47 protein-coding genes and 1 other RNA gene are annotated in these 47,179 nt (G+C 59.3%); 25 read left to right on the top strand and 23 right to left on the bottom strand.

The genetic code is table 11. The features are described 5' to 3' along the window. Positions 1–99 precede the first annotated feature (99 nt). Positions 100–564: a TIGR02444 family protein gene (locus GHO25_RS17225; RefSeq protein ID WP_153391407.1), complete on the bottom strand. Its 465-nt coding sequence runs from the start codon at positions 562–564 to the stop codon at positions 100–102. A 50-nt stretch (positions 565–614) separates the two neighbouring features. On the opposite strand from GHO25_RS17225, the gene GHO25_RS17220 reads away from it, so the two are divergent. From GHO25_RS17220 to GHO25_RS17200, 5 genes are all read left to right on the top strand, one after another. Further along, the gene (locus GHO25_RS17220; RefSeq protein ID WP_153391405.1) at positions 615–2,525 is read left to right on the top strand and encodes an ATP-binding cassette domain-containing protein; all 1,911 of its coding nucleotides are present in this window, start codon (positions 615–617) and stop codon (positions 2,523–2,525) included. Beyond that, positions 2,525–3,082 carry a mechanosensitive ion channel family protein gene (locus tag GHO25_RS17215; protein ID WP_048390485.1) on the top strand — a complete coding sequence of 186 codons (558 nt, stop codon included), beginning with the start codon at positions 2,525–2,527 and terminating at the stop codon, positions 3,080–3,082. Before GHO25_RS17220 ends, GHO25_RS17215 begins: the two co-directional genes overlap by 1 nt. 172 nt (positions 3,083–3,254) lie before the next feature. Beyond that, positions 3,255–3,887 carry a LysE family transporter gene (locus GHO25_RS17210; protein WP_153391403.1) on the top strand — a complete coding sequence of 211 codons (633 nt, stop codon included), beginning with the start codon at positions 3,255–3,257 and terminating at the stop codon, positions 3,885–3,887. A gap of 66 nt (positions 3,888–3,953) precedes the next feature. Then, positions 3,954–5,852, top strand: a complete 1,899-nt coding sequence (locus GHO25_RS17205; RefSeq protein ID WP_048366901.1) for a cytochrome c/FTR1 family iron permease — start codon at positions 3,954–3,956, stop codon at positions 5,850–5,852. A 67-nt stretch (positions 5,853–5,919) separates the two neighbouring features. Beyond that, entirely contained in the window at positions 5,920–6,372 is a 453-nt protein-coding gene (locus tag GHO25_RS17200) for a YaiI/YqxD family protein (RefSeq protein ID WP_048366900.1), read from the top strand. Here the strand turns inward: GHO25_RS17200 and elbB are convergent, their stop codons facing one another. Together elbB and GHO25_RS17190 are read right to left on the bottom strand one after the other, a co-directional pair. Then, the gene (gene elbB / locus GHO25_RS17195) at positions 6,373–7,038 is read right to left on the bottom strand and encodes an isoprenoid biosynthesis glyoxalase ElbB (protein ID WP_048366899.1); all 666 of its coding nucleotides are present in this window, start codon (positions 7,036–7,038) and stop codon (positions 6,373–6,375) included. A 130-nt stretch (positions 7,039–7,168) separates the two neighbouring features. Then, positions 7,169–7,786 (bottom strand): DedA family protein, encoded by a 618-nt coding sequence (locus GHO25_RS17190; protein WP_153391401.1) that lies wholly within the window; start codon positions 7,784–7,786, stop codon positions 7,169–7,171. 447 nt (positions 7,787–8,233) lie between these two features. Between GHO25_RS17190 and ppk1 the strand changes: the two genes are divergently transcribed. Beyond that, positions 8,234–10,471: a polyphosphate kinase 1 gene (gene ppk1, locus GHO25_RS17185; protein ID WP_048366897.1), complete on the top strand. Its 2,238-nt coding sequence runs from the start codon at positions 8,234–8,236 to the stop codon at positions 10,469–10,471. 122 nt (positions 10,472–10,593) lie between these two features. On the opposite strand, the gene ppx is transcribed toward ppk1, so the two are convergent. The 5 genes from ppx to GHO25_RS17160 form a co-directional block, all read right to left on the bottom strand. Then, on the bottom strand, positions 10,594–12,096 hold the full coding sequence (ppx, locus tag GHO25_RS17180; RefSeq protein ID WP_048366896.1) for an exopolyphosphatase: 1,503 nt from the start codon (positions 12,094–12,096) through the stop codon (positions 10,594–10,596). A gap of 255 nt (positions 12,097–12,351) precedes the next feature. Beyond that, on the bottom strand, positions 12,352–13,083 hold the full coding sequence (locus GHO25_RS17175) for an amino acid ABC transporter ATP-binding protein (protein WP_048390478.1): 732 nt from the start codon (positions 13,081–13,083) through the stop codon (positions 12,352–12,354). Then, entirely contained in the window at positions 13,070–13,720 is a 651-nt protein-coding gene (locus GHO25_RS17170) for an amino acid ABC transporter permease (protein WP_174479311.1), read from the bottom strand. The genes GHO25_RS17175 and GHO25_RS17170 overlap by 14 nt, the downstream gene beginning before the upstream one ends. After that, on the bottom strand, positions 13,717–14,382 hold the full coding sequence (locus GHO25_RS17165; RefSeq protein WP_048366893.1) for an amino acid ABC transporter permease: 666 nt from the start codon (positions 14,380–14,382) through the stop codon (positions 13,717–13,719). The genes GHO25_RS17170 and GHO25_RS17165 overlap by 4 nt, the downstream gene beginning before the upstream one ends. Before the next feature lie 20 nt (positions 14,383–14,402). Further along, the gene (locus tag GHO25_RS17160; RefSeq protein WP_048366892.1) at positions 14,403–15,188 is read right to left on the bottom strand and encodes a transporter substrate-binding domain-containing protein; all 786 of its coding nucleotides are present in this window, start codon (positions 15,186–15,188) and stop codon (positions 14,403–14,405) included. A 256-nt stretch (positions 15,189–15,444) separates the two neighbouring features. Between GHO25_RS17160 and GHO25_RS17155 the strand changes: the two genes are divergently transcribed. The 8 genes from GHO25_RS17155 (at position 15,445) to GHO25_RS17120 (ending at position 22,879) form a co-directional block, all read left to right on the top strand. Continuing rightward, a complete protein-coding gene (locus GHO25_RS17155) occupies positions 15,445–16,152 on the top strand; it encodes a FadR/GntR family transcriptional regulator (RefSeq protein WP_048390473.1) in 708 nt (235 codons plus the stop codon). 121 nt (positions 16,153–16,273) lie between these two features. Further along, positions 16,274–16,603, top strand: coding sequence for a thioredoxin TrxA (gene trxA, locus GHO25_RS17150; protein ID WP_003206727.1), 330 nt, complete (start codon positions 16,274–16,276; stop codon positions 16,601–16,603). 233 nt (positions 16,604–16,836) lie between these two features. Further along, positions 16,837–18,096 (top strand): transcription termination factor Rho, encoded by a 1,260-nt coding sequence (rho, locus tag GHO25_RS17145; protein ID WP_048366890.1) that lies wholly within the window; start codon positions 16,837–16,839, stop codon positions 18,094–18,096. A gap of 144 nt (positions 18,097–18,240) precedes the next feature. After that, complete coding sequence (gene ubiD, locus GHO25_RS17140; protein WP_048390472.1) at positions 18,241–19,707, top strand: 4-hydroxy-3-polyprenylbenzoate decarboxylase; 1,467 nt, start codon at positions 18,241–18,243, stop codon at positions 19,705–19,707. Next, positions 19,707–20,675: a CDP-6-deoxy-delta-3,4-glucoseen reductase gene (locus tag GHO25_RS17135; protein WP_153391399.1), complete on the top strand. Its 969-nt coding sequence runs from the start codon at positions 19,707–19,709 to the stop codon at positions 20,673–20,675. Before ubiD ends, GHO25_RS17135 begins: the two co-directional genes overlap by 1 nt. A 239-nt stretch (positions 20,676–20,914) precedes the next feature. Next, on the top strand, positions 20,915–21,574 hold the full coding sequence (locus GHO25_RS17130) for a gamma-glutamylcyclotransferase (protein WP_153326046.1): 660 nt from the start codon (positions 20,915–20,917) through the stop codon (positions 21,572–21,574). 141 nt (positions 21,575–21,715) lie between these two features. Further along, a complete protein-coding gene (locus GHO25_RS17125; protein WP_178110122.1) occupies positions 21,716–22,381 on the top strand; it encodes an energy transducer TonB in 666 nt (221 codons plus the stop codon). Positions 22,382–22,474: 93 nt separating this feature from the next. After that, positions 22,475–22,879 (top strand): flagellar basal body-associated protein FliL, encoded by a 405-nt coding sequence (locus tag GHO25_RS17120; RefSeq protein WP_178110121.1) that lies wholly within the window; start codon positions 22,475–22,477, stop codon positions 22,877–22,879. A gap of 105 nt (positions 22,880–22,984) precedes the next feature. On the opposite strand, the gene GHO25_RS17115 is transcribed toward GHO25_RS17120, so the two are convergent. From GHO25_RS17115 to GHO25_RS17100, 4 genes are all read right to left on the bottom strand, one after another. Further along, positions 22,985–24,103 carry an ABC transporter permease gene (locus GHO25_RS17115; RefSeq protein WP_048366886.1) on the bottom strand — a complete coding sequence of 373 codons (1,119 nt, stop codon included), beginning with the start codon at positions 24,101–24,103 and terminating at the stop codon, positions 22,985–22,987. Then, positions 24,103–26,838: a ribosome-associated ATPase/putative transporter RbbA gene (gene rbbA / locus GHO25_RS17110; RefSeq protein ID WP_153391395.1), complete on the bottom strand. Its 2,736-nt coding sequence runs from the start codon at positions 26,836–26,838 to the stop codon at positions 24,103–24,105. The genes GHO25_RS17115 and rbbA overlap by 1 nt, the downstream gene beginning before the upstream one ends. Further along, positions 26,835–27,800 (bottom strand): HlyD family secretion protein, encoded by a 966-nt coding sequence (locus GHO25_RS17105; RefSeq protein WP_048366884.1) that lies wholly within the window; start codon positions 27,798–27,800, stop codon positions 26,835–26,837. The genes rbbA and GHO25_RS17105 overlap by 4 nt, the downstream gene beginning before the upstream one ends. Before the next feature lie 305 nt (positions 27,801–28,105). Beyond that, entirely contained in the window at positions 28,106–28,555 is a 450-nt protein-coding gene (locus tag GHO25_RS17100; RefSeq protein ID WP_153331446.1) for an EVE domain-containing protein, read from the bottom strand. A 196-nt stretch (positions 28,556–28,751) separates the two neighbouring features. Between GHO25_RS17100 and GHO25_RS17095 the strand changes: the two genes are divergently transcribed. Continuing rightward, positions 28,752–28,901, top strand: coding sequence for a hypothetical protein (locus GHO25_RS17095; protein WP_088500273.1), 150 nt, complete (start codon positions 28,752–28,754; stop codon positions 28,899–28,901). Between the two features lie 44 nt (positions 28,902–28,945). Here the strand turns inward: GHO25_RS17095 and GHO25_RS17090 are convergent, their stop codons facing one another. From GHO25_RS17090 to GHO25_RS17075, 4 genes are all read right to left on the bottom strand, one after another. Further along, positions 28,946–29,551: a 5-formyltetrahydrofolate cyclo-ligase gene (locus GHO25_RS17090; protein WP_153326039.1), complete on the bottom strand. Its 606-nt coding sequence runs from the start codon at positions 29,549–29,551 to the stop codon at positions 28,946–28,948. A gap of 89 nt (positions 29,552–29,640) precedes the next feature. Further along, positions 29,641–29,818: non-coding RNA, 6S RNA (ssrS, locus tag GHO25_RS17085), on the bottom strand. Positions 29,819–29,849: 31 nt separating this feature from the next. Continuing rightward, the gene (locus tag GHO25_RS17080; RefSeq protein ID WP_048366882.1) at positions 29,850–30,167 is read right to left on the bottom strand and encodes a cell division protein ZapA; all 318 of its coding nucleotides are present in this window, start codon (positions 30,165–30,167) and stop codon (positions 29,850–29,852) included. Then, on the bottom strand, positions 30,164–30,373 hold the full coding sequence (locus GHO25_RS17075; protein ID WP_048366881.1) for a TIGR02449 family protein: 210 nt from the start codon (positions 30,371–30,373) through the stop codon (positions 30,164–30,166). The genes GHO25_RS17080 and GHO25_RS17075 overlap by 4 nt, the downstream gene beginning before the upstream one ends. A gap of 134 nt (positions 30,374–30,507) precedes the next feature. On the opposite strand from GHO25_RS17075, the gene GHO25_RS17070 reads away from it, so the two are divergent. From GHO25_RS17070 to gcvH, 8 genes are all read left to right on the top strand, one after another. Next, positions 30,508–31,065, top strand: a complete 558-nt coding sequence (locus tag GHO25_RS17070) for a YecA family protein (protein WP_153391393.1) — start codon at positions 30,508–30,510, stop codon at positions 31,063–31,065. 29 nt (positions 31,066–31,094) lie between these two features. Beyond that, positions 31,095–32,429, top strand: coding sequence for a Xaa-Pro aminopeptidase (gene pepP, locus GHO25_RS17065; protein WP_153391391.1), 1,335 nt, complete (start codon positions 31,095–31,097; stop codon positions 32,427–32,429). Then, positions 32,426–33,613, top strand: coding sequence for a 2-octaprenyl-6-methoxyphenyl hydroxylase (ubiH, locus tag GHO25_RS17060; protein ID WP_153391389.1), 1,188 nt, complete (start codon positions 32,426–32,428; stop codon positions 33,611–33,613). Before pepP ends, ubiH begins: the two co-directional genes overlap by 4 nt. 86 nt (positions 33,614–33,699) lie before the next feature. Then, positions 33,700–34,920, top strand: coding sequence for a 2-octaprenyl-3-methyl-6-methoxy-1,4-benzoquinol hydroxylase (locus GHO25_RS17055; protein ID WP_178110123.1), 1,221 nt, complete (start codon positions 33,700–33,702; stop codon positions 34,918–34,920). Positions 34,921–35,126: 206 nt separating this feature from the next. Beyond that, positions 35,127–36,128: an extracellular solute-binding protein gene (locus GHO25_RS17050; protein WP_153391385.1), complete on the top strand. Its 1,002-nt coding sequence runs from the start codon at positions 35,127–35,129 to the stop codon at positions 36,126–36,128. Positions 36,129–36,274: 146 nt separating this feature from the next. Continuing rightward, positions 36,275–37,891 (top strand): iron ABC transporter permease, encoded by a 1,617-nt coding sequence (locus tag GHO25_RS17045; RefSeq protein WP_178110120.1) that lies wholly within the window; start codon positions 36,275–36,277, stop codon positions 37,889–37,891. Positions 37,892–38,047: 156 nt separating this feature from the next. Further along, complete coding sequence (gcvT, locus tag GHO25_RS17040) at positions 38,048–39,130, top strand: glycine cleavage system aminomethyltransferase GcvT (protein ID WP_153391381.1); 1,083 nt, start codon at positions 38,048–38,050, stop codon at positions 39,128–39,130. Positions 39,131–39,192: 62 nt separating this feature from the next. Continuing rightward, positions 39,193–39,576 carry a glycine cleavage system protein GcvH gene (gene gcvH / locus GHO25_RS17035; RefSeq protein ID WP_153391379.1) on the top strand — a complete coding sequence of 128 codons (384 nt, stop codon included), beginning with the start codon at positions 39,193–39,195 and terminating at the stop codon, positions 39,574–39,576. An 88-nt stretch (positions 39,577–39,664) separates the two neighbouring features. Here the strand turns inward: gcvH and GHO25_RS17030 are convergent, their stop codons facing one another. From GHO25_RS17030 to GHO25_RS17005, 6 genes are all read right to left on the bottom strand, one after another. Then, on the bottom strand, positions 39,665–40,807 hold the full coding sequence (locus GHO25_RS17030; RefSeq protein ID WP_048366872.1) for a DegT/DnrJ/EryC1/StrS aminotransferase family protein: 1,143 nt from the start codon (positions 40,805–40,807) through the stop codon (positions 39,665–39,667). Positions 40,808–41,023: 216 nt separating this feature from the next. Beyond that, positions 41,024–41,335 carry a DUF2388 domain-containing protein gene (locus tag GHO25_RS17025; RefSeq protein ID WP_048388849.1) on the bottom strand — a complete coding sequence of 104 codons (312 nt, stop codon included), beginning with the start codon at positions 41,333–41,335 and terminating at the stop codon, positions 41,024–41,026. A 65-nt stretch (positions 41,336–41,400) separates the two neighbouring features. Further along, complete coding sequence (locus tag GHO25_RS17020) at positions 41,401–41,850, bottom strand: NfeD family protein (RefSeq protein WP_048366870.1); 450 nt, start codon at positions 41,848–41,850, stop codon at positions 41,401–41,403. Positions 41,851–41,853: 3 nt separating this feature from the next. Further along, the gene (locus tag GHO25_RS17015; protein WP_048366869.1) at positions 41,854–42,774 is read right to left on the bottom strand and encodes an SPFH domain-containing protein; all 921 of its coding nucleotides are present in this window, start codon (positions 42,772–42,774) and stop codon (positions 41,854–41,856) included. 107 nt (positions 42,775–42,881) lie between these two features. Beyond that, positions 42,882–44,648, bottom strand: coding sequence for a GspE/PulE family protein (locus tag GHO25_RS17010; protein ID WP_153391377.1), 1,767 nt, complete (start codon positions 44,646–44,648; stop codon positions 42,882–42,884). Between the two features lie 108 nt (positions 44,649–44,756). Continuing rightward, positions 44,757–45,083 (bottom strand): hypothetical protein, encoded by a 327-nt coding sequence (locus GHO25_RS17005; protein ID WP_153391375.1) that lies wholly within the window; start codon positions 45,081–45,083, stop codon positions 44,757–44,759. 127 nt (positions 45,084–45,210) lie between these two features. Between GHO25_RS17005 and GHO25_RS17000 the strand changes: the two genes are divergently transcribed. Further along, positions 45,211–45,675, top strand: coding sequence for an Lrp/AsnC family transcriptional regulator (locus tag GHO25_RS17000; protein WP_048366866.1), 465 nt, complete (start codon positions 45,211–45,213; stop codon positions 45,673–45,675). A 138-nt stretch (positions 45,676–45,813) separates the two neighbouring features. Here GHO25_RS17000 and GHO25_RS16995 read toward each other — a convergent pair whose 3' ends face one another. Then, positions 45,814–46,728 (bottom strand): hypothetical protein, encoded by a 915-nt coding sequence (locus GHO25_RS16995; RefSeq protein WP_048366865.1) that lies wholly within the window; start codon positions 46,726–46,728, stop codon positions 45,814–45,816. Positions 46,729–46,980: 252 nt separating this feature from the next. Here GHO25_RS16995 and GHO25_RS26145 point away from each other — a divergent pair. After that, positions 46,981–47,179, top strand: a 199-nt coding sequence (locus GHO25_RS26145) for a hypothetical protein (RefSeq protein ID WP_178110119.1), incomplete at its 3' end; no start/stop codon positions are given.

Genomic DNA, 47,179 nt, shown 5'->3' with positions numbered 1-47,179 from the left:
TGCAACCACCGCAGCCACCGCAACCGCAGCGCCAACACCGGCCGCTGCACCCGCTGCGGCGACACCCGCAACGCCGGCGACAACCCCTACCAGCGCTTCTTAAGCGTGGTTGATTGCGGCGCGCAGCGTTTGCAGCGCGCCGTGATCAGGGTGTTCAACCCCGCTAACCAGTCTTTGCAGCCAGTCGCAGTCGTCTTGCGATTGCGCAGGTAACCAGCCCAGGGTTGCCGTCTCCAGACGTCGCAACAACGTCCGTTCTGCCTCCAGCTCCAAGCCTTTGATCAGCCCGCGTAACGCAGACAATTCGTCATCGTGCGTGGCCGCTTCGCGCCATTGCGTGCGTAATTGGCGCAAGGGCTGCACGACGTCGCGTTGCCAAGGTTCAGCGCAAGCCCGCAAGCACTCAAAACGCGCCTCATCGCAGGCGATACGCCGGTGCTCCAGCCAGGCTGCGCACAGCAGCAGGCACACATCCAGGCCCTGACGTTGCAGGCTTAAACAGGCGTGCTCAATGCCGGGCAGGGCATAGACCTTCAAACAGTAATTCCACAGATCGGTCTGCATAGTGCAATTCGCGCCAGTTGAGAGGGAAGCTGGTAGACTCCGCGGCCATTATGATCCGACTTCAGAACCTGACTTTACAGCGTGGCCCTCAGCGTCTGCTAGAAGACGCCGAGCTGACCCTGCACGCCGGCCACAAAGCCGGTTTGGTCGGCGCCAATGGCGCCGGTAAATCCACTTTGTTCGCCTTGCTGCTGGGTGAGTTGACGCCTGATTCCGGGGATTGTCTGCTACCAGCCGACTGGCGGATTGCCCACATGCGGCAAGAAATCGACACCCTCGATCGCATTGCGATCGACTACGTGCTCGATGGCGACCAGCGCTTGCGCGAGGTGCAAGCCAATCTTGCCCAGGCTGAGGCCGCCCAGGACGGTGCCGCGCAGGCGCGCTGGCATGCCGAACTGGACAGCGCCGACGGTTACACCGCCGATGCCAGGGCGCGCAAAATGCTCGCCGGGCTGGGGTTTACCAACGAACAAATGGACCGCCCGGTCGCCGACTTCTCCGGCGGCTGGCGGATGCGCCTTAACCTGGCCCAGGCCCTGATGTGCCCGTCCGATCTGTTGTTGCTCGACGAACCGACCAACCACTTGGACCTCGACGCCATTCTGTGGCTCGAAGACTTCCTCAAAAGCTACCCCGGCACTATGTTGTTGATCTCCCACGACCGGGATTTCCTCGACGCTGTGGTCGATAACATCGCTCACGTCGAACAGCGCAAAATTACCCTCTATCGCGGGGGTTACAGCGCCTTTGAACGTGCCCGCGCCGAGCGTCTGGCTCAGCAACAACAGGCCTACGAGAAGCAGCAGGCGCAACGTGCGCACATGGAAAGCTACATCGCCCGTTTCAAGGCCCAGGCCACCAAGGCCCGTCAGGCGCAGAGCCGGATCAAGGCCCTTGAGCGCATGGAAGAACTGAGCGCGGCCCACGTCGACTCACCGTTCAACTTCGTGTTCCGTGAAGCGGTCAAACTCTCCAGCCCGTTGCTCGACTTGTCGGACGCGCGCCTGGGGTATGGCGACAAAACCATCCTTGAGAAGGTCAAGCTGCAACTGGTGCCGGGTGCCCGCATCGGCCTGCTCGGCCCGAACGGTGCCGGTAAGTCGACCCTGATCAAAAACCTGGCGGGTGAGCTGGTTCCGCTGGCGGGGCGTCTGGCCCGGGGCGAAAACCTGTCGGTCGGTTACTTTGCCCAGCATCAACTCGACTCACTGGACTCCAAGGCCAGCCCGTTGCTGCACTTGCAGCGTCTGGCGCCGACCGAGCGTGAGCAAGTGTTGCGTGATTTCCTCGGCGGGTTCGACTTCCGCGGGGCGCGCATCGACGAGCCGGTGCTGAACTTCTCGGGCGGTGAAAAAGCCCGTCTGGCCCTCGCGCTGATCGCGTGGGAACGCCCGAACCTGTTGCTGCTCGACGAACCGACCAACCACCTTGATCTGGAAATGCGCCTGGCCCTGACCATGGCCTTGCAAGAGTTCAGTGGTGCGGTGCTGGTGGTGTCTCACGATCGTCACTTGCTCAAAAGCACCACCGACGAGTTCTTGCTGGTAGCCGATGGCAAAGTCCAGGAGTTCGACGGCGACCTCGACGACTACGCCCGCTGGCTGGCTGATTACCGCCTGCGCAATGCGCCGGTGAGCAACACCGTAATCAACCCGGACAAGACCGATAAAAAGGCCCAACGTCAGGCGGCGGCTGCGTTGCGTCAGCAACTGGCACCGCACAAGCGTGAAGCCAACAAGCTCGAAAGCGAGTTGGGCAAAGTCACTGAAAAGCTCGCCCGGATCGAGACCAGCCTCGGTGACAGCGGCGTCTACGAGGCGGCGCGCAAAGACGAACTGCGTGAGTTGCTGGCCGATCAGGCCAAGCTCAAAGTGCTCGAAGGCCAGCTCGAAGAACGCTGGATGGAAGCCCTGGAAGTGCTTGAGACCTTGCAAGCCGAACTGGAAGCCCTGTCCTGATGGAGTCGCTCAACTTACCCGTACCGGCCGAGTTGATCGCGCCCCTATGGATCGGTGTGCAGATCTTGCTGATCCTGCTGGCGGGGTACTTCCTGCAACGCGTGGTTGCGCGTTTTCTGACCCGTCTGGGCGAGCGTTACCCTTTGCCGTCGCAGTTGCTGTTGCCGCTGCGAGGCGGGTTGCGCTGGTTCATCATGGGCAGCGCGGTGATCTTCGTTCTCGAACGCCTGGGCGTTTCGGCCACGGTGTTGTGGACCGCGCTGTCAGGCTTTGTGGCGGTGGCGGCGATTGCCTTCTTCGCCATGTGGAGCGTGTTGTCCAACCTGCTGTGCGCGGTGTTGATCTTCACCGTGGGGCCGTTTCGCATTGGCGACGTGGTGGAGTTGCTCGACACCCTCGACAAGCCGGGGGTCAAAGGTCGCGTCGTGGCCATCAACCTGCTGTACACCACCCTGGTTGAGCCTGCCGAAGCCGGCAGTGGCAGCAGCATGGTGCAAGTCCCCAACAGCCTGTTCTTCCAGCGCTCCGTGCGCCGCTGGCGCGAAGGCGATCTGTAAGGCGCCATAACTTTGTAGGAGCTGCCGCAGGCTGCGATCTTTTGATCTTCAAGCAACGTCAAAAGATCGCAGCCTCCGGCAGCTCCAACGGTTTGGATTTAAAAACATCTGGTTAATTTTCAGCCCGCGCATTAGCTTAAGGACTTGTTACAGTTTTTGTCCGAGGTGTGCGATGTCGCTGGAAACGTGGTTGGCCTTTTTCGCTGCTTGCTGGGTCATTAGCCTGTCGCCTGGCGCAGGCGCCATTGCGTCGATGTCGTGCGGCCTGCAATACGGCTTCTGGCGCGGCTATTGGAATGCGTTGGGCCTGCAACTGGGTCTGGCCCTGCAAATCTTTATTGTCGCCGCCGGTGTCGGTGCCATCCTCGCCGCGTCGTCCACCGCCTTCTACGCGATCAAATGGTTTGGCGTGGCCTACCTCGTTTACCTCGCCGTAAAACAATGGCGTGCCTTGCCGTCCGACCTCAGCGAAGACTCGGCCATCCGCCCCATCGGTAAACCGCTGGCGCTGGTGTTTCGTGGCTTTCTGGTGAATGTCAGCAACCCCAAAGCTCTAGTGTTCATGCTCGCGGTGCTGCCGCAGTTTGTGAACCCGAACGAGCCGTTGGTGAGCCAGTACCTGACCCTGGGTGTGACCATGATCGCCGTCGATTTGATCGTCATGGCCGGTTACACCGGCTTGGCGTCCAAGGTCTTGCGCCTGCTGCGCACGCCCAAACAGCAGCGCCGCCTGAACCGCACCTTTGCCGGTTTGTTCGTGGGTGCAGCAGGGTTTCTGGCGACGTTGCACCGCGCCACCACCTAAAAATCTTGAGTCGCGGTCATTGGAAGTGAACAATGTGTTACTTCTCATTTCCACCCGGATCTTTCAATGACCGCCCGATCGCGCTGTTTGGCCTGGCTGATGGTGCCAGTGCTCGCGTTGTGCAGCCTCGCTGTTTCAGCCAATTCCCCAGAAGGTGCTTCCCAAGCGTTGCACCTTATTGACTACATCGGTGCGGACTATCCGCCTACGGTCGAAGACGGCAAAGTCATCGACGAAACCGAGTATCACGAACAGTTAGAGTTCCTCACCGTCCTCAAGGGTCTGATTGCCGACTTGCCTGAACGCCCTGAGCGTGCGGAGCTGGCACAAGGTGTTGAGGCCCTGCAATCGGCCATTGAACAGCGCGAAGACGGCGCCAAGGTCGCCCGTGAGGCACGCCAGTTGGGGGCCAAGCTGGCCGTCGCCTACGAAGTCAGCCAAGCGCCGGTGATTACCCCGGATCCTGCGCGCGGTGAGCCGCTGTACGCCCTGCATTGTTCGGTGTGCCATGGTGCCACCGGCGCCGGGGACGGCCCGGCCAGCATGGGCATGACCCCGCCACCGGCCAACCTGCGCGATGCTGCGCGTCTTGACCGCCTGAGCCTCTACGCCATTTTCAACACCCTGGCGCTGGGCGTTGAAGGCACTGACATGCCTGCTTTTGCCGACCAACTGGACGACCGTCAGCGCTGGGACCTGGCCACCTATGTGGCCGGCCTAAGTGCAGACCCAGCGGCGGCTAAAGCAGACAAAACCTACGACCTCGCTGAATTAGCCCGTCAGACCCCGGGCGAAGTGCTGGCCGCAGAAGGCCCGCAAGCCGCAGCCACGTTCCGCGCACAACGGGCACAGCCGCCGCAGGTCAAGCGTGGCCCGGCGCAGTTGCTCGACTACACCAGCCAAACTCTGGACAAAAGCCTGGCGGCCTATCGCGAGGGTGATCGTGAACAAGCCTACGACTTGTCTGTAGCCGCCTACCTGGAAGGCTTTGAGCTGGTGGAAAGCTCGCTGGACAACGTCGACAGCAGCGTGCGTAAAACCACCGAAAAAGCCTTGATGGCGTATCGGCAATCGCTGCAGGACGGCTTGCCAATCGAACAGGTCGAGCAGCGTCTGGACGCCGCCAAAGCCTTGCTCAAAGAGTCGGCCGGGCTGCTGGGCAGCGATGGCTTGAGCTGGTCCTTGAGCTACATTTCGGGCTTGTTGATTCTGCTGCGTGAAGGCCTTGAAGCAATTCTGGTGCTGGCGGCTATCCTCGCCTTCTTACGCAACACCGGCCAGCAATCGGCGGTACGCAGCGTCAACATCGGCTGGGGCCTGGCTTTGGTCGCGGGCTTGGCCACGTGGGCGCTGGCCGCCTACGTGATTGACGTCAGCGGCGCCCAACGCGAACTGCTCGAAGGCTGCACCGCGCTGTTTGCCAGCGTCATGGTGCTGTGGCTGGGCGTGTGGATGCACGACCGCCGCCATGCCGATGCCTGGCAGGATTACATCAAAAGCAGCCTGGTCAGCGGCGGCGGGCGGTTTGGCTTTGCGGTGCTGGCGTTCTTCTCGGTGTACCGCGAACTGTTCGAAGTGATCCTGTTCTACGAAACCCTGTGGCTGCAAGCGGGCCCGGCCGGGCATGACGCCGTACTGGCGGGCGGTGCCACGGCGCTGGTGCTGCTGATCGGCCTGGCGTGGATCATCCTGCGCGGCTCAGCCAAATTGCCACTGGGCGTATTCTTCGGCATCAACGCCGCGCTGCTGTGCGCCTTGTCCGTCGTCTTCGCCGGCCATGGCGTCAAAGCCCTGCAGGAAGCCGGAATCTTTGGCACACGACCTGTGCCGTTCTTCGAGTTCGACTGGCTCGGCATCCACGCAGACGCCTACTCGCTCAGCGCACAAGCCATCGCCATCCTGGCGATCATCGTGCTCTACAGCCGCAGCAGACTGGCTGAAAAGCGTCGGGAACAGGCTTCTTAAATACGGATGGGAGCGAGGCTTGCCCGCTCCCACCGTTTTTTGTTTCTTATTATCAGGAGCTACCCCCATGCGTGTCTGGATCGACGCAGACGCTTGCCCCAAGGCTGCGAAGGATCAGGTCATCAAATTCGCGCTCAAGCGTCAGTTTGAGGTGGTGCTGGTGGCCGGGCAGAGTCAGGTCAAGCCGACGTATACGTTGGTCAAGCTGATTGTGGTGCCCAGTGGCCCGGATGCGGCGGATGACTATTTGGTCGAGCATGCCGTGCCCGGCGAGTTGGTGATTTGCAGCGATGTGCCGCTGGCTGACCGGCTGGTGAAGAAGGGCGTGGCAGCGCTGGACCCGCGCGGTAAAGAGTTTGACGCGCAGAACATGGGCGAGCGGCTGGCGGTGCGTAATTTGTTTACTGATTTGCGTGAGCAAGGCCAGGTCGGCGGCGGGCAGGGTGCTTATGGCGAACGCGACAAGCAGGCGTTCGCCAATGCACTGGACCGGATTCTGACCCGGCTCGCGCGGGGCTGATTACGCGTGCTGGGTCAGTTCCAGGACCCGGTCGACCATTTTGTTGATGCCAGAAGCGGCTTCGCTGATGGACTGGGCCAGCATGTAGGCCGGGGTGCTGACCAGTTTGCGGGCTTTGTCTTCGACGATGTCAGAGACTTCACATTCTTGGTGAGTGCCGCCCATTTTTTCTACCGCCGCGGCGGTGTCTGCATCTTTGCCGATGGTACAGATCACGCCAGGGCCGTAGATTTTGGCGGCAATGGCCGGTGAGATGCACATCAAACCGATCGGCTTGCCCGCCTCGGCAAAGGCTTCAGCCAGGGCCAGAACATCGGGTTGAACGCTGCAGGCAGCGCCTTCAGTGGCGAAGCTAGAAAGGTTTTTGGCGGCGCCAAACCCGCCGGGTACGATCAGTGCGTCAAAGTCGTCCACCTTGGCTTCACGTATGTCCTTGATCTCCCCACGGGCGATCCGCGCCGACTCGACCAGCACATTGCGCGATTCGGGCATTTCTTCGCCGGTCAGGTGATTGATGACGTGCAGTTGCGCAATGTTCGGCGCGAAGCATTGCACGTGGGCGCCGCGCTGACTGAGGCGCAGCAGGGTGATCACGCTTTCGTGGATTTCGGTGCCGTCATAGACGCCACAGCCGGAAAGAACAACGGCAATATTTTTGGTGGTCATGGTGGGTCTCCTTGTTCGTGGCGTTACTGTCTCTTTATTTGGCAACTGATGCCAGTGGGAGGTTCCGCGATCACGCAGGCGCTGCGGTGCAGCGCCCAGGGAGAGGGTGTGTGCGAGCGCACACACCGGCTTATTCCGCTGGTGGGGTGTTAACTTCAGCGGCTTTGTTTTTTTCTTCCAGCGCGGTCTGTTTGGCCAGGCGCGCGTTCTTGAAGCGCCGGCGCAGCCACAGGCAGCCGCCCAGCACCAGCAAGGCGCCCAGTACCCACAGCTCGTACTTTTTGACGCTGCCTAGCAGGCCTTCCAGCACGGCGCCAAAGTGGTAGGCGGCGGTGGCCAGGGCAACGGCCCAAATGGCGGCACCAATCCCGTTGAGCAGCAGGTAGCGGCCCGGCGGGTAGCCCGAAAGGCCAATGGCCACGGGCATGACGGTGCGCAGACCGTACACAAAGCGGAAGCTCAAGACCCAGATGTCCGGGTGCTTGCGGATATGCTCCAGCGCCTTGTCGCCCATGAGTTGCCAGCGCGGTTTGCGCGCCAACAATTTGCGGCCGTGTTTGCGCCCCAGGAAGTACCACAGCTGGTCGCCGGCATAACTGCCGAGGAACGCCACGATCATGACCACTTTAAGGTCCATGTATCCGCGGAACGCCAAGAAGCCTGCGAGAACCAGGATGGTCTCACCTTCAAAGAACGTCCCTAGAAACAGGGCGAAGTAACCGAATTCTTGAAGAAATTGTTGGAGCATTGTCTGGATGCTGGAGAAATGAACGCGCAGCCTACGCCTTAAGGGACGTTCAGGAAAGTATCGAACTGTGTCTTCTCATGAACAATTCCTACAAATCGTAAGTATTTGACCTACATCATAAGGGTTGTCATCTAGGATTCATGACACGTTGCTATAACGGTCGCGCGTAGATGGACAGTGCTCAACATCTGTGGGAGCGGGCTTGCTCGCGATTCAGCCGCTGCGGTTCTTCAGGATCGCCGCGGCGATGCCATCGCGAGCAAGCCCGCTCCCACAATAAGCATCGTTGCAGAACAAAATTGACAAAAAGCCCTCTAATCGGCTCCAGCCCGCATAAAGCGCCTATGAGCGGTTTAAACCCATTGGCGTTGGTGGCATTCTGGCAGCTTGATTGCACGCGCCGCTAAACGGTCACGAGAGTCAAACCCGCTCTTACAGGAACATTCAATGAATACCGAAGGACAGACAGAACTCGTTGCTACTGAGGCTGAGCCCATTGTGGAGCAGGCCACTGAGACACCGCCCGTGCCGGAAGCTCACGCACCTGCTGCGCCTGAAGCGCCAGCGGCGGCGCAACCAGCCATTGCCATTCCGGGTCTGGATGACAGCAGCCTGTATATCCACCGTGAACTCTCGCAGTTGCAATTCAACATCCGGGTGCTTGAGCAGGCGCTGGATGAGTCCTACCCGCTGCTTGAGCGGTTGAAGTTCCTGTTGATTTTCTCCAGCAACCTGGACGAATTCTTCGAAATTCGTGTAGCCGGCCTGAAGAAACAAATTACCTTCGCCCGCGAACAAGCGGGCGCCGATGGCTTGCAGCCGCACCAGGCGCTGGCCCGGATCAGCGAGCTGGTACACGGCCACGTTGATCGCCAATACGCGATCCTCAACGACATCCTGCTGCCCGAGCTTGAAAAGCATCAGGTGCGCTTTATCCGTCGCCGTTACTGGAACACCAAGATCAAGGTCTGGGTGCGCAAGTTCTTCCGCGACGAAATCGCGCCGATCATTACCCCGATCGGTCTCGACCCGACGCACCCGTTCCCGCTGCTGGTGAACAAGAGCCTCAACTTTATCGTTGAGCTTGAAGGCATCGACGCCTTTGGCCGCGATTCCGGCCTGGCGATCATCCCGGCGCCGCGCTTGTTGCCACGTGTGATCAAAGTGCCTGAAGAGGTCGGTGGCCCAGGCGACAACTACGTGTTCCTGTCGTCGATGATCCACGCCCACGCCGATGACCTGTTCCAGGGCATGAAGGTGAAGGGGTGCTACCAGTTCCGTCTGACCCGTAACGCCGACCTGGCCGTTGACACCGAAGATGTAGAAGACTTGGCCCGTGCCCTGCGCGGCGAGCTGTTCTCACGTCGCTACGGCGATGCGGTGCGTCTGGAAGTGGCCGACACCTGCCCGAAACACCTGTCGGACTACCTGCTCAAGCAGTTCAACCTGCAAGAGACCGAGCTGTACCAAGTCAACGGCCCGGTGAACCTCACGCGCCTGTTCAGCATTACCGGCCTGGACAGCCACCCGGAGCTGCAATACACGCCGTTCACCCCGGCGATTCCGAAGCTGTTGCAGAACAGCGAGAACATTTTCAGCGTGGTCAGCAAGCAGGACATCTTGCTGCTGCACCCGTTTGAGTCCTTCACCCCGGTGGTCGATTTGCTGCGTCAGGCGGCCAAAGACCCGCATGTACTGGCTGTACGCCAGACCCTGTACCGCAGCGGCGCCAACTCTGAAATCGTCGATGCGCTGGTGGATGCCGCGCGTAACGGTAAAGAAGTGACCGCGGTGATCGAGTTGCGGGCGCGGTTTGACGAAGAGTCCAACCTGCAACTGGCCAGCCGTCTGCAAGCCGCCGGTGCGGTGGTGATCTACGGGGTGGTGGGCTTCAAGACTCACGCCAAGATGATGCTGATTCTGCGCCGTGAAGCGGGCGAGATCGTGCGTTACGCGCACTTGGGTACGGGCAACTACCACGCCGGTAACGCGCGTCTGTACACCGACTACAGCTTGCTGACGTCGGATGATGCGCTGTGCGAAGACGTCGGCAAGTTGTTCAGCCAACTGATCGGCATGGGTAAGACCCTGCGCATGAAAAAGCTCCTGCATGCGCCGTTTACCCTGAAAAAAGGCATGCTCGACATGATTGCCCGCGAAACGCAGTTCGCGTTAGAGGGCAAGCCTGCGCACATCATCGCCAAGTTCAACTCGCTGACCGACCCGAAAATCATCCGCGCGCTTTACAAGGCCAGCCAGTCCGGCGTGCGCATTGATCTGGTAGTACGTGGCATGTGCTGCTTGCGTCCGGGCATTCCGGGCGTCTCGCACAACATCCACGTGCGCTCGATCATTGGCCGCTTCCTGGAGCACACACGGGTGTTCTACTTCCTCAATGGCGGCGAAGAGCAGATGTTCCTGTCGAGTGCTGACTGGATGGAGCGCAACCTCGATAAGCGTGTCGAGACGTGCTTCCCGGTAGAGGGCAAAAAGCTGATTCTGCGGGTCAAGAAGGAGCTGGAATGCTACCTGACGGACAACACCCACAGCTGGAGCCTGCAGTCTGACGGCCGTTACGTGCGCAACACGCCGACCGGCAACCAGAACCCGCGCAGCGCCCAAGCGACCCTGCTGGAGCGCCTGAGCCTGCCGGTACTGACCGTCAGCACCGGCCCGTCGGTGTAAACCCTACATAACCCTGTGGGAGCGGGCTTGCTCGCGATTCAGGCGGCGCGGTGTTTCAAACAAACCGCGTCGATCCCATCGCGAGCAAGCCCGCTCCCACATGTGTTTCAAAGCAGGGTGCCTTACGAAATAGTCAGCACTATCCCGACGCGCGTCAGCCATTGGGCTTCTTGTTCGAAGTCGGCCTTGGTCAGCGGGTTCTGTTCCAGCCAGCCTTCAGCGAAAATCACTTCAAGGTGATCGCCATCGGCGCGCAGCTTCACTTGCGACGCTTCCTGGTTGCCACGGATGTGGTAGAACAAAATCGCAAAACGCAGCAGCACGCACAGGCGAATCAGCTTTATGCCTTCGGCGCCAAACTCGGCGAACTTGTCTTTTGGAATGTTACGGCGATGACCGCGCACCAGCAGCGCGAGCATTTGCTGGTCTTCACGTGAGAAACCGGCAAGGTCAGAGTGCTCGATCAGGTAAGCACCGTGCTTGTGGTAGTGGTAGTGGGCAATGTCCAGGCCGACTTCATGGACCTTGGCCGCCCAGCTCAGCAGCTCGCGCCAGACCCCGTCTTCGAGTTCCCATGACTTGGCCACCTGGTCAAACGCGCGCAGGGCTTTGCGTTCAACCCGTGCGGCTTGTTCCAGATCAACGTGGTAGCGCTCCATCAGCGAACTCAAGGTGCGCTCGCGCACGTCTTCGTGATGATGGCGACCTAACAGGTCGTAGAGCACGCCTTCACGCAGGGCGCCGTCGCAGTGGTCCATGCGTTGCAATTCAAGGGCGTCAAAAATCGCCTCAAGAATCGCCAGCCCGGCCGGGAAAATCGCCCGACGGTCTGGCTTGATGCCTTCGAAGTCGATTTTGTCCACTTCGCCCAGCTTGAACAGTTTGCGCTTGAGCCAGGCAAGGCCCTCGGCATTCACTTCGCCTGCACCGTGGCCGCCGGCTTTGAGGGCAAGGCCAATGGCGCGGATGGTGCCGGAGGAGCCGATGGCTTCATCCCACGTCAGGCGATGCAGCGCGTGCTCAATGCTCATGAGCTCAAGGCGCGCCGCGGTGTATGCCTGGGCATAACGTGCCGGGGTAATCTTGCCGTCGCGGAAATAGCGTTGGGTGAAGCTCACGCAGCCCATCTGCAGGCTTTCACGCAGCAGGGGCTCAAAACGTTGGCCGATGATGAATTCGGTACTGCCACCGCCGATGTCGGCCACCAGGCGCTTGCCCGGTGTGTCGGCGAGGGTGTGCGAAACGCCCAGATAAATCAGGCGCGCTTCTTCACGTCCAGAAATGACTTCTACGGTGTGGCCCAGGATTTGTTCTGCGCGCACGATAAATTCATTGCGGTTGCGGGCTTCACGCAAGGCGTTGGTGCCCACGATGCGCACGGCGCCCAAGGGCATGCCTTTGATCAATTGCGCAAAACGCTTCAAGCAATCGAGGCCACGCTGCATGGACTCTTCGTTGAGGTGGCGTTCTTCGTCGATACCGGCAGCCAGCTGCACCTTATCGCCAAGACGTTCAAGAATGCGGATTTCACCGTTCTGAGCCTTGGCCACCACCATGTGAAAGCTGTTAGAACCCAAGTCTATAGCGGCGATCAGGGACGGATTCTTGCTTTTGGATTGGGGCATGTTTGAGGAGTCTCGGTCGATAACTTCGCCATCGTGCCACGATCAAACGCTCGCGCCAACGCGTGATGTGCGATGCATTGATATGGAGCACGTAAGAGATGACGTTAGCTTGTTCCTGACAACTCGTATTTTTTGAAACGATCTAATTTTTGTCACACATCCCCTGTAAAAGCCCCCGCTAACGGTAGGAGCGAGCTTGCCTCGCGATCTTTTAAGGGTTGAAAAGATCGCGAGACAAGCTCGCTCCTACAGGGGTTAAACCTCAACCGAACCGATAAAATTCGCCAGCTCAGGGGTTTTCGGGTTGGCGAACAGCACTTTGGGGTCGCCCACCTCATGCACCTTGCCCTGGTGCATAAACACCAGTTTGTCGCCGACTTCGCGAGCAAAGCGCATTTCGTGGGTCACCATAATCAGCGTCATGCCCTCGCGGGCCAGTTGGCGCACCACGTTGAGCACCTCGTTGACCAGTTCGGGGTCGAGCGCCGAGGTGATTTCGTCACATAGCAGCACTTTGGGCGACATAGCCAGCGCCCGGGCAATGGCCACGCGCTGTTGCTGCCCGCCCGACAGGCGTTCGGGGAAGGCATCGAACTTGTCGCCCAGGCCCACACGCTCCAGCATCTCGCGGGCCAGTTGCGCGGCCTTGGCTTTGGGCACTTTTTGCACCACTTGCGGGGCCAGCATGACGTTTTCGCCGACGCTCAAGTGCGGGAACAAATTGAACTGCTGAAACACCATCCCGACTTTCTGGCGCAGGCTGCGCAAGTCGGCGCGGGCCGCGTCCATGTATTCATCATCGACTTCTATAACCCCGTCGTTGATCGACTCCAGGCCGTTCAAGGTTCTCAGCAGCGTGCTTTTGCCCGAGCCGCTGCGGCCAATGATCGCGACCACCTGGCCTTGTTCAACGCTCAGGTCGATGCCTTTAAGCACGTGATGGTCGCCGTAGTATTTATGCAGGGCGGTAACTCTAAGCAGAGGCATGCAGTCTCCTTTCCAGATAGCGCGCACTGAGCGACAAGGGGTAGCACAAGAGGAAGTAACCGAGCGCCACCAAGCCGTAGACCATAAAAGGCTCAAAAGTGGCGTTGGCCAGCATGCTGCCGGTCTTGGTCAGCTCGGTGAAACCAATGATCGAGGTGACGGCGGTGCCTTTAATCACCTGCACCGAAAACCCTACAGTGGGCGCGATGGCCACCCGTAAGGCTTGCGGCAAAATCACGTAACGCAGTTGTTCCAGCGGGCTTAGCGCCAGGCTGGCCGAGGCTTCCCACTGGCCATTGGCGATGGATTCGACGCTGCCGCGCCAGATCTCTGCCAGGTAAGCGCTGGTAAACAGCGTCAGCGCCAGGGCGGCGGCCATCCACGGCGAAATGTCGATGCCGAGCAAGGCGATGCCAAAAAAGATCAGAAACAGTTGCATCAGCAAGGGCGTGCCCTGAAACAGCTCTATATAGCCGCGTGCCAGCGTGCGGGCGAAGCGGCTCTTGGAGATGCGCATCAGCAACACCAGCAGGCCGATCAGACCGCCACCGATAAAGGCCACGACGGACAGCGCGACGGTCCATTGCAGGCCCGCCAGCAAATTGCGCACGATGTCCCAGAAGGTAAAGTCCATCAGCGACTCCTGCTCAGGTAGCGGCGGCCGAAGGCATTCAGTAACTGGCGAATCAACAGCGCCATGCACAGGTAGATCAGGGTGGTCAGGGCGTAGGTTTCAAAGGCCCGGAAGTTGCGCGACTGAATGAAGTTGGCGAAAAAGCTCAGCTCTTCGGTGGCAATTTGCGAACACACCGCCGAGCCGAGCATCACGATAATGATTTGGCTGCTCAGTGCCGGCCACACTTTGGCCAGCGCGGGCTGCAAGACCACATAGCGAAACGCCTCAAAACGCGACATGGCCAGCGCCGCGGCGGCTTCCAGTTGGCCTTTGGGGATGGCCTGAATGCCGGCGCGAATAATCTCGGTGGAGTAAGCGCCGAGGTTAATCACCATGGCCAGTGCCGAGGCTTGCCATTCGCTGATGTGCACGCCAAGGCCCGGTAAGCCGAAGAAGATAAAAAACAACTGCACCAGAAACGGTGTGTTGCGAATCACTTCAACGTACAGACCAAACAGGGCGGCGAAAGGGCGGATGTTCCAGGCCCGGACCACCGCGCCGACAATCCCCAGGCTGACGCCAAACAGCGTGCCGATGGCGGTCAGTTCCAGGGTGAACAAGGCACCGCGCAGCAACAGGTCAGTGTTTTGCAGGACCGGTAAAAAGTCGAACTGATAAGCCATGATGACCTCGTTGCGGGTGATCAGAGGTCGGCTGGCAGCGGCTCTTTAAGCCATTGCAGCGCATTCTTTTCCAGGCTGCCGTCGGCTTTGGCGGCGCTCAGAATCTGGTTCACCTTATCCAGCAGCTCAGGCTGGCCCTTGTTGACCCCGACATACACCGGCGAGTCCTTGAGCTTTAGCTTCATGGCCGGGATGCGTTTAGGGTTACGCTCGCTGATGGTCACCATCACCACGTTGCCGCTGGCGATCAGGTCTACTTGCCCGGCCAGGTAGGCGGCGATGGTCGAGTTGTTGTCTTCAAAGCGTTTGATCGTGACACCGGCAGGCGCCACGTTGGTCAGCTCGATGTCTTCGATGGCGCCACGGGTGACGCTGATGGTTTTACCTTTGAGGTCATCCAGCGTCTTGATTTCTGCGTCTGGCGGACCAAACACGCCGAGGTAGAAGGGCGCGTAGGCGTGGGAGAAGTCGATGACTTTCTCGCGATCCGGGTTTTTACCCAGGCTGGAAATCACCAGGTCGACTTTACCCGTGGTCAGATACGGCACGCGATTGGTGCTGTTGACCGGCGTGAGTTCCAGTTTGACCTTGAGCTGGTCGGCCAACAGTTTTGCCGTATCAATGTCCAGGCCGCGCGGTTTCATGTCAGGGCCTACCGAGCCAAACGGCGGAAAGTCTTGCGGGACGGCAACCTTCAAGGTGCCGCGAGCCATCACGTCATCAAGTTGATTGGCGCGGGCCGGTGTCTGAAACAACACCAGGCTGGCGAACAAGGCACATATCAGGGCGCTGTAGCGCTGGGTCATGGCAACTCTCCAAATCGGGTGGACGGTGATGTCTGCTGTTGGACAGAGCACAGGCCATGCCAACAGCGGTTTCAGGGCTGGGAGGCAGGGTTCAGAAGGCTTGCGGCGGTCGGACTGGTCTGAACAGTTGCCGAGCTTTTTGCACCTCTATCGGGCGTTGCGTACACGGCTTGAACCGTCGTGGGGCGTGACTTGCCGAGCGCCGGCAATAGCTTTACAACTACGTTCCAACCTCAGCCGATCAAGTCGATTTGTGATGAATTCAAGCGCACGCGCGGTACCCGAAGTGGCGCTGTTGGCCATTCGTAAACTGATCGATGAGCGCGGCTTTGCGCCGGGTGATGCATTGCCTTCGCAGCGCGATCTGGCGGTGCAGTTGGGGGTCAGCCGGGCGTCATTGCGCGAGGCGCTGTCGTCATTGAGTGCGTTGGGCGTGGTCAGCGTCCAGCCCGGCAAAGGCGTGTACGTGCAAACGGTGGGTGAGCCCGCAGCGATCGCCACTGCGTCTGACTGGCCTTTTGCGGCGCAGGCCTGCCCTGAGGACATCTTTCAATTGCGTTACGCGCTTGAGGGGTTGGCGGCAGGATTGGCCGCCGTGAGGCTGACCCGTGATGAACTCGACGTGCTGCAAGACAATGTCGAGGCCATGCGCCTGGAGTTGCGCGCCGAGGACTTCGCCCGGGCGGCGCAACTGGACTTTGAGTTCCATCAGATTATTTTGCGCGCCAGTGGCAACCAGACCATGGCGAATATTCTGATAACCCGCGCCGATATCTTTCTTGAAAGCCAGAAATTGCCCTTTATTCGCCCTGAACGGGCGATGGAAACCTGGCAAGAACACCGCAAAATCCTTCGCGCATTGGCGCGCCACGCCAGCGGGCCAGCGCACAAAGCCATGAGCGAGCACATACGCCAGGCGGCTTCGCGCACCGGGATCGCTTTTGTCACCTCCGGCGTGTTCTGAAAGGGGGTCATACTCAGGCTCATGTGCGGCCATAGTAATAGACAATCATCCGTCAGCTTCCTGAACGCGGTGATGACGGCTATGATGTGCTACGTTTTTGCTTACAACCACGGAGACTTCCATGAGCAGCGATCTTATTAAACACGTTAGCGACGCTAGCTTTGAGGCCGATGTTCTCAAGGCTGAAGGCGCTGTATTGGTCGATTACTGGGCTGAATGGTGTGGCCCTTGCAAAATGATCGCGCCAGTTCTGGATGAGATCGCCGAGACTTACAAAGGCAAGCTGACTGTTGCCAAGCTGAACATTGACGAAAACCAGGAAACCCCTGCCAAGCACGGCGTTCGTGGTATTCCAACGTTGATGCTGTTCAAGAACGGCAACGTTGAAGCCACCAAGGTCGGTGCGCTGTCGAAGTCGCAACTGGCTGCATTCCTCGACGCTAATATCTAAGCGTTGTTAAAAGCCCCGCAAATTGCGGGGCTTTTTCATGGCTCAAGGACTAGACGCTATGAAACTCAAGTGGTACATTCGGCCCCGCACTGGTTTCTCCACTGCCCCCTGCAAGCCGTCGCCGACGCACTCCTTATCGAATTAGTACGCGATCCTGTCGCCTTCTCTGCGGCGCGGCCTCATTAAGCCAAAAGCTTAATTTCCCCCTCCATAAATGATTACGTCATTCCTATATGAACCTGACTGAACTCAAGCAAAAGCCGATTACCGAACTGCTCGAATTGGCCGAACAGATGGGCATAGAAAATATGGCCCGTTCGCGCAAGCAGGACGTGATTTTCTCCCTGCTGAAAAAGCACGCGAAAAGCGGCGAGGAAATCTCCGGTGATGGCGTGCTGGAGATCCTCCAGGACGGCTTCGGCTTCCTCCGCTCTGCTGACGCCTCTTACCTGGCCGGCCCGGACGATATCTACGTCTCGCCTAGCCAGATTCGACGTTTCAACCTGCGCACCGGCGACACCATCGTCGGTAAAATTCGCCCGCCAAAAGAAGGCGAGCGTTATTTCGCACTGTTGAAAGTCGACACGATCAACTTCGATCGTCCAGAGAACGCGAAAAACAAGATTCTCTTCGAGAACTTGACCCCGCTGTTCCCGAACGTGCGCATGAAGATGGAAATCGGTAACGGTTCCACCGAAGATTTGACCGGTCGTGTAATCGACCTCTGCGCCCCGATCGGTAAAGGTCAGCGCGGTCTGATCGTTGCTCCGCCAAAAGCGGGCAAGACCATAATGCTGCAGAACATTGCGTCGAACATTTCGCGTAACAACCCGGAAGTGCACTTGATCGTTCTGTTGATCGACGAGCGCCCGGAAGAAGTGACCGAAATGCAGCGTACCGTGCGCGGCGAAGTGGTTGCCTCCACCTTCGACGAGCCGCCAACCCGCCACGTGCAGGTTGCCGAAATGGTGATCGAGAAGGCCAAGCGCCTGGTCGAACACAAAAAAGATGTGGTGATCCTGCTCGACTCCATCACCCGTCTGGCCCGTGCCTACAACACCGTGATCCCGAGCTCCGGCAAGGTATTGACCGGTGGTGTTGATGCCCACGCCCTTGAGAAACCAAAGCGTTTCTTCGGTGCTGCGCGAAACATCGAAGAAGGCGGCTCGCTGACCATTATCGCCACCGCACTGGTTGAAACCGGTTCGAAGATGGACGAAGTGATCTACGAAGAGTTCAAAGGCACCGGCAACATGGAACTGCCTCTGGACCGCAAAATCGCTGAAAAACGCGTCTTCCCGGCGATCAACATCAACCGTTCCGGCACCCGCCGTGAAGAGTTGCTGACCGCTGACGACGAGTTGCAACGCATGTGGATCCTGCGCAAGCTGTTGCACCCGATGGACGAAGTAGCAGCCATCGAGTTCTTGATCGACAAGCTGAAGCAGACCAAGACCAACGATGAGTTCTTCCTGTCGATGAAGCGCAAGTAAATCGCCGGAAGTTAAGCAAGAGCCGGGGAAACCCGGCTTTTTGCTGTCTAACCTTTCTTGATTTTGGGCAGCTCTCCCTTCAGATCACGCGGCTTGGGCGCTACACTCGGTGCCCCAACGCCACGGCCAACATGAGGCTCAAGCATGCAGTACCGCGACTTACGTGACTTTATCAGCGGCCTGGAACAGCGCGGCGAACTCAAGCGCATCCAGGTTCCGGTGTCACCCAAACTGGAAATGACCGAAATCTGCGACCGCACATTGCGCGCCAAAGGTCCGGCCTTACTGTTTGAAAACCCGGTGGGTCACGATATCCCTGTGCTCGGCAACCTGTTCGGCACGCCTGAGCGCGTGGCTTTGGGCATGGGCGCTGACTCGGTGAGTGAGCTGCGTGAAATCGGCAAGCTGCTGGCGTTTCTGAAGGAGCCCGAGCCGCCTAAAGGTCTGAAAGACGCGTGGTCCAAGTTGCCGATCTTTCGCAAGATCATTTCCATGGCGCCGAAAGTCGTCAAAGACGCGGTGTGCCAGGAAGTGGTCATTGAGGGCGACGATGTCGACCTCGGCCTGCTGCCGGTTCAGCATTGCTGGCCGGGAGACGTGGCGCCGCTGATTACCTGGGGCCTGACCGTCACCAAAGGTCCGAACAAGGACCGCCAGAACCTGGGCATTTATCGCCAGCAGGTGATTGGCCGCAACAAAGTCATCATGCGCTGGTTGAGCCACCGTGGCGGTGCGCTGGACTACCGTGAGTGGTGCGAAAAACACCCCGGTACGCCGTTCCCGGTGTCTGTGGCGCTGGGTGCTGACCCGGCCACCATTTTGGGCGCCGTCACCCCCGTGCCAGACAGCTTGTCTGAATATGCCTTCGCCGGGCTGCTGCGCGGCAACCGCACCGAGCTGGTGAAGTGCCGAGGCAACGACCTGCAAGTGCCGGCTACCGCTGAGATCATCCTCGAAGGCGTGATCCATCCCGGCGAAATGGCCCCGGAAGGCCCGTACGGCGACCACACCGGTTACTACAACGAGGTCGACAGCTTCCCGGTGTTCACCGTTGAGCGCATCACCCACCGGATCAAACCGATTTACCACAGCACCTACACTGGCCGTCCACCGGATGAGCCGGCGATTCTGGGCGTGGCACTCAACGAAGTGTTCGTGCCGATTCTGCAAAAGCAGTTCCCGGAAATCACTGACTTTTACCTGCCGCCTGAAGGCTGCTCGTACCGCATGGCCATTGTGACCATGAAAAAGCAGTACCCGGGGCACGCCAAGCGCGTAATGCTCGGTGTGTGGTCGTTTTTGCGCCAGTTCATGTACACCAAATTCGTTATCGTCACCGACGACGACATCAACGCGCGCGACTGGAACGACGTGATCTGGGCCATCACCACACGCATGGACCCCAAGCGCGACACGGTGATGATCGACAACACGCCAATCGACTACCTCGACTTTGCCTCGCCGATTTCGGGCCTGGGGTCGAAGATGGGGCTGGATGCAACCAACAAATGGCCAGGCGAAACCTCCCGCGAATGGGGGCGGGTCATCGTCAAGGATGAGGCCGTGACTCGCCGGATCGATGACATCTGGAATCAATTAGGAATAGATTGATGCGTGTAACCTTGCAGCCTTCAGGCGCCGTATTGGACACCTTGCCTGGCGAGCGGATTCTGGATGCGGCGCAGCGCCTGGGCTATGAATGCCCGCAAAGCTGCCGCAATGGTAATTGCCACGTGTGCGCAGCCTTGCTGGTTGAAGGGCAGGTGGAGCAGGCGGGTGAAGTCCGTGACCATGGCGAGGTTTACACCTGCCTGGCGGCGCCGCTGGAAGACTGCGTGGTGTTGTGGGATGGCGTCCTTGCGTTGGGAGAATTACCGGTGCGTAGCTTGGCCTGTCAGTTGACCGAATGTGTCGAATTGGGTGGTGATGTGTGGCGGGTGCGCTTGCGTGCACCGGCGGGCAAACTGCCGCGCTATCACGCCGGGCAATACGTGATGCTGGAACGTGAAAACGGCGAAAAGTCGGCGTTTTCACTGGCCAGCGCACCGCACTCGGGGCGCGACCTTGAGCTGCACGTGCTGGTGCGCGAAGACAGCGCCCGCAGCCTGATCGAGCAGTTGCAACGCAACAACATGATCCGTCTGGAGCTGCCGTTTGGCGACACGCATTTGTCTGAACTGCCGGACGGGCCGCTGGTGCTGATCGCCGCGGGCACCGGCATGGCGCAAATGCACAGCCTGATCGAGCATTGCCGTGCCAAAGGGTTCAAGCATCCGGTGCATTTGTACTGGGGCGTGCGTCGCCCTGAAGACTTTTATACGTTGGAAGAGTGGGATGCCTGGCAGCAAATCCCCAACCTGTTCTTGCACAAAGTCGTCAGTGATTTGTGCGGCTGGGAAGGGCGGTGCGGGTTGTTGCACGAAGCAGTGTGTGAAGACATCAGCGATCTTAGCGCTGTCTCGGTGTATGCCAGCGGCTCGCCTGCCATGATCTACGGCACCCTCGACGCGCTGGTTGAAGCGGGCATGGACGCGCACCAAATGCGCGCCGACGTGTTCGCCTACGCGCCCCGTCCTTGACGTAACCCCGTCTTCGACGCCGCTCTGTCGCGCAGCAAGCAGGCCACCGATAATCGTCAGCATCCCCCAATCAGTTCCTTCTCCCTCCGGGAGAGGGCTAGGGTGAGGGGGCTCTTGATTTACAAGAAATCGGATTACTGGCCGCCATACGTCTTGCCGTGCGGGTTATTTCATTTTTACTGCTATAAGATTCATAACGTTATTTTCTAGTACGCCGCATGCAATGCCTGTAGGACTCCATGCCTTCTGTGATAACTGTTTCTGAATCAGCGTGTACAAACGTGATTTACCCTCCTCGACTAGATCTTGGGGCGCCCCTGACCCCAGAACAACTTCAGCAATCCTTGCAGGCCACCATGGCGTGCCATCAAGGCGGTCCGGTCTGGCTGTTCGCCTATGGCTCGCTTATCTGGCGTCCTGAATGCACAGCTGTCGAGCGGGTGCGGGGCCGGGTGCATGGCTACCATCGCGGCTTGTATTTGTGGTCCCACGAGCATCGTGGCACGCCGCAACTGCCCGGCCTGGTCTTTGGCCTGGACCGTGGTGGCTCGTGCAGTGGCTTTGCCTATCGCCTGCCTGAAGACAACCTTGAAGCGGCGCTCAACGCCTTGTGGCGGCGTGAAATGCCGGTGCCTTCCTATCGGCCGCACTGGCTGAACTGCCGGCTTGAAGACGGTAACCAGGTCCAGGCGTTGGGGTTTGTACTGGAGCGGCATTTGCCCAGCTACGCGGGCAACCTTCCGGACGGCGTACTCAGCCAGGTGCTGGCCAATGCCAGCGGGCGCTACGGCACCACCCGCGACTACGTCGAACAGACCATCAGCGCCTTGCGCAGCCACGCCATGCCAGACCGCAACCTGGAGGCGCGCCTCAAGCGCTGTGTGTTGGCCAAGCCGTAAGGGTTGGTTTGAGGGTTCTGTCCATTTAATCGGAGCCATCCCACAACAGGATCAGAGCCGATGGGCTGAGAAACCTGGCGACACACTCCTATCATGCTTCCCCTCTGTGCTCATGTGAGCGCAGCGTCCGGGGGGAAGGTGATGAAAGGCTTAGTCGGGTTTGTGGTGATGTTCATGACACTGAGTGCGTGGGCAGAGGCGTGGCTCCCCGACGTCAAATACCTGATCAAGCCTGACTTCCCCGATGATCTTCGATACGCAGGCTCGGATGGAGAGGTGCGGTTGAAAGTTGTGGTCAAGGCTGATGGGTCGGTGGTTGATCCGAAAATCGTTTACAGCTCTCATCCCTTGTTTGCCGGGGCTGCCCTCAAGGTCATTGGCGAGTGGCGGTTCTCAAGCCGGCCGCTGACAGGGGATAACCCGCAGGAGCTGGAGGTCTTCGTGCCCATGGTTTTTGAGTATGAGCCTGTGAAGAAAGGTAAACAAAGCGACCAGCCGCTCGATTTGGTGACCGCAACCTGCCTGCAGCTCAATCGGGAGATCGATAGGTATGTTCGCAGTGATACGAAAATTCCGCTCGCGAACGTCACATTATTCCGGCTAACCCAAAAGCATTTGATTGCAGGGTTGGTTGACGGGAAGTACGACAATGAGTCGCTAACGCTGGGCTTGTTCGACCTATCCCAAAGCATGCTCAACGTGACGAAAATCTGTCAGCGCAGAATCAGCCGCACATTTGTCGACTTGCTACCGCCCAGCGTCAAAGCCTTGTTGGAGTCCGGGGGCATGGCGATTAAACGCGAGTAAACCTACGGCTTTTGCAGCGCTGGCCGATAACGGTAGACAGGTTTGTAAGCTGCCCCGGTATGCTTACCGCCATCTCGAACAAAGGAGCGAATTGTGAAAGCGTGGATTGTATTGCTGCTGGCTCTGACCTTGCCGATGACGGCGCTTGCCGAAGAAGCTGCAGAAGGCGCCGCGAAGGTTAGCTACATCACCATGAGCCCACCGTTTGTGGGCAATTACGGGCTGGACGGCAGCCCGAAGCTCAAGGTGTACAAGGCCGATATCTCGCTGCGCGTGTCGAGTGACGAAGCGGCGAAGGCGGTCAAGGCCAATGACGCGTTGATCCGTAACCAGTTGGTGGGCTTGTTTACCCAGCAAACCAGCGAGAGTTTGGGCAGTGTCGAAGCCAAAGAAAAAGTGCGCCAGGAAGCACTGAAACAGGTGCAACAAGTCATGACGGACGAGACCGGCAAGCCGATGGTGGAAGACCTGCTGTTCAATAATTTGATTGTTCAGTAACCGATTCGCGCTGCATTACAAACTGTAGGAGCGAGCTTGCCTCGCGATCTTTTTAAACGCTCAAAAGATCGCGAGACAAGCTCGCTCCTACAAGAGTAAAGGGCCTTACGACGCCAAACTCTTGCGGAACCGCGCCAGCGCGACGGCAAAGAACACCAGGCCAATCGCCGTCAGGGCCAGCAGGTCGGGCCACACCACATCAACCCCCGCCCCCCGGAACAAGATAGCCGCGCTCAAGCTCACAAAGTGGGTGGAGGGCGAGCATTGCATGACCCATTGCAGCCATTCGGGCATGCTGTCCAGCGGTGTGCTACCGCCCGAGAGCAGTAGCATGGGGATGATCACCGGTATCGCCAACAGACCAAACTGCGGTGTTGAGCGGGCCAGCGTGGCGAGGAAGATCCCCAGCGCGGTACTGGCAAACAGATACAGTGCGGTGACCATCAAAAACAACGCCAGCGAACCCGACAGCGGCACGCCCAGCGCCCATTTAACGATGATCTCCAGTGACAGCCAGGTGCACACCACCACGACCAGCATGTTGCTCCAGATCTTGGCGAGCATGATTTCCAGTGCAGTCAGCGGCAACACCAGCAAGTGGTCCAGGGTGCCGTGTTCACGCTCACGCAGCAGCGCGGTCCCGGTCAGTACGATGGCCAAAATGGTGATGTTGTTGACGATTTGAATCACTGCCAAAAACCAGCCGCCTTCCAGGTTCGGGTTGAACAATGGGCGGCTGCTGATCAGTGCCGGGGCTTTCGCGCCCGCGTTGGCTTGCCCGGCGTAATCGAGCAACTCGCGCTGGAAGATCTGCCCGATATACCCCGCGCCCATAAACGCCTGGCTCATGGCGGTGGCATCCACGTTGAGCTGCACAGCGGGCTCGCGGCCGGCCAGTAAATCGGCCTGGAAGTTGGCGGGTACGTTGATCACGAAGGTGTATTCGCCTTTGTCCAACGCCTCATCAAGTTGGTCATAGGGCAGGGCTTGCGGGGTTTTGAATTCCGGGGGCAGCAGCGACTCACTGAGCTTGCGTGACAGCGCGCTGTGGTCTTCGTCGATGATCGCCACACTGGCGTTGTGCACGCCAATGATGGAGCCCGCCGCCGGCATGTAAATCGCCACCGTAAAGGCGTACAGCAAGAACAGCAGCAACACGCTGTCGTGGCGCAGGCTGGTGAGTTCTTTGAGGCCAAGGCGCAGGATGTGCGAGAGCTTATGCATCAGACCTCCTGCTTCTTGAGCATGATCAGGCTCAGGCCGGTAAAGGCGACGAAGAACCCGAACAGCGCCAGGCATTGCGGCCATAGCTGGCGAAGGTCCAGCGCTTTGGTGAAGGTGCCCACGGCAATATCAAGGAAGTGCCCGGCCGGGAACAGCATGCCCATCAGCGCTGCTGAACCGTCCAGCGAAGAGCGCGGCACGATCAGCCCGGAGAACTGAATGGTCGGCAGGCTGGTGATGATCATGGTGCCCAGGATGGCGGCAATCTGGGTGCGGGTGAACGCCGAAATCAGCAGCCCCATGCTGGTGGTCGACAGCACATACAGCACGCCGCCCAACGCCAGGGTAAGGCCGCTACCTTTAAACGGAACGCCAAACAGCCAGCGGTTCATGGCCACCAGCAACGCCAGGTTGACCAGACTGACTGCCAGATACGGCGCCTGTTTGCCCAGCAAAAACTCCAGGCGGGTCAACGGCGTGGCGTAAAAGTTGGTGATGGAGCCCAGCTCCTTTTCACGGACGATCCCCAGCGCGGTGAGCATGGCCGGGATAAACGCGAGGATCAGCGCCATCACGCCGGGGCCGATGGCGTTCACGCTGATAACGTCCTGGTTGTAGCGAAAACGCACTTCGAGTTTGGCCGCGGACTGTTTGTTTTGCGCCAGGCTGCTCAGGGCGCTCAGCTGTTCGAGGTTGCCCTGGTGCACCGCCTGGACGTAGCTGCGGCTGGTTTCTGCACGAAACGGCATGCCGCCATCAATCCAGGCCGCCACCGTGGGCTGGCGCCCGGCATACAGGTCGCGGCCAAAGCCCGGCGGTATCTCCAGGGCGATTTTGATCTCGGAGCGTTGCAAGCGCTTGTGCAGTTCTTCGGGGCTCTGGATGGGTGTGTGCTCTTCGAAATACCGTGAACTGCGGAATGCCTCTAAGTAGGCCCGGCTTTGGGGTGTCTGGTCCTGGTCGTAGACGGCGAACGCGAGGTTTTCCACGTCCAGCGAAATGCCATAGCCAAAGATCACCATCATGAACACGGCGCCCAGCAAGGCGAAGGCCATGCGCACCTTGTCGCGCAACAGTTCTTTGGATTCACGGCTGGCTACGGCAATCAACCGCGTCAGGCTGAACCCGCTCTTGCTCGGCGGGGGCGGCGCATGGGCGGCTGGCGCGGCGATGGCTTCGGTGTCGGGCGGCGGGGTGGCGGCGCCCTGATCGTTTTGCGCCTGCTCCAGGCACGTCACAAACGCGGCTTCCAGGGTTTCACCCTTGAACTGCTGTTGCAGCGCATCAGGCGTATCGCAGGCCAGTACCTTGCCCGCGTGCATCAACGAGATGCGGTCGCAGCGCTGGGCTTCGTTCATGAAGTGGGTCGACAAAAAGATCGTCACCCCCTGGTCCCGCGACAGCTCGATCAACAATCGCCAAAAGTCATCGCGAGCGGCGGGGTCAACGCCGGAGGTCGGTTCGTCGAGGATCAGCACTTCGGGGCGGTGCAGTACGGCAACCGCCAAAGACAAACGCTGACGCAGGCCCAGCGGCAATTCGCCGGACTGTTGATCGGCGACGTCGCCCAGGTCGAATCGCTCGATCAGCTCTTCGATGCGTGCCTGGCTTTCGTCTTTGGGCAGGTCGAATAACTGCGCGTGCAGCACCAGGTTCTGGCGCACGCTCAGCTCGCCGTACAGCGAGAAGCTTTGCGACATAAAGCCGACGCGCTTGCGGGTGGCCAAGTCTTTGGCATTCACCGGATTGCCCAGCAGTTTGGCGCTGCCTTCGGTGGCCGGCATCAAGCCGGTCAGCACTTTCATGGTGGTGGTTTTGCCGCAGCCGTTGGAGCCCAAAAAGCCGAAAATTTCCCCTCGGCCAATGGCAAAGCTGACTTTGTTCACGGCGGTGAAATCGCCGAACTTAAGCGTCAGATCGTGGGCTTCAATGGCGATGTCGCTGTTGTCGCCGACCCGGGGCGGAATCACCAGCGGCTCATTGCTGTGACCACTGTCGCCCTGGTAGTGCGTAAAAGCTTCATCCAGCTTGCCGTTGGGCGATGCGGCGGCCAGCTCTTCGCTCAAGCCTGCGGCAATCAGCTTGCCCCGGTCGAGCATCAGGCAGTGTTCAAATTGCTCGGCCTCTTCCATGTAGGCCGTGGCCACCAACAGCGTTAGTTGCGGGCGCTGGCTGCGTACGTCTTCGACCAACTCCCAAAAGCGCCGCCGCGACAGTGGGTCAACGCCGGTGGTGGGCTCATCGAGAATCAGCAAGTCAGGCTCGTGTATCAGTGCGCAGCACAGGCCGAGCTTTTGTTTCATGCCGCCCGAGAGCTTGCCCGCCGGGCGATCGGCGAAGCGCTCCAGATCAGTCGCCTTGAGCAACTGCTCCATGCGCTCTTCGCATTCTTTTTTAGACAGGCCGAACAGCGTGCCGAAAAAGCGGATGTTTTCGCTGATGGACAATTCGGGGTAGAGGTTGCCGCCCAGCCCTTGGGGCATAAAGGCAATCAGCGGGTACAGCGTGTTGCGGTGATGGCGGTCATCAATCGGGCCGCCCAGTACCTCAAGGGTGCCTTGCTGGAGTTTTTTGACCCCGGCAATCAGCCCGAGCAGGCTCGATTTGCCCGCGCCATCCGGGCCAATCAGGCCGCAACGTGTGCCTTTGGGCAGGCTGAACGCAACGTCGATCAGCGCCTGTTGTTTGCCGTACCAGTGGTTGATGCCACTGGCGTTGAGCGCCAGGACGCTCATTGCAGATTAGCCGGCCAGTCCACATCGGCGGTTCGCACATAGCCTGCGCCCGGCATGCCTGGCTTGGCCTGGGGCACGGCTTCAGGATCGGTCAGGCGCAATTTGACGCGGAACACCAGTTTTTGGCGCTCATCGCGGGTTTCAACTTCTTTGGGGGTGAACTGCGACTTGGCCGCCACAAAGGAAATCTTGGCGGGTAACGCCTGATCGGGCAGGGCATCGAGCACGATACGCGCCTCGGCGCCCACGGTCAGTTTGCCGACCACGGCGGCGGGCAGGTACAGGTTCATGTACTGGTCGCTCGGGTCGATCATCATGAACACCCGGCCACCCGAACCCAGTACTTCACCGGGCTCGGCCAGACGCAGCTGGATCACGCCGTTGATGGGCGCGCGCAGGCTGCTGTCTTCTATTTCGCTGGTGAGTTGCGCCACTTGGGCTTCGCTGGACGCAATGGCCGCTTTAGCTGCGGCGACCTGGGCCTGGGCGGCGGTCACGGCGGCATTGCTGGTGTCGAATTGGGCTTGCTGCTGGTCGACTTGCTGGCCGCTGGCAAAGCCGCGTTGCGACAGTTGGCGGGTGCGCTTGAGTTCCTGGCTGGCCAGCAGTTTTTCGCTCTGGCGCAATTGCACGTTGGCCTCGTTGGCGGCCATGGCCTGGCGGGCGCGCTGCACTTCGGCCTGGGCCTGGACGCGGCTGGCTTCCAGCGTGCGGGTGTCCATGCGGGCCAGCAATTGGCCCTTGGTTACGCGGTCGCCTTCATCGACCAGCACCTCGGCCAGGCGGCCGGGGATCTTGGCGGCGATCTGGACTTCAGTGGATTCAAGTCGGCCATTGCCCATGCTGATGCCTTCGGGGAGCCGGTCATGCTGGGATTTCCAGTAACCAAACCCGCCTGCTGCCACCAGCAGAATCGCCAAAGGGATAACGAAATAATGGGAAATGCGGTGATTCTTCGACATGCCGACATCCTGGTCACAGAGCGCTCTAGTTTGACGGTTTCAAGGCGCAGGGCACTTGATGCCAGTCAAAGGAAGTCAGTAGCGTAGACGTGAATACAGGATGTTGCTTGATATGAAATAGATTGATGGCGCGCGAAGTGCGTAGCAGCTGCCGAGCCTGCGAGGCTGCGTCCGACTGCATAGCAGTCGTAAATCCAAGCACTGCGGTGTGTCAGTACTACCTTGCATGTAGCGTTTACGATCGCTTCGCAATCGGACGTAGCCTCGCAGGCTCGGCAACTGCTACGGAACTGCCCTGCAATCGCCTACAGCAACCCCATCACCACCGCCCACTCCTCGGCCGTCACCGGCATCACCGACAAGCGACTGCCTTTTTGCACCAGTGGCATTTCAGCCAGTGCACTTTGCTGTTTGAGGTAGTCAAGCTTGATCACCTTGGGGAAGGTGTGCACGTGGGCGACTTGCAGGGCGCTCCACGGGTTTTTCTCGGGGCTGGCCTTGGGGTCGAAATAATGGCTTTCGGGATCGAGGGCGGTCGGATCCGGGTAAGCGGCCTGGGCGATTCGGCCGACTCCAGCAATGCCCGGCTCCGGGCAGCTTGAGTGATAAAAGAAAAACTCGTCGCCCACGGCCATGGCACGCATGAAATTGCGCGCCTGATAGTTGCGCACACCGTCCCAGCGAGCTTCGCCGATCTTCTGCAAGTCCTTGATTGAAAACTCGTCAGGCTCGGATTTCATCAACCAATAGGCCATTCTTTGGGCTCCTGAAACATGGCGTAGTTATTTAGCCGGGCAACATTTGGATAAACCGACAATCGGTTGACACCAGCGTTTGCGTGTCTGTTCGTGTTGCCTCAGAATGCCGCCATTTTAAGCTTGACGTTGCTGCACGGCCTATAACAAAAACCGTTGCTGTCATCGTGTTGATGTGCCTGAAGGGGGGCAATCGATGAAACGCAAACCGGATTTACTGTGGGTGCTGGTTATTTTGTTCGGTCTGGGCGTGGTGACAACCGGTTATGCGCAAAGCCTCTGGTCAACTTCAAACGATTCACCGATTGAACTGGCGCAACAACAAGTACAACCTTTCAAACGCTAACCACTCATAAACGAAGGCATCGCTGCAACGTGATGCCTTGAGGGTCAGTGCGCGACGTACCACTGCGTGTCCGAGACCGTGCCGTGTAACGGTACATCCCAACTGGCTTGAGCCAGACTCCCGACTTTTTGACACTCATGGGCCAGGCCCAGCAGCGTCGGTTTGCGCCAGCTTTGGCGGCGCGCCAGGTACGCGAGGCTGCGGTCATAAAAACCGCCGCCCATGCCCAGTCGGCCACCCTTCGCATCAAACCCCACCAATGGCAACAACACCAGGTCCAGAGCCCAGACTTTGCGTTGGCGTGCGCGATTGATGCGCGGCTCCAGGATCCGGAAGCGGTTGGGGATCAGCTTTTCGCCCGGCGCATAACGCTGGAACACCATCTTGGTTCTGGGCCAGGCGCTGAGCACCGGCAGGTAGGTGATCTTGCCCCGGCGCTGTGCTTCACGCAGCAACAGGCGCGGGTCGATTTCACCGTCGGTGGGCAGGTACAGCGAGATGTGTTTGGCGCGGCGAAACAGCGGATGCTGCGCCAATTGCCGATACAGGCCACGGGCTGCCTGACGTTGCTCGCAGGGCGACAATTCGCGGCGGGCTTTACGCAGCAGTCGGCGAAGTTGCGGGCGGGAGGGCGTCGCAGGTTCGGTCATGATGGCGTGCTGTTCGAGATCGAGCCCACCGGGCGGTTGGCTCGTAGTCAGCCAATGCCAGCAGCAGGCTGGCATTGCACTTGGAAATCAGGCTCCCCGACGTACCGCTGTCGGCTTGGCCCTTGAACCCGAAAGTTCAAGGTGGAAGTTGCAGTAGACCTTAAGGCTTTCCGTCTAGCGGACATGCACACCGGCCCAACGTGCAAGCTCCAGGGTATTGCGAATCGGCTCAGGGACATCGCTAACTGGCGAATACTCCAGGGAGTGGCGAGAGTATACCCCAAAGAAACGTTTTGAATCAGCTCTGACGTTCGTTCGGATCAGTGGCCAGAACCAGATCGACGCGATCGAGCAGGTCGCGGACGTGTTCACGCGTTGCGCTGCTGGTCTGTACTTCGGGTGTTTCCTGCTTGTGCAGCAGGTCGTGGGTGATGTTCAGTGCGGCCATCACGGCGATACGGTCAGCACCGATGACCTTGCCGCTGCTGCGGATCTCGCGCATCTTGCCGTCCAGGTAACGTGCAGCACTCACCAGATTGGCGCGCTCTTCCTGGGGGCACATGATCGAATACTCTTTATCGAGGATGTGTACGGTGACGCTACTGCTTGTACTCATGAGTCTTGCTCCAGGGCTTTGAGACGCGAAATCATCGATTCCACCTTGTTCCGGGCGATTTCGTTTTTTTCAATGAGGTGCGCGCGTTCTTCGCGCCAAGTCTTTTCCTGAGCTACTAAGAGTCCGTTTTGGCGTTTAAGTTGCTCGACTCGTGTAATCAGCAACTCGAGTCTAGCCATCAGTGCATGCAGGTCGCTGTCTTCCATTGTGTCCTACTGTGTATTTTCTGATGGAGGGGGACTGCCAAGCCAGTTGACGCCTCGATGGTCTAGCCCGTCTGCCGATGCTAGGATACAAGGCCTCCATTCTAGACATAGCGCCGCTTGGCGCCTAGCTGACCATGCCTATTCAGAACTCCCCGTATCACGCCTTTGTAACCCTGCTGACCTCCAGTGGCCATTCCGTTTCGCCTGCTGAATTGCATGGCCACTTGCTGGGCCGTAGTTGTTCCGGCGCCGGTTTCGATGCTGACGGCTGGTTGGTTGACGCCGCCGAGCTGCTTTCAGGTGAGCCACAAGACAACGTACGCAATGCCTTGATCGGTTTGCAAGAGATGGTCAAGGGTGAGCTGACCAGTGACGACATGACCGTTGTGTTGTTGCTGCCGACTGACGATGCGCCGTTGGCCGAGCGAGCTGCAGCCTTAGGCCAGTGGTGCCAGGGTTTCCTGGCCGGTTTTGGCCTGAACTACCGTGAAAATGCCTTGAGCGATGAAGCCAACGAAGTGCTGCAGGACCTGGCCGCCATTGCCCAGGTGCAAGACGCCCTGGAAGAGTCGGATGACGGCGAAAGCGACTACATGGAAGTCATGGAATACCTGCGCGTCGCGCCATTGCTGCTGTTCACCGAGACCAAAAAGCCTGCCGAGGCTGCTGCTGCGAAACCTTCGCTGCACTGATTGATCTTCAAGAAGGAATCCGTCTGCCCATGATCCATATCCCGAAATCGGAATACACCCGCCGCCGCAAGGCGCTCATGGCGCAGATGGAGCCCAACAGCATTGCGATTCTGCCCGCTGCCGCAGTGGCGGTGCGCAATCGCGACGTTGAATATGTGTACCGCCAGGACAGTAACTTCCAGTACCTGAGCGGCTTCCCCGAGCCGCAGGCGGTGATCGTCCTGATCCCTGGCCGTGCCCACGGCGAGTACGTGCTTTTTTGCCGTGAACGCAATGCCGAACGCGAATTGTGGGACGGTTTGCGCGCCGGGCAAGAGGGCGCCATGCGTGACTTTGGCGCAGACGATGCTTTCCCGATCACCGACATTGACGACATTTTGCCGGGGCTGATTGAAGGCCGCGACCGGGTGTATTCGGCGATGGGCAACAACCCCGAGTTCGACCGCCACCTCATGGAGTGGATCAACACCATTCGCTCCAAGGCCAGCCTCGGCGCCCAGCCGCCCAACGAATTCGTTGCGCTGGATCATCTGCTGCATGACATGCGCCTGTATAAATCGGCGGCAGAGATCAAGGTCATGCGCCACGCGGCGCAAATATCGGCCCGCGCGCATATCCGTGCGATGCAGGCCAGCCGCGCCGGGCTGCACGAGTACAGCCTGGAGGCCGAACTGGATTACGAATTCCGTAAAAGTGGCGCGAAAATGCCGGCTTATGGCTCGATCGTCGCGTCGGGTGATAACAGCTGCATCCTGCACTACCAGGAAAACGACGCCCCGCTCAAGGACGGCGACCTGGTGCTGATCGATGCGGGCTGCGAGATCGACTGCTACGCCAGTGACATCAGCCGTACGTTTCCGGTAAGCGGTCAGTTCTCCCTCGAGCAAAAAGCCATCTATGAGCTGGTGCTGGCCGCGCAAGAAGCTGCGTTCAGCGAAATCGCGCCGAACAAACACTGGAACCAGGCCCACGAAATAACCGTTCAGGTGATCACCGCCGGGCTGGTTGAACTGGGCCTGTTGCAAGGCGACGTTGACGAGCTGATTGCCAGCGAAGCCTACAAAGCGTTTTACATGCACCGGGCTGGCCATTGGCTGGGGCTCGATGTGCATGACGTTGGCGAATACAAAGTGGGCGGTGAGTGGCGCGTGCTGGAACCCGGCATGACCCTGACCGTTGAGCCTGGCATCTACATCAGCCCGAATAACCTGCACGTCGCCAAAAAATGGCGCGGGATCGGCGTGCGTATCGAGGACGACGTTGTGGTCACCAAAAATGGCTGTGAAATCCTGACCGCTGACGTGCCCAAAACCGTCGCCGAGATTGAAGCCTTGATGGCGGCCGCACGAGCGAACGCGGCATGAGTCGCGTCCATCTGGCAATTATTGGTGGCGGTCTGGTCGGCGCCAGCCTGGCCTTGGCGTTGCAAGCGGGTGCCAAGGCGCGCGGCTGGAAGATCGTGCTGATCGAACCCTTCGCCCCCGGCAACACCTACCAGCCGAGCTACGACGCCCGTTCATCGGCGCTGAGCTATGGCGCCCGGCTTATTTATGAGCGCCTGGGCGTGTGGGAATCGATTGTTGAACGGGGCGAGCCGATCAAAGACATTCATGTGTCCGATCGCGGGCGTTTCTCTACCGCGCGCTTGTCGGCCAGCGAAGAAGGCGTACCCGCACTCGGGTACGTTGTCGAAAATGCCTGGCTCGGCCAATGCCTGTGGAAAAGTCTGGACCCGGACGTCATCAGCTGGCGATGCCCGGCTGAAGTTATCCACATGCAGCCGCTTGAGGATGGCTATCGCCTGACCCTCAATGACGAAACCACCCTCGATTGCGACTTGGCGGTGCTGGCCGATGGCGGGCGTTCCGGCCTGCGCGAGCAGTTGGGCATTCATGTGCGCAAGCGGCCTTATGACCAGAGCGCCCTGATCGCTAACATCACCACCAGCCAGCCCCATGACGGCATGGCGTTTGAGCGTTTTACCGACGAAGGGCCGATGGCCTTGCTGCCGCTGCCAGACAACCGCTGCGCGCTGGTCTGGACCCGTCTGGGCATGGACGCTCAGCGTCTGGCGGCACTCGATGAACGCAGTTTCCTCAGCGAGTTGCAGGCCGTTTTTGGCTATCGCCTGGGCACCCTTGAACAAGTCGGCGCACGCCACTTGTACCCGCTGGTGCTGGTTGAAGCCGAAGAGCAGGTACGCCCGCACCTGGTGGTGTTGGGCAACGCGGCGCACAGCCTGCACCCGATTGCCGGTCAGGGCTTCAACCTGTCGTTGCGTGACGCCCAGGCGTTGGCCGATGCCTTGCTGGCCAGCGAGCAAAAGCCCGGCGAGCTGGCCACCTTGCTGAGTTATCAACAGCGCCAGCAGTTGGACCAGCAGTTGACCATTGGCTTCTCCGATCAAGTGACGCGGCTTTTTGGCAGTGACCAGACGCTGATTTCGTTTGGCCGCAATCTGGGGTTGCTGGGCCTCGATGTACTGCCGCCTGCCAAGCGCTGGTTTGCCCGTCAGGCCATGGGCCTGGGCACGCGCGCAGACAGCTGATAGCGGCCGGGGCGTTTACTGTGCCCCGTGTCGACCCTTTTTAGATGCGGCGCAGGCCGCTAGCGAGACAGGCTTAAAGCATGGAAATGCGCGCAGATGTGCTGATTGTCGGGGCCGGAATGGTCGGAAGCGCTTTGGCGCTGGCGCTCAAAGACAGCGGGCTGAACGTGGTGCTGCTCGACGGCAGCCCGCTCAGCGTCAAACCCTTCACCGCTCAAGACACCTTTGAACCCCGGGTCAGCGCCTTGTCGGCCGCCAGCCAACGCATCCTGCAACGCCTTGGCGCCTGGGAGGGTATTCGCGCACGGCGCACCAGCCCGTACTCGCACATGCACGTGTGGGACGGCAGCGGCACCGGGCACATCCACTTTTCGGCGGCCAGTGTGCACGCTGACGTGCTGGGCCATATCGTTGAAAACCGTGTGGTGCAGGACGCGTTGCTGGAGCGTCTGCAAGACTCCGGCATCCAGATGCTGGCCAATGCACGCCTTGAACAAATGCGCCGTTCGGCCGATGACTGGCTGCTGACCCTGGCCGATGGCCGCACCTTGCGCGCGCCGCTGGTGATCGCCGCCGATGGCGCCAACTCGGCTGTGCGCCGCCTCACCGGCTGTGAGACCCGCGAGTGGGATTATCAGCATCACGCCATCGTCACCAGCGTGCGTTGCGCACAGGCGCATCAGCAGACCGCCTGGCAGCGCTTCACCGACCATGGCCCGCTGGCGTTTTTGCCGCTGGAGCGCGAAGGTCAGCAAGATTGGTGTTCAATCGTCTGGTCGACCACCCCGGAACAAGCGCAGGCGTTGATGGCGCTGGACGACGAGGCGTTTTGCCGCGAACTGGAATTTGCCTTTGAAGGCCGCTTGGGCACGGTGCTCAGTGCCGACCCGCGAGTGTGCGTGCCGCTGCGCCAACGCCATGCCAAACGCTATGTGGCCGAAGGCCTGGCGCTGATCGGTGATGCGGCGCACACCATTCACCCGCTTGCCGGGCAGGGCGTGAATTTGGGCTTTCTGGATGCCGCCGTGCTGGCCGATGTACTTCTGCACGCGGCGGACCGTGGTGAGCGACTGGCCGATGTGCGGGTACTGAGCCGCTACGAGCGGCGTCGCATGCCCCACAACCTGGCGCTGATGGCGGCCATGGAAGGCTTTGAACGCTTGTTCCAGTCGGACTCGCTGACGGCACGGCTGGTGCGCAACACCGGCTTGAAATGGGTCAACCAAATGCCCGAAGCCAAAGCCCTGTTCGTGCGCCAGGCGCTGGGCCTCACCGGCGACCTGCCGCCGTTGGCCAAATCGTTGTAAATAACCCTTTGCGCGAACGCGGACCTTGTAGGAGCGAGCTTGCTCGCGATCTTTTAAAGACCAAAAGATCGCGAGCAAGCTCGCTCCTACAGGGGGATTTTGGCTATCTGTAACATCTGGTAACGCCTCGGGGGCGAGTTCGGTTGAGCTGGCAAATGTGATTCACTACCATTTACGCCCGATTCGCATTAGAGAGACCGCCCTCCATGCTGGCACCCAAGCGTCTACTGACTGCCCTGGCCCTTACCGTGTTCGGGAGCAGCGTGTTTGCTGCCGATGAAGTGGTGGTTTATTCCTCGCGCATCGACGAGCTGATCAAGCCGGTATTTGACGCCTACACCGCGAAAACCGGGGTCAAGGTCAAGTTCATCACCGACAAGGAAGCGCCGCTTATGCAGCGCATCAAGGCTGAAGGCCAAAACGCCACGGCTGACCTGTTGCTCACCGTAGACGCCGGTAACCTCTGGCAAGCCGAGCAAATGGGCATCTTGCAGCCGATCAAGTCCGAGATCATCGATAAAAACATCCCGCCTCAATACCGCTCCTCGAGCCATGAGTGGACGGGCTTGAGCCTGCGCGCACGGACCATCGCTTACGCCTCTGACCGGGTCAAGCCAGACGAGCTGTCGACCTACGAAGAGCTGGCAGACAAGAAGTGGGAAGGGCGCCTGTGCCTGCGCACCGCGAAGAAGGTCTACAACCAGTCATTGACCGCGACCATGATCGAAGTGAATGGCCCGCAAAAAACTGAAGAGATCCTCAAAGGCTGGGTCAACAACCTGTCTACCGACGTGTTCTCCGATGACATCGCGGTGCTGGAAGCGATCAACGCCGGGCAATGCGACGTCGGCATCGTCAACACCTACTACTACGGCCGCCTGCACAAGCAAAAGCCTGACCTGGCGGTAAAACTGTTCTGGCCGAACCAGTCTGACCGCGGGGTTCACGTCAACCTGTCGGGTATTGGCCTGACCAAGTACGCGCCGCACCCTGACGCCGCCAAAGCGCTGGTGGAGTGGATGACCACCCCTGAAGCCCAAACGATTTTTGCCGACACCAACCAGGAATTCCCGGCCAACCCGAGCGTTGAGCCCTCGGCCGAAGTGGCCAGCTGGGGCAAGTTCAAGGCTGACGTACTGCCGGTTGAAGTGGCGGGCAAGCGCCAGGCTGAAGCGATCCGCATGATGGACCGCGCTGGCTGGAATTGAGTTAGTTTTAGCGCATAAACCTGTGGGAGCGGGCTTGCTCGCGATAGCATCACCGTGGTTTCTGATGAGACCGAGGTGCCTGCATCGCGAGCAAGCCCGCTCCCACATTGTTTTCTGATACTTCCACACCCTTCCGAGAGTTTTTCGTGGCCCATCCTGCCCAACGTCGCTGGTATCCGCTGGTCTTTACCATTGCCGCTCTGGTGTTGCTGCCGCTGAGCGTTTTGCTGCTGTCCTGGCAAAACATTGACGGCCAGATCTGGAGCCATTTGTGGGACACACAGATGCCGCGCCTGCTGGGCAACACGCTGACGCTGATTGTCGGCGTAGGCATTGGGGTGACCTTGCTCGGGGTCAGTCTGGCGTGGCTGACCAGCCTCTGCGAGTTCCCCGGCAGGCGCTGGCTGGACTGGGCGCTGATGCTGCCGTTTGCGATTCCGGCTTATGTGCTGGCGTTTGTCTTTGTCGGCCTGCTGGACTTCGCCGGGCCGGTGCAAACCCTGTTGCGAGAATGGTTTGGCATGGGCCTGCGGCTGCCTCGGGTACGCTCCACGGGCGGTGTGATCATCGTGTTGATTCTGGTGTTCTACCCCTACGTGTACCTGCTGGCGCGCACCGCCTTTTTGGCCCAGGGCAAAGGCCTGATGGAAGCCGCCCGCATTCTGGGGCAAAGCCCGTGGCAGGCGTTTTGGCGGGTCGCTTTACCCATGGCACGCCCGGCCATTGGCGCCGGTGTGGCGTTGGCGCTGATGGAAACCCTGGCCGATTTTGGCGCCGTCTCGGTGTTCAACTTCGACACCTTTACCACGGCGATCTACAAAACCTGGTACGGCTTTTTCAGCCTGTCGACTGCCGCCCAACTGGCCAGCCTGTTGCTGCTGGTAGTGATGGTCGTGCTTTACGGTGAACGCCGGGCGCGGGGTACCAGCCGGGCCAGCAACGAGCGGCCACGGATCAAGGCCCTGTATCACTTGCGCGGCCCCAAAGCCTGGCTGGCCAGCGGCTGGTGCCTGCTGGTGTTTGCCTGCGCCTTTGTCATCCCGCTGCTGCAATTGATGGTGTGGTTCTGGCAGCGCGGGCGCTTTGACCTGGATGAGCGCTACACCGGGCTGATCCTGCACACCCTGTATCTGGGCAGCATGGCCGCGCTGATTACCGTCTGCGTGGCGCTGGTGCTGGCGTTTGCCCGGCGTCAGGCGCCGACCCCGGCGATTCGCGCCGGGGTCAGCCTGGCGAATCTCGGGTATGCCTTGCCGGGCTCGGTGTTGGCGGTGTCGATCATGTTGGCCTTCAGCTACCTGGACCGCGAGCTGGTGGTGCCGGTGTCGGGCTGGTTGGGCGGGGCGGGCAAGCCGCTGTTGCTGGGCAGTTTGTCGGCGTTGCTGCTGGCGTATTTGGTGCGTTTTATCGCAGTGGCCTATGGCCCGCTGGAAAATAGCCTGGCGCGGATTCGACCGTCTTTGCCCGAGGCGGCCCGCAGCCTGGGTGTAAGTGGCCCGCGACTGTTTTTCAAAGTGTATCTGCCGTTACTCCTGCCGGGCACTCTGAGCGCTGCGCTGCTGGTGTTTGTCGATGTACTCAAAGAGATGCCTGCCACCTTGCTGATGCGCCCATTCGGCTGGGACACGCTGGCGGTACGGATCTTTGAGATGACCAGCGAGGGCGAGTGGGCGCGAGCGTCCCTGCCAGCATTGACCTTGGTGCTGGTGGGTTTGCTACCGGTGATCGGCCTGATTCGCCGCTCGGCCCATCGCAACGGTTAGGTGCCAGTCCTCCTGCATACGGCTACAATGCGCGGCATTCGGTGCGGTCTGTCTGTCAGGCCAGGTCGTTTGTTAAACGCGCAAAGGCCTGTTTCAACAGCCTCAAACGTTCTACAAGCCTGTCCGCACCTTCGCCAAGCCCGGAAGGAGAAACCCATGGGACAGCGTACGCCTCTGTATGACCTGCATCTCGCCCTAGGCGCGAAAATGGTCGATTTTGGCGGTTGGGATATGCCCTTGCATTACGGCTCGCAAGTTGAGGAACACCACGAGGTGCGCCGCGACTGTGGGGTTTTTGATGTCTCGCATATGACCGTGATTGACGTCACCGGGGATCAGGCCAAGGAATGGCTACAGCATTTGTTGGCAAACGATGTCGAACGTCTGAACACACCCGGCCGCGCACTGTATAGCGCCATGCTCAACGAAAACGGCGGAGTGGTGGACGACATGATCGTCTACCTGATGCCGACGGGTTATCGGCTTATCGTCAACGCCGCTACTCGCGATCAGGACCTGGCCTGGATGAACAGCCACCTGGGCGGCTACGCCGTGCAGTTGCATGAGCGCCCCGAGTTGGCGCTGCTGGCCATTCAAGGCCCACAGGCCCGGCACAAAGTGGCCGAGCTGGTGAGCCAGTCTCGTAGCCAGCTTATTCAGCAGCTCAAGCCCTTTGAAGGGCAGGTCAGCGGCGATTGGTTTATCGCCCGCACCGGCTATACCGGTGAAGACGGCCTGGAAATTGTGCTCCCGGCCGATCAAGCGCCCGCGTTTTTTAACGATCTGGTCGGCGCCGGCATTTCTCCGATAGGCTTGGGCGCCCGCGATACCTTGCGCCTTGAGGCCGGCATGAACCTGTATGGGCAGGATATTCACCTGTCTGTCTCGCCCCTTTCAGCCAATATGGCGTGGACTATCGCCTGGGAGCCCGCCTCGCGCAACTTCATCGGGCGCGAAGCGCTGGAGGCAGAAAAGGCCAGCGGTTCACGGCTCAAACTGGTGGGTTTGGTGCTGGAAGAGCGCGGCGTCCTGCGCGCACATCAGGTCGTTCGCATCGCAGATGTTGGCGAAGGAGAGATCACCAGTGGTAGCTTCTCTCCTACGCTAAGCAAATCGATTGCATTGGCGCGAGTTCCGATGGCAACGGCTGACCGTGCCGAGGTTGAAATTCGTGGCAAGTGGTACCCGGTTCGCGTGGTTAAACCGACTTTTGTACGTCTTGGCAAAGCCTTGATCTAACGTTTACTGGCAGGCTTACATACCGTGTGAGCCGCTGACATTTCTTCTTGAGGACACTGAATATGAGCAATATCCCTGCGGACCTGCGCTTTGCTGAAAGTCACGAGTGGGCACGTCTGGAAGCTGATGGCTCGATTACCGTCGGTATCAGCGACCACGCTCAAGAAGCGCTGGGGGATGTGGTGTTTGTTGAGCTGCCGGAAGTGGGCACAGTGTTCGCTGCAGGCGAGGCAGCGGGCGTGGTTGAGTCGGTAAAAGCTGCTTCGGACATTTACTCGCCGGTGTCGGGCGAAGTGATTGCAGTCAATGGCGAGTTGGCAGATGCCCCTGAAGGGCTGAACAGCGATTCGTACGCCAGCTGGATCTTCAAGCTCAAGCCAGACAACACCGCTGAGCTGGAAAAACTGCTGGACGCTGCCGGGTACAAAGCCGCGATCGGCGAGTAACCTCAACCTGTAGGAGCGAGCTCGCCTCGCGATCTTTTGATCTTTTAAAAGATCGCGAGGCGAGCTCGCTCCTACAGAGTTTTGGGTGTTAAGCGTCTTTGAGTACGGCTTTAACCGCCGCTACTGAACGCTCGACATCGGCCTTGGTCATGGCGGTAAACATCGGCAGCGATACGATTAAACGTCCTACACGTTCGGCCACCGGCAACATCCCTTCCTTGAACCCGCGCTCACGGTACAAGCTCAGCAAGTGAATCGGCGGGTAGTGGTAGCCGATGCCGACGCCCAACGCCTGCATTTCTTTCATAAAGGTCGCACGTGCCGGCTGGCCGTCTTTGCGCTCGGGCAAGACCAGTTGGAACAAGTGCCAGTTGGTGTTGGTGAAGTCAGCCACCGGCAGTTGTGCGCCGTACTCGGCTTCAAAATCCGCGCCGAAGCAGTCGAAGTAATGCTTGGCCAGCTCACGGCGATGCGCCGTGATGGCTTCGATGTGGGCAAATTGGCCCAGGCCGATCGCCGCTGCGATGTCGGTCATGTTGAACTTGCCACCCAGCACGTCCACATCCAGGCCGTCAAAACCGGTGCGAGTAACGCCTTGCAGGCGATATTTCTCGGCCAGACGGGCCTCTTCTTCGTTGTTCAGAACCAGACAACCGCCCTCGGACGAGGTGATGTTCTTGTTGGCCTGGAAGCTGAACGACACGAAATCACCGCGAGCGCCAATGCGCTGACCTTGCCAGCTCGAACCCAGGGCTTGAGCGGCGTCTTCGACAACGCGCAGGTTGTGTTTTTTCGCCAGTGCGTAGAGCGCATCCATGTCGACAGGCAAGCCCGACAGGTACACCGGAATAATGGCTTTGGTACGTGGCGTGATGGCCGCTTCAACCTTGGCCAGGTCGATGTTGCGGGTCACCGGGTCGATGTCTGCAAACACCGGGGTGGCGCCGACTTCGATGATCACGTTAGCGGTGGCTACCCACGAAATAGGCGTGGTGATCACCTCGTCGCCCGCACCGATACCGGCGATGCGCAGGGCGATTTCCATGGTGCACGTGCCGGAGTTGAACGTGCGCACCGGGCGCCCGCCAAAGTACTCGGACAACTGCGCCTCGAACGCCTGAACCTTTGGCCCGCTGGTGATCCAGCCCGAGCGCAACACGTCGCCGACGGCAGCAATAGTGGCTTCATCAATGGTGGGTTTGGAAAACGGCAGGAAAGGCAGGGAACTCATAGAGGCTAGACGTCCGATGTGAATTTGGGTGAGTAAAGCATACCCAGCGCGTTGTTCACAGCCGGTGAAAATTCTGTATGAAAGCTGAATGAGCGTGTAGGTCTAACGGTCCCGTAGCAGTTGCCGAGCCTGCGAGGCTACGTCCGATTGCGCAGCGATCGTAAACCCTAAATGCACGTAGCCTCGCAGGCTCGGCAACTGCTACAGGTTCAGGGGTTACTCTGAGGTGGCGTTCTTGACCAGAATCGCGTTAGCCAGATCCATGTCGCTGACTTTCATGTTCGGGTTGTCAGAGCGCACTTGCTGCATCGCCGACTCCAGATAAGGCCCACGAATTTCGCCGTTGCTGGCGACAAAGCTGCCCGCGTCGTCTTGAGCGGCAATCACTTTGCGGTCTTTTTTGAAGGTCAGGTACGTCGAACCGGTCGTCGCCCCTGAAGACAAGACGTCACGCCAAAAGCCGTCGGCCATGGCTGAAACAGGAAGGGACAACAGTGCAGCAGCGGCGACAGCATATTTGAGGCGCATGAGAGGAACTCCAAAAAGGTTAGCTACCTGTTTGATTGTAGTAACCGACAGGGAGTTCCGTTACCTCACGTCACAATTTCAACGCTTAACACGGTTCCATGTTGAGCCGTAACGCGTACCGGCGTGCCTACCTCAGCATCCGGGCCGACCGCCATCCACACGCTGTCACCCACCTTGATTTTGCCCCGACCTTCCACAATGGCTTGTTGAACAACAAATGTGCGGCCGATCAATTCGTGGCCGCGACTGTTGAGTTCAGGTTGATCGCTGCGGGCGACGATGTTGCGCTGGCGTTTCCACCAGAACACCGCCGTCAGGATCGCCAGTATGCCAAACAGTGGGAGTTGCAACGCCCAAGACAATGCGGGTATCAGGAAGGTCACCACACCGACAATAATCCCGGCAATGCCCACCCACAGCAGATAACCGCCTGCGCCGAACACTTCCAGAATCAGCAGGACGGTGCCCAGTGCCAACCAGTCCCAATAGCTGAGGTTTTGCATGAACTCCCACATACCTCAGGCCTTTTTGTTGTCGAAAGTGGCTTTGACGATCTCGCCGATGCCGCCTACAGCGCCGATCACCTGGCTGGCTTCCAGTGGCATGAGGATAACTTTACTGTTGTCAGCAGAGGCGAGCTTGCCCAGTGCATCAATGTACTTTTGCGCCACAAAGTAATTGATCGCTTGTACGTTGCCGTTGGCAATGGCTTCGGAAACCACTTGTGTCGCGCGGGCTTCTGCTTCGGCCTGACGTTCGCGGGCTTCAGATTCCAGGAACGCTGCCTGACGACCGCCTTCGGCTTCGAGGATCTGTGCCTGTTTTTTACCTTCGGCGGTCAAGATCGCAGAGGCTCGCAGGCCTTCGGCCTCAAGGATCTGTGCACGCTTGATGCGCTCTGCTTTCATCTGCCCTGACATTGCCGCCATCAGGTCTGCGGGCGGGCTGATGTCTTTGATCTCGATCCGGGTGATTTTGATGCCCCAGGGTGCAGTTGCTTCATCGACCGTGCGCAACAGCTTTTCGTTGATCCCGTCACGCTGGCTGAGCATGGCGTCTAGCTCCATCGAGCCGAGCACTGTGCGGATGTTGGTCTGCAGCAGGTTGCGAATGGCGTGCTCAAGGTTGTTAACCTCGTACGCTGCCTGAGCCGTATTAACCACCTGGAAAAAACACACGGCATCAATTTGAACGGTGGCGTTGTCGGCGGTAATGACCTCCTGCGGCGGAATATCCAGCACGCTTTCCATCACGTTGATCTTGCGTCCGATGCGGTCCATCACCGGGATGATGATGTTCAGGCCGGGTTTAAGGGTGTTGGTGTATCGGCCAAAACGCTCCACTGTCCACTGATAACCCTGTGGGACAACCTTGAAGCCCATGAAGAGCACGGCGATAGCCAGTACGACAAACAACAGAACCACTGAACCTACTTGCATAACCCTTCCTTGTCTGTGATGGATCGACCGAGAAAAACTCAGCCCGAGCGCAGGGTAACCTGCTTGTAAACGGCTTAACTGTTTAAATTTTAGTCAAGATAAGTCCATCACGCCGGTGTTACACGCAAGGCTTCTTCCAGCGTGGTCATGCCGCTGGTCACTTTTTGTGCAGCTGCGATTCTTAGTGGCCGCATTCCTTCAATGCAGGCGTCGCGGCGCAGGGCGTTGATGTCGGTTTGCGGGTTGATCAGCGCACTCAGGCGGTCGTTCATCAGCATGATTTCGTACACCCCGGAGCGCCCGCAATAGCCCGTGTCCCGGCACGCCATGCAGCCATTGGCCTTGTAGGTATGAGCGGGAGGCGGGTGGCCCCAACCGGGGGCGAAGTGCTGCCAGTCGTGCGCCTGCACGGGCTGCTCGGTCTTGCACTCGGGGCACAGGGTGCGCACCAGTCGTTGGGCCATCACGCCCAGCAGCGTGGCTTTGATCAAGTAAGGCGCAACCCCCAGTTCTTGTAGGCGGCTGATGGCGCTGGGCGCGTCGTTGGTGTGCAGAGTGGACAGCACCAAGTGGCCGGTCAGCGCTGCCTGAATGGCCACTTCGGCGGTTTCGAGGTCCCGTATTTCGCCGAGCATGATGATGTCCGGGTCCTGGCGCATCAGGGCGCGTACGCCGTTGGCGAAGGTCAGGTCGATATTGGTTTGCACCTGCATCTGGTTGAAGGCGGGCTCAATCATTTCGATCGGGTCTTCGAGGGTGCACAGGTTGATCTGCGGGGTGGCCAATTGCTTGAGGGTGGCGTACAGGGTGCTGGTTTTACCTGAACCGGTGGGGCCGGTGATCAGGATGATGCCGTTGGGCTGGCGGATCATGTGTTCCCAACGCTGCAGATCTTCGCCGTCAAAGCCCAGTTGGTCGAAGCTTTTGAGCAAGACCTGCGGGTCGAAAATACGCATGACCATCTTTTCGCCGAAGGCCGTCGGCAAGGTGGCCAGACGCAGCTCGACTTCAGCCCCGGCCGGGGTTTTGGTTTTGAGGCGGCCGTCCTGGGGTTTGCGCTTTTCGGCGACGTTCATCCGGCCCAAGCTCTTGAGGCGGCTGACAATGGCCATGGTGACGTGCGGCGGGAATTGGTAAACGGTGTGCAGCACGCCGTCGATGCGAAAACGCACGCCACCCTGTTCGCGGCGCGGCTCGATATGGATATCGCTGGCCCGCTGTTCAAAGGCGTACTGAAACAGCCAGTCGACGATATTCACAATGTGCGCGTCGTTGGCGTCGGGCTCCTGGCTGGCGCTGCCCAGCGTTAAAAGTTGCTCAAGGTTGGCCGTATTGCTGGTTTTTTGATCATTGAGCACCGCCCCCGTCACCGACTTGGCCACGTTGAAAAACTCCACACTCAGGCGCTGGATCTCCTGGGGGTTGGCAATCACCCGCCGGATGGGGCGCTTGAGCACCTGTTTGAGGTCGGCCTCCCAACTGCTGACCCAAGGCTGGGCGCTGGCAATGGTGATGGTGTGTTCATCGGCGGCCACGGCGAGGATTTGATGACGCTGGGCGAAGGCAAATGACATCAGCCCGGTGACCGTCGCCACATCGATTTTGAGCGGGTCGAGGCGCAGGTACGGTTGGGCGAATTCATCAGCGAGCCACGCGGTCAGGGTTTCGAGGTCCAGGCGTTTACCGGGGCGGGTGGGGTCTGCAAGCTGTTGATTGGCCAGAAAGACCAGCGGATGCAACGGGGCATTGAGTGGCTCGCGGCTGCTGATTAAGGCGTGTTCGGCGCAGCTTTGTCTCAGGCGACCTTGAGCGAGCAGCACGGGCAGCAGCTGTTTGAGGGTAAGCCATTGGTCATGAGGCGGGGCATTGCGCATATACAGCTCCTGGGGCGACTTCAAACACTGCGCAGACGGTTCCTTGTCTGTGTGTTTGAAGCCTAGTCATCTGGAGCTGATGAAGGCTTGCGCAATGGTTGCCAGCTATTACCCGGTCAATGCAGCCCTGGCAGGCTGGTCGAGTTCGAGCGTCATGGCGAAGACACTGATCAGATTGCGCAATTTTTCGCCAATCACTTGGGCGCGGTGCCAGCTTTGCTCGTCACTGACGATGTTGATGCTGAAACTGTCGTCATCGCGGAGCACCTCAACGTGCCGGGGCACGAGCTGCTGCAAGGCGAACAGGTTGAGCACCCGGCACAACACATCCGCTTCGGCCTCTGCCTGAATACAAAACCGCACCGCACACGGCGCTGCATTGTTGGCCCAGACATCGGGGCGGGTTGAGGGGTGGACGGCTTCCAGCGGCGGCATGGGATGACTCCTGATTAGGCTGGAGAAATATTTACACGTCGGGCGCGGTTTTTTTTATCTAAGATGCAGCGATTACGCGAAAGAAAGACTTACTCAGGTCGTCAATAACTTATCCAAAGGTATTTTTATGCAAGGCGAACTCGACGCTTACGACCGGCGCATCCTCGCGCTGCTGCAAGAAGACGCTTCGCTGTCCAGCGCACAGATCGCCGAACAGGTGGGGTTGTCGCAATCACCGTGCTGGCGGCGCATTCAGCGGATGAAAGACGAGGGCATTATTCGCGGGCAAGTGACCTTGCTGGACCGCAAGAAAATCGGCCTCAACACGCAGATTTTTGCCGAGATCAAACTCAACGCGCACGGGCGCTCCAACTTCACCGAATTCACCGACGCCATTCGCGGGTTTCCTGAAGTGCTGGAGTGTTATGTGCTGATGGGGGCGGTGGACTTTTTGCTGCGTATCGTCACGGCTGACATTGAGGCGTATGAGCGCTTCTTCTTCGAAAAGCTGTCAATGGTGCCGGGTATCCAAGAGGTGAACTCAATCGTTGCGCTGTCTGAGATCAAATCCACCACGTGCCTGCCGGTTTAAATCAAAGCAAAAAAATGGCCTTCGCGAGGAAGGCCATTGTTCAGGCTGTCAGTGAACAAACAGCGCAATCAGGATGATGATCGGGATTGGGATGCCGAGAAAAAACAACAGAATCGAGCGCATTTTTATTCTCCAGAATTAACGGTCAATGGTGGTGGTGAGGTAGGTCACGGCATCACGACGGCGACCACCAAAGGTTGCACACAGGCTGGCAAAGAACGCGCCGAGCAGCAGTGTGATGAAGGCCCACAAGGTGCTCCAGGCAGCGGCTTTGGCAGCCATGTCAGCGGCTTCTTTGGCTTTGACCTTGGCGTCTTCAATGGCTTGATGGGCTTTGGCGTAGACTTGGTCAACCCGTTGCTCGGCCTCTGGCTGAGTCAGGTTGGTACGCTGGGCGACGATCTGCGCCAGGTAGCTGCGGTCCTCGGCGTTCAGCTCGCCGTCATGCAGGCCGCGCACCAGGATGCGGCTTACGACGCTGCGCACATCTTGCTCGCTGAGGGCTGTGCCTTGGTCATTGCGAAACAGGCTGTCGATGAAATATTCCGGGCCTTTATCGCCGCCGCCTTTGCGCATGTGCTCACCGGCTGCACTGGTGACAGCTGAGGCCGCACCGGAAGCCACGTTAGCCGTCGCCTGAACGCCGCTGCCGACAACACTGCTCAAGGAGCTTGCGATCAGTACCGCAGACACCAGCGTGGCCACTGCCCACGACAAGAAGCCGTGCGCGGTGTCGCGAAAGTACACTTCATCGCCGTGCATGCTGGACCATTTGACCCGCAGGCGACCGGCCAGGTAACCGCCCATGCCTGAGGCAATGATTTGCGTCACGGCCAGCCAGATAATCGCAGTAAAGCCCAGCGCCTTGGCGCCAACGCCTTCATCTGCCCACGGTGAAACGGCCGAAAAACCCAATCCGGCACCCAGCAAAATCAGCAGCAAAGAGAGTGAAGCCGCGGCCGCGGCGCCCGCAAAAATAGCGGCCCAGGACACGCCTGACTGGTTGGAGGAATCCTGCGGGGCAGGAGGATAGTGCTCTGTCGTCCCGATCATTATTGTTGTGCTCCTGAAATGAAATGAGGTGCAGCCTTCATTCAGGGAATTGCAGGGGCCATGCCAAGCCGGGTTTTGCCGATAACTTGAGGTTTATCAACAGGATAGGTTTTTGAGTAAAACGGACAATCATGCAGCCTGCATGATTCGGGCAAATAAAGACGGGCGTAATGCATTGAAACAATTAGCCGGGGTACGCGGTGAGCCAAACAAAACGGGAGGCCTTGGCCTCCCGTTTGTGGGGTATCAATGATGACGGTGCTTTCTTTTCTGGTGATGACCGTAGGCATGGCCACGACCCCGGTGGTCGTCACGGTCACGGGCGCGGCGATCATCGGCATCGCTTTTGTTGCCCATGTAATTGCCCAGTGCGCCGCCCGCGCCTGCTGCCAGCCAGACTTATCAGTACGTCACGCTCGACCACAGCAGTGGCGCAGAAACGGCGCTGGCT

Source organism: Pseudomonas sp. FSL R10-1350 (assembly GCF_009600525.1).
GTDB lineage: Bacteria > Pseudomonadota > Gammaproteobacteria > Pseudomonadales > Pseudomonadaceae > Aquipseudomonas > Aquipseudomonas helleri.
The sequence above is the reverse complement of the archived record's forward strand: the minus strand, read 5'-3'. Positions and strand labels throughout refer to the sequence as shown.

Excerpts from the sequence above, each read along its gene's own strand:
- GHO25_RS16995 (WP_048366865.1), bottom strand. The coding sequence starts at position 46,728 with ATGATCGGGACGACAGAGCACTATCCTCCTGCCCCGCAGGATTCCTCC.
- GHO25_RS17090 (WP_153326039.1), bottom strand. The coding sequence starts at position 29,551 with ATGACCGAACCTGCGACGCCCTCCCGCCCGCAACTTCGCCGACTGCTG.
- GHO25_RS17130 (WP_153326046.1), top strand. The coding sequence starts at position 20,915 with ATGCCTTCTGTGATAACTGTTTCTGAATCAGCGTGTACAAACGTGATT.
- GHO25_RS17080 (WP_048366882.1), bottom strand. The coding sequence starts at position 30,167 with ATGAGTACAAGCAGTAGCGTCACCGTACACATCCTCGATAAAGAGTAT.
- GHO25_RS17155 (WP_048390473.1), top strand. The coding sequence starts at position 15,445 with ATGAATTCAAGCGCACGCGCGGTACCCGAAGTGGCGCTGTTGGCCATT.
- GHO25_RS17205 (WP_048366901.1), top strand. The coding sequence starts at position 3,954 with ATGACCGCCCGATCGCGCTGTTTGGCCTGGCTGATGGTGCCAGTGCTC.
- GHO25_RS17175 (WP_048390478.1), bottom strand. The coding sequence starts at position 13,083 with ATGCCTCTGCTTAGAGTTACCGCCCTGCATAAATACTACGGCGACCAT.
- ubiH (WP_153391389.1), top strand. The coding sequence starts at position 32,426 with ATGAGTCGCGTCCATCTGGCAATTATTGGTGGCGGTCTGGTCGGCGCC.
- GHO25_RS17225 (WP_153391407.1), bottom strand. The coding sequence starts at position 564 with ATGCAGACCGATCTGTGGAATTACTGTTTGAAGGTCTATGCCCTGCCC.
- trxA (WP_003206727.1), top strand. The coding sequence starts at position 16,274 with ATGAGCAGCGATCTTATTAAACACGTTAGCGACGCTAGCTTTGAGGCC.
- GHO25_RS17095 (WP_088500273.1), top strand. The coding sequence starts at position 28,752 with ATGAAACGCAAACCGGATTTACTGTGGGTGCTGGTTATTTTGTTCGGT.
- GHO25_RS17010 (WP_153391377.1), bottom strand. The coding sequence starts at position 44,648 with ATGCGCAATGCCCCGCCTCATGACCAATGGCTTACCCTCAAACAGCTG.
- ppk1 (WP_048366897.1), top strand. The coding sequence starts at position 8,234 with ATGAATACCGAAGGACAGACAGAACTCGTTGCTACTGAGGCTGAGCCC.
- GHO25_RS17135 (WP_153391399.1), top strand. The coding sequence starts at position 19,707 with ATGCGTGTAACCTTGCAGCCTTCAGGCGCCGTATTGGACACCTTGCCT.
- GHO25_RS17055 (WP_178110123.1), top strand. The coding sequence starts at position 33,700 with ATGCGCGCAGATGTGCTGATTGTCGGGGCCGGAATGGTCGGAAGCGCT.
- GHO25_RS17030 (WP_048366872.1), bottom strand. The coding sequence starts at position 40,807 with ATGAGTTCCCTGCCTTTCCTGCCGTTTTCCAAACCCACCATTGATGAA.
- gcvT (WP_153391381.1), top strand. The coding sequence starts at position 38,048 with ATGGGACAGCGTACGCCTCTGTATGACCTGCATCTCGCCCTAGGCGCG.
- GHO25_RS17015 (WP_048366869.1), bottom strand. The coding sequence starts at position 42,774 with ATGCAAGTAGGTTCAGTGGTTCTGTTGTTTGTCGTACTGGCTATCGCC.
- GHO25_RS17100 (WP_153331446.1), bottom strand. The coding sequence starts at position 28,555 with ATGGCCTATTGGTTGATGAAATCCGAGCCTGACGAGTTTTCAATCAAG.
- GHO25_RS17115 (WP_048366886.1), bottom strand. The coding sequence starts at position 24,103 with ATGCATAAGCTCTCGCACATCCTGCGCCTTGGCCTCAAAGAACTCACC.
- rbbA (WP_153391395.1), bottom strand. The coding sequence starts at position 26,838 with ATGAGCGTCCTGGCGCTCAACGCCAGTGGCATCAACCACTGGTACGGC.
- rho (WP_048366890.1), top strand. The coding sequence starts at position 16,837 with ATGAACCTGACTGAACTCAAGCAAAAGCCGATTACCGAACTGCTCGAA.
- GHO25_RS17075 (WP_048366881.1), bottom strand. The coding sequence starts at position 30,373 with ATGGAAGACAGCGACCTGCATGCACTGATGGCTAGACTCGAGTTGCTG.
- GHO25_RS17220 (WP_153391405.1), top strand. The coding sequence starts at position 615 with ATGATCCGACTTCAGAACCTGACTTTACAGCGTGGCCCTCAGCGTCTG.
- gcvH (WP_153391379.1), top strand. The coding sequence starts at position 39,193 with ATGAGCAATATCCCTGCGGACCTGCGCTTTGCTGAAAGTCACGAGTGG.
- GHO25_RS17000 (WP_048366866.1), top strand. The coding sequence starts at position 45,211 with ATGCAAGGCGAACTCGACGCTTACGACCGGCGCATCCTCGCGCTGCTG.
- GHO25_RS17050 (WP_153391385.1), top strand. The coding sequence starts at position 35,127 with ATGCTGGCACCCAAGCGTCTACTGACTGCCCTGGCCCTTACCGTGTTC.
- ppx (WP_048366896.1), bottom strand. The coding sequence starts at position 12,096 with ATGCCCCAATCCAAAAGCAAGAATCCGTCCCTGATCGCCGCTATAGAC.
- GHO25_RS17160 (WP_048366892.1), bottom strand. The coding sequence starts at position 15,188 with ATGACCCAGCGCTACAGCGCCCTGATATGTGCCTTGTTCGCCAGCCTG.
- GHO25_RS17200 (WP_048366900.1), top strand. The coding sequence starts at position 5,920 with ATGCGTGTCTGGATCGACGCAGACGCTTGCCCCAAGGCTGCGAAGGAT.
- GHO25_RS17005 (WP_153391375.1), bottom strand. The coding sequence starts at position 45,083 with ATGCCGCCGCTGGAAGCCGTCCACCCCTCAACCCGCCCCGATGTCTGG.
- GHO25_RS17215 (WP_048390485.1), top strand. The coding sequence starts at position 2,525 with ATGGAGTCGCTCAACTTACCCGTACCGGCCGAGTTGATCGCGCCCCTA.
- GHO25_RS17210 (WP_153391403.1), top strand. The coding sequence starts at position 3,255 with ATGTCGCTGGAAACGTGGTTGGCCTTTTTCGCTGCTTGCTGGGTCATT.
- GHO25_RS17025 (WP_048388849.1), bottom strand. The coding sequence starts at position 41,335 with ATGCGCCTCAAATATGCTGTCGCCGCTGCTGCACTGTTGTCCCTTCCT.
- GHO25_RS17070 (WP_153391393.1), top strand. The coding sequence starts at position 30,508 with ATGCCTATTCAGAACTCCCCGTATCACGCCTTTGTAACCCTGCTGACC.
- GHO25_RS17020 (WP_048366870.1), bottom strand. The coding sequence starts at position 41,850 with ATGTGGGAGTTCATGCAAAACCTCAGCTATTGGGACTGGTTGGCACTG.
- GHO25_RS17165 (WP_048366893.1), bottom strand. The coding sequence starts at position 14,382 with ATGGCTTATCAGTTCGACTTTTTACCGGTCCTGCAAAACACTGACCTG.
- GHO25_RS17125 (WP_178110122.1), top strand. The coding sequence starts at position 21,716 with ATGAAAGGCTTAGTCGGGTTTGTGGTGATGTTCATGACACTGAGTGCG.
- GHO25_RS17190 (WP_153391401.1), bottom strand. The coding sequence starts at position 7,786 with ATGCTCCAACAATTTCTTCAAGAATTCGGTTACTTCGCCCTGTTTCTA.
- pepP (WP_153391391.1), top strand. The coding sequence starts at position 31,095 with ATGATCCATATCCCGAAATCGGAATACACCCGCCGCCGCAAGGCGCTC.
- elbB (WP_048366899.1), bottom strand. The coding sequence starts at position 7,038 with ATGACCACCAAAAATATTGCCGTTGTTCTTTCCGGCTGTGGCGTCTAT.
- GHO25_RS17105 (WP_048366884.1), bottom strand. The coding sequence starts at position 27,800 with ATGTCGAAGAATCACCGCATTTCCCATTATTTCGTTATCCCTTTGGCG.
- ubiD (WP_048390472.1), top strand. The coding sequence starts at position 18,241 with ATGCAGTACCGCGACTTACGTGACTTTATCAGCGGCCTGGAACAGCGC.